This is a genomic window from Mycobacterium sp. NGS39 (assembly GCF_059812765.1).
In genome coordinates, this window is sequence record NZ_JCALDH010000003.1 from 223374 (window position 1) to 279552 (window position 56179).

Genomic DNA, 56179 nt, shown 5'->3' on the forward strand with positions numbered 1-56179 from the left:
CAGGACAAGGGGGACCAGGCACCGTCCACCTGGATGCCGCCGAACAAGGCGTTCTGGTGCCAGTATTCGGTGCAGTTCGTGAATGTGCTGCGCGGCTACGGACTGCCGATCGACCAGTCGTCGGCCGGCGTTTTGCGAGAGGGCGCGAGCACCTGCCCGACGGGTTGACCTGATTGCTCAGGTGCCGGTGTAGGTGGCGGGGTCGGGGCGGAACCGGGTGCCGTCGTCGAGCGCGTTGATGGCGTCCATCTGCTCGTCGGTCAACTCGAAGTCGAAGACGTCGATATTCTCTTTGATCCGCTCGGGGTTACCCGACCGCGGGATCACCACGTTGCCGAGCTGAATGCTCCAGCGGATCGCCACTTGCGCGGGAGTTTTTCCGTGCGCCTGGGCGATCGACACCAGCGTCGGGTTGTCCAGCAGCTTGCCCACGCCCAGCGGGCTGTAAGCCTCGGTGACGATGCCGCGATCGGCGTGCAGCGCGCGCAGCTCCGCCTGGTTGAGCAGCGGGTGCAGCTCGATCTGGTTGACCGCCGGGTGGGTGTAGGTGATGTCGGCGATCGAGGTCAGCTGCTCCTCGAGGAAGTTGCAGACGCCGATCGAGCGCACCTTGCCTTCGTGCTGCAGAATCTGCATTGCGCCGTAGGTGTCCAGGTACGTGCCCAATGGTGCTGCGGGCCAATGGATCAGGTAGAGGTCGATGTAGTCCAGGCCCAGCCGTTCGAGGCTTGCGGCGCAGGCTTCTTTGGTGCTGCCGTAGCCCTGGTCCTGGGTGGCGACCTTGGTGGTCACGATCACCTCTTCGCGCGGGATGCCGGACGCCGCGATCGCGCGGCCGACGGCGGCCTCGTTGCCGTACGCCGAAGCGGTGTCGATCAGCCGGTAGCCGGCCTCCAAGGCCGCGCTGACCGCGCGCTCGGTGTCGTCTTCCGACAGCTCCGCGACGCCGAGGCCGACAACCGGAATGACGTTGTCGTCGTTGAGGGTGATGGTCGGCGTCATCTCACCTGCCCGTGGAGTTGAAGGTGCGTGGATCGGGACCCAGCCGGGTGCCGTTGTCGAGCGCGGAGATCGAGGTGACGTCTTCGTCACTCAATTCGAAGTCGAACACGTCGAAGTTGCTCGCAATCCGCTCAGGGTTCACCGACTTGGGGATCACGATGTTACCGATCTGCAAATGCCAGCGGATGATCGCCTGCGCGGGAGTCTTGCCGTATCGCTCGGCGATCTCGGTGACGGTGGGATGCTCGAGCAGCCGGCCCCGGCCGAGCGGGCTCCACGCCTCCGTCGCGATCCCCAGCTGCGCGTGCACTTCACGCAGCTCCACCTGCGTCAACAGCGGATGCAGCTCGATCTGGTTGACGACGGGCACGATGCCGGTCGCGTCGATCAGCGTGCTCAGATGTTCCGGCGCGAAATTGGAGACGCCGATGGAACGGATCCGGCCGAGGTCGCGCAGCGCGGCGAACGCCCGCCAGGTGTCGACGAACCGGCCGATCGCCGGCACCGGCCAGTGGATCAGGTACATGTCGAGATAGCCGCCCTCCAAGCCGAGCAGCTTCATGCTCTTCTCGAACGCCTTCATCGTCCGGTCGTAACCCTGGTCGGAATTCCACAGCTTCGTGACGACGAAGATCTCCTCGCGCGGGATGCCGGACTTGGCGACCGCGCGGCCCACTTCGCGCTCGTTGCCGTACATCGACGCGGTGTCGATGTGCCGGTAGCCGGCCTCGAGCGCAGCACGGACCGCCTTTTCCGTCTCCTTCGGTGGTGTCTTGAACACGCCGAGACCCACGCTGGGAATGGCGTTGCCGTCATTGAGCGTGATCAGCGGAGCAGTCATTCCGACCAGTCTGCCAGCGCAACCTCGAAGCGATTACCGTCCATGGATGTGACCGACACCCCAGCGCGTTCCACATCGCACGGTTCGACATCGGCAAAAAACCACCACCGCCTCACCCAGGCCCGCGTCGCGGCGGCGCTGCTCGCCAACAAGGTCGGCGCAGGTGTGCTGCCCGCGATTCCCGACGCCGCGAAGCGGTTGATGGCGCGGGCCGTCACGATCGACGGCAACACCCTCGACCCGACCCTGCAGTTGGCCCTGGTGTCGCTGAAGCTCTCCGGGGAAGAAGGCCTGACCGCGCGCGACGAGGTGGCTTACTCCCGCGAGCGGGTGCGCCGCACCACCCACGACATCGACCGCAACCCGGTTCCGCTCGCCTCGGTCACCGAGCTGTCCGTTCCCGGACCCGCCGGCCCGATCCCGGCCCGGCACTACCGTCCTGACAGCGACGGCGCCAATCCGCTGCTGCTCTACTTCCACGGCGGTGGCTGGGTGCTCGGCGACCTCGACACCCACGACAACGTGTGCCGCTTGATCTGCCGGGATGCCGGCATCGACGTGCTGTCGGTGGCCTACCGCCTCGCACCCGAGCATCCCGCGCCCGCAGGCCTCGAAGACGCCTACGCCGCCTACCGATGGGCGCTGGAGCACGGCCATGAACTCGGCGCCCGGCGCGGGGTCGTGGCCGTCGGCGGCGACAGTGCCGGCGGCAACCTGGCGGCGGTGATCGCCCGGTGGGGGCGTGACGACGGCGTGGCGCCTGCACTGCAGCTGCTGCTGTATCCGGTGACCGATCTGCGGGGCGGTACCCGGTCGCGGGCGTTGTTCGCCAACGGGTTCTTTCTGACGGCACACGACCTGAAGTGGTGTGGGCAGCAGTACCTCGACGGATCGCAACTGGACGTCACCGACCCGCGGGTGTCGCCGCTGCTTGCCGACGACCTCGCGGGCCTGCCGCCGGCCATCGTGATCACCGCGGGCTTCGATCCGCTGCGCGACGAAGGCGAGGCCTATGCCGAACGCCTGCGAGAAGCCGGGGTGACGGTCGACTGCCGGCGGATGTCGTCGCTGATCCACGCGTTCTGCAATTTCTGGCCGCTGGGCGGCGGCAGTGCGCTGGCGATGGCGGAGATCACCTCGGCGTTGCGAGCGCACCTGACCCACGTTTGAGCAGGGCGCGCTCAGGGCCGCCGGTAGTCTGAGCGCTGTGGCGAACAAACCCAAGCGCTATGACCTGAAGGCGGCCGACCGCAAGCGTGAACTGTTGGTGCGCGGCGGCCTCACCGCGTTGGTCATCATTTTCGCGGTCGCTCTGGTCGGCTGGATCATGCTGCACAAGAAGGACAACAGCCCGGCCGCCCAAAGCGGGCGGGCGATCACGGTTGCCGCACAAGACAGGCTCGTGAAGAACGACGCCGGCCAGGCCAAGGCTGTGCTGTCCATCTACGAGGACTTCCTCTGCCCAGCCTGCGGCGGTTTCGAAGAGCAGTTCGGCCCCACGGTCAGCCAGCTGATCGACAGCGGCGCCATCCAAGTCGACTACCGGATGGTGGCGATCCTCGACAGCAGGCCGGGCAGTAACAACTATTCGTCACGCGCCGGCGCGGCGGCCTACTGCGTGGCCGACGAGTCGATCCCCGCGTTCCGCAAGTTCCACTCGACGCTGTACCAACGCGGCGTCCAGCCCGACGAGGTCGCCGGTCCGTTCCACGACAACGCCTGGTTGATCCAGCAGGCCCAGCAAGCCGGCGCGGGCCCCCAGGTCGCGGACTGCATCAACAGCGGCAAGTACCTCGACGTGGTGAAGGGCATGGCCAAAGATGCCAAGATCAGCGGCACCCCCACGATCCTGATCAACGGCAAGGAATTCCCGATCACGCGCACCACCACGCCGCAGACGCTGATCGATCAGGTCAAGGGCATTCTCGGGACCCTGCCGCCGGCGCCGCCGGCGAGCCCCGCTCCGGCTCAATGACCGTCGCCGCAGCCGACCAGTCCCCGTCGGCCGAGAACGCGGTGGACCACGCGCCCAGTCGCGCCGGGGTGGGCGTCGCTCGCGCCAGCGCCTGGTACGTGCTGATCGCCGGGGTGGTCGGGCTGGCGGCGTCGTTCACGCTGACGGTCGAGCGGATCGAGCTGCTGAAGAACCCGTCGTACCGCCCGTCGTGCAGCATCAACCCGGTGTTGTCCTGCGGGTCGGTGATGGTGACGCCGCAGGCCGCGCTCTTCGGTTTCCCCAATCCGCTTCTGGGCATCGTCGCGTTCACCGTCGTGGTGGTCACCGGCGTCCTCGCGGTCGGTCGGGTGAGCCTGCCGCGCTGGTATTGGCTCGGGCTCGCGGCCGGCACGCTGCTCGGCGCGGTGTTCGTGCACTGGCTGATCTTTCAGAGCCTGTACCGGATCAACGCGCTGTGCCCGTACTGCATGGTGGTGTGGGCGGTGACCATCCCGCTGCTGGTCGTCGTCTCGTCGGTGGCGCTGGCGCCGCTGGGCCGGCACGCCGCCGGCCGCCTGCTCTACACGTGGCGCTGGCCGCTGGTCGCCCTGTGGGTGACCGCGGTGATTCTGCTGATCGTCGTGCAGTTCTGGGATTACTGGTCGACGCTGATCTCGTGATCCAGAAGGTTCTTGTCGCCAACCGAGGCGAAATTGCGATCCGCGCGTTCCGCGCCGCCTATGAACTCGGCATCGCCACCGTCGCGGTGTATCCGTACGAGGACCGCAACTCCGTGCACCGGCTCAAGGCCGACGAGTCATATCAGATCGGTGAGGTGGGCCATCCGGTGCGGGCGTACCTCTCGGTCGACGAGATCGTCGGCACCGCGCTGCGTGCCGGCGCCGACGCCGTCTATCCCGGTTACGGCTTCTTGTCGGAGAACCCGGAGCTGGCCGCAGCCTGCGTGGACGCCGGCATCACATTCATCGGACCCAACGCGGACATCCTGGAGCTGACCGGCAACAAGTCCCGCGCGATCGAGGCCGCCCGCGCTGCGGGTCTTCCGGTGCTGACGTCCTCGGCGCCGTCGACGTCGGTGGACGAGCTGATGGCCGCCGCACAGAACATGGAGTTTCCGCTGTTCGTCAAGGCGGTGTCCGGTGGCGGTGGCCGGGGCATGCGGCGGGTGACCGATCCGGACGCGCTACCCGAGGCGATCGAAGCCGCCAGCCGGGAAGCCGAGTCGGCCTTCGGCGACCCGACGGTTTACCTGGAACAGGCGGTGATCAACCCGCGTCACATCGAGGTGCAGATCCTCGCCGACACCCAGGGCAACGTCATCCACCTGTTCGAGCGGGACTGCAGCGTGCAGCGTCGCCACCAGAAGGTCATCGAGCTCGCTCCGGCGCCGAACCTGCCCGACGAGCTGCGTGCGCGGATCTGCGCCGACGCGGTGGCGTTCGCGCGGCACATCGACTACGCCTATGCGGGCACGGTCGAGTTCCTGCTCGACGAGCGCGGACATTACGTGTTCATCGAGATGAATCCGCGCATCCAGGTGGAGCACACCGTCACCGAGGAGATCACCGACGTCGACCTGGTGGGCAGTCAAATGCGCATCGCCGACGGGGAGTCACTGGAAGACCTTGGGCTGCACCAGGATTCGATACAGATCCGCGGCGCCGCCATGCAGTGTCGCATCACCACCGAGGATCCGGCCAACGGCTTTCGTCCCGACACCGGCCGCATCACCGGCTATCGCTCCACCGGCGGTGCCGGCGTCCGGCTCGACGGCGCCACCAATTTGGGCGCCGAGGTCAGCGCGCACTTCGACTCCATGCTGGTCAAACTCACCTGCCGCGGGCGCGACTTCTCCACGGCGGTCGCCCGTGCGCGCCGTGCGCTCGCCGAATTCCGCATCCGCGGGGTGGCGACGAACATCCCGTTTCTGCTTGCGGTGGTGGCGGATTCGGATTTCCGCGCCGGACGGGTCACCACCTCGTTCATCGAAGAGCGGCCCTGGCTGCTGACCGCGCGGACACCGGCCGACCGCGGCACCAAGATCCTCAACTACCTTGCCGACGTCACCGTCAACCAGCCGCACGGGCCGCGCCCGTCGACGGTGTATCCCCACGACAAGTTGCCGACGGTCGATCTGTCGGCGCCCCCACCGCCGGGGTCCAAGCAACGGTTGACGGCACTGGGCCCGGAGGGGTTCGCCGGCTGGCTGAAAGAGTCTGTGACCGTGGGGGTTACGGAGACGACGTTCCGCGACGCGCACCAATCGCTGTTGGCCACCCGGCTGCGCACCAACGGCTTGCTGATGGTGGCGCCGTACGTCGCCCGGATGACCCCGCAGCTGCTGTCCATCGAATGCTGGGGCGGTGCGACCTACGATGTGGCGCTTCGTTTTCTGAAGGAAGACCCGTGGGAACGGCTGGCGGCGCTCCGCGAAGCGGTTCCCAACATCTGCCTGCAGATGCTGCTGCGCGGTCGCAACACCGTCGGCTACACGCCGTATCCCGAAACCGTCACGCACGCCTTCGTCGAAGAGGCCACCGCCACCGGCATCGACATCTACCGGATCTTCGACGCGCTCAACAACGTCGAGTCGATGCGGCCCGCGATCGACGCGGTCCGCGAAACCGGCACGGCCGTCGCCGAAGTCGCGATGAGCTACACCGGTGACCTGTCCGACCCCGGCGAAACGCTCTACACCCTGGACTACTACTTGAAGCTGGCGGAGCAGATCGTGGACGCCGGTGCGCACATTCTCGCGATCAAAGACATGGCGGGGCTGCTACGGCCCCAAGCGGCGACGGCTTTGGTCAGCGCGCTGCGCAGCCGCTTCGACCTGCCGGTGCACGTCCACACCCACGACACACCGGGCGGTCAACTCGCCACCTACCTGGCGGCCATCCACGCCGGGGCCAGTGCGGTCGATGGCGCTGCCGCGCCGCTGGCCGGCACCACCAGCCAGCCTGCGCTGTCGGCGATCGTCGCCGCCACCGCACACACCGAGTACGACAGCGGACTGTCGCTGTCGGCGGTGTGCGACCTGGAGCCGTACTGGGAGGCGCTGCGAAAGGTCTACGCCCCGTTCGATGTCGCAGCCTCCGGGCCGGTATTCCCCACTGGCCGGGTGTATCGCCACGAGATTCCCGGCGGTCAGCTGTCCAACCTTCGTCAGCAGGCCATCGCGCTGGGCTTCGGCGACCGCTTCGAAGAGATCGAGGCCAATTACGCTGCGGCAGACCGGGTTCTGGGTCGACTGGTCAAGGTGACCCCGTCGTCGAAAGTGGTGGGCGACCTGGCGCTGGCGCTGTTGGGGGCGGGCCTCACCGCCGACGAATTCGCGGCCGACCCTTCGCGGTTGGACATCCCCGACTCGGTGGTCGGCTTCTTCCGCGGTGAGCTCGGCGATCCGCCCGGTGGCTGGCCCGAGCCGCTGCGGACCAAGGCGCTCGCCGACCGTCCGCCCGCCAAGCCCCAGCAGGACCTGACCGCCGACGACGAGAAGGCGCTGAAAAGCCCTGGGGCACAACGACAAGCCACACTCAACCGATTGCTGTTCCCCGGTCCGACGAAGGATTTCGAGGAGCACCGCGAACTGTACGGCGACACGTCGCGGCTATCGGCCAACCAGTTCTTTTACGGCCTACGCCACGGCGAGGAACACCGCGTGCAGCTGGAACGCGGCGTCGAGCTGCTGATCGGACTGGAGGCGATCTCCGACCCCGACGAGCGCGGCATGCGCACCGTGATGTGCATCCTCAACGGCCAGCTGCGCCCGGTGCTGGTGCGCGACCGCAGCGTCGCCACGGCCGTGCCGGCCGCCGAGAAGGCCGACCGGACCAACTCCGACCACATCGCCGCGCCGTTCGCGGGCGTCGTGACGGTCGCGGTCAGCGAAGGCGACAAGGTGACCGCCGGGCAGACCGTCGCCACCATCGAGGCGATGAAGATGGAAGCGGCGATCACCGCGCCGAAGGCGGGTTCGGTGAGCCGGATCGCCGTGTCGCAGACCGCACAGGTGGAGGGCGGCGATCTGCTGATGGTGATCAGCTGACCCGCATCATCGCCGGGCGCGCGGGCGGACGCCGGATCGCGGTCCCGCCGAGAGGCACCCGGCCCACCAGTGACCGGGTCCGCGAGGCGCTGTTCAACGTGTTGGCCGCCCGGCTCGACTTCGAGGACATCGCGGTGCTCGATCTGTACGCCGGTTCGGGCGCGCTGGGGCTGGAGGCGCTGTCACGCGGCGCGGCGCGCGCGACGTTCGTGGAGGCCAACGCGCGCACCGCGGCGGTGATCGAACGCAACGCCAAGGCACTCGGATTGCCGGGTGCGACAGTGATCGCGCGGCCGGTGGCGGCGGTGCTCGGCGCCGGCGCATCGCAACCCGCGGATCTGGTGTTCGCCGACCCGCCCTATGACGTGGGGTCCGGCGACGTCACGGCCATGCTGACCGCGCTGAGCCTGGGTGGGTGGGCGGCCGACGGGACCGTCGTCGTGGTGGAGCGTCGGGCGTCGTCGCCGCCGCTGGCGTGGCCGGGCGGCTGGACAGTGTGGCTACAGCGCCGCTACGGCGACACCCGGCTGGAGTTCGCCGCCGCTTCCCCCTAGTCCGTGGCCCTAGTCCGTGGCGCGAACGTGCGCGTCTGCTCAGCGACACGCCGGTTCTTCTGTACCGCAGCGCACCCTCATCACGGTGCGAGCGTGCACATCGCGCGGCTGCTAGCGTCGTCACCCATGAGTGGCGCGGTCTGCCCCGGGTCTTTCGACCCGGTGACACTCGGACATATCGACGTCTTTGAGCGCGCGGCCGCGCAATTCGACGAGGTGATCGTCGCGGTGCTGACGAATCCGAACAAGAGCGGAATGTTCAGCGTCGACGAGCGCATTGCGATGATCGAGGAGGCCTGCGCCCATCTGCGCAACCTGCGCGTGGAATCCGGGCAGGGTCTCGTCGTCGACTTCGTCAAAGCGCGCGGGTTCACCGCGATCGTCAAGGGGCTGCGCACCGGCACAGACTTCGAATACGAGCTGCAGATGGCTCAGATGAACAAGCACATCGCAGGCGTCGACACCTTCTTCGTCGCCACCACCCCGCGGTACTCTTTCGTGTCGTCGTCGCTGGCCAAAGAGGTGGCATCGATGGGTGGCGACGTCTCCGACCTGTTGCCCGAGGCGGTCAACAAGCGGCTGCAGGCCAAGCTGCAGGCCAGCTGAAGGATTAGCCCGGCGCTACGACGGGTAGCCCGAATGGCGCACAGCCCATTCGCGCCCAATCCAAAGTCGTATTCCGGAGGTTTGTTGCCGTGGTTGAAACGTTCGTCCAGTCGACCGATGACGTGGTGAAGTTCCTTAAGGGACAACACAATCTGATCAAGGACCTGTTCGAGGAAGTCTTCTCGGCGTCCAGCGACGAAGCGCGACAGAAGGCGTTCGTCGATCTGCGTCAGCTGCTCGCGGTACACGAGACCGCAGAAGAGATGGTGGTGCATCCGCGAGCCCGCGGCGAGATCGGGAACGGCGACGAGATCGTCGACGCCCGGTTGAAGGAAGAGCACGACGCCAAGGAGCAGCTGTCCCAGCTCGAGAAGATGGACATCGGTTCCAAGGAGTTCATCGACGAGCTCAAGAAGTTCCAGCAGGCGGTCGTCGAGCATGCCGAACTCGAGGAACTCGAGGAGTTCGACAAGCTGCAGCGCAAGCTCGACGGTGACGACCTCAAGCGGATGGCCACGGCGGTGCGGGCCGCCGAAGCGATCGCGCCCACCCGGCCACACCCCGGTGTCGAGTCGGCCAAGCTGAACTTCGCTGCCGGGCCGTTCGCGTCGATGCTCGACCGGGCCCGCGACGCGATCGCAGCCGCGCTGCGGTAGCCCGACACACCCCTTCAGCCTTCCTAGTCACAGGCGTAACACCAGGCACACTGGTCTCAACAGACGCTGCGGCGATCCCGGTCGCCGGTGACTAGGGCTGGAGGGTGGCCGTGTACCGAGTTTTTGAAGCGCTCGACGAGCTGAGCGCGATTGTCGAAGAGGCTCGCGGTGTGCCGATGACGGCGGGCTGTGTCGTTCCGCGTGGCGACGTTCTCGAGTTGATCGACGACATCAAGGATGCGATCCCCGGCGAACTCGACGACGCGCAGGACGTTCTCGATGCGCGCGACGCGATGCTGCGCGAGGCCAAGGAGCACTCGGAGTCGATGGTGGCGACGGCCACCGCCGAGGCCGACTCGGTGCTCAACCACGCCCGCACCGAGGCCGATCGGCTGCTGTCGGACGCGAAGTCGCAGGCCGACCGCATGGTTGCCGAGGCCCGCGCGCATTGTGACCAGATGCTCGCCGAAGCGCGCGACGAGGCCAGCCGCATCACCGCCACCGCCAAGCGCGAGTACGAGGTGATGACCACCCGCGCCAAGAGCGAGGCCGACCGCCTGATCGAGAACGGCAACATCTCCTACGAGAAGGCCGTCCAGGAAGGCATCAAAGAGCAGCAACGTCTGGTGTCGCAGACCGAGGTGGTGCAGTCGGCTCGGGCCGAAGCCACCAGGATGATCGACGCGGCACACGCCGAGGCCGATCGGCTGCGCGGGGAGTGCGACATCTACGTCGACAGCAAGCTGGCGCAGTTCGAGGAGTACCTCAACGGCACGCTGCGTTCCGTGGGCCGGGGCCGTCATCAACTGCGCACGGCCGCCGGCACGCACGACTACATGCAACACGCCTGACCGCTGCGCCAAACGGTTACCGAGTCGCCGGCGAGAGCAGGTCGTACACCGTCGTCCCGCCGACGTCCGTGGCGGCGAAGTGCTGCTGAACCCAGGTCGTGATTTCCGTAGCGCTGCCCGAGCGGCCAGCCGGACCGCCCATTCGGCCGGCAATGAAATAGTGGATCTGGCGCTCCGCCACGTACCGCTGGAACTGCTGCAGCGTCGGAGAGTTGTCGCCGCCGGTGAAGCCGCCGATCGCCATGATCGACGCGCCGGTCTGCAACTCGAGGCTGCTGGCGGTCATCGAGCCGACGGATGCTGCGGCCCACCGTGTTTGGCTGTCCCTCAGCAACTGGTTGAGCGCGGTATTGGTTCCCGAGTCTGCGGGGCCGCGGCCGGGCGGACCGAAGTCACCGCTGACCGGGCCCGCCGTGGGCATCGGACCGCCGTGCGACCGGCTGACCGTCGCGATCGCGTATGCCGCGGGCGCGGCAAGCCCGACCACCAGCGCCGCGGCGGCCACCATCACGGTTGCTTTTCCGAGCCGGTGCGCGCCGACCGCGAGCACCGCGGCCAGCGCGACGGATGCGGCCAGCACTACCCAGCGCAGCGCCGGCAGCCAGTCCGGTGTGCGGTGCAACAGGATGAACGCCCACACGCCGGTGACGGCGACCATGCTCGCCAAAACGGCTCTGGCCCTGAGGAATTCACGTCCTCGCCACAGCTCGCGCACCGAGATGCCGATCAGCGCTGAGACCGCCGGCGCGAGCGCCACGGTGTAGTACGGGTGGATGATGCCCGCCATGAAGCTGAAGACCGCACCGGTGACCAGCAGCCACCCGCCCCACAGCAGCAGGCTTGCCCGCACCCGGGCCGTGCGGGGCGTCGTGGCGGTGAACCAGACGCCTGCGACCAGACCGATCAGGGCCGCGGGCAGCAGCCACGAGATTTCGGTGCCCATCGACTGGCCGAACAACCGGGTGATCCCACTGGGGCCGCCGAACATCGGGTTGTTGCCGGCCGGCATGCCGTCGCCGCCCGCGACACGTTCGACCCCGTTGTAGCCCAACGCCAACTGAAGCAGGCTGTTGTCGGTCGAGCCGCCGATGTAGGGCCGCGAGCCGGCCGGCCACAAGCTCACCAACGCGATGAACCAGCCGGCCGATACCGTCATCGTCACGGCACCAATTAGCAGCTGCCACAACCGTTTTGGCAGCCGACCCGGCGCGGCGAACAAGAACACCAGCGCAAAGCCGGGCAACACCAGCGCAGCCTGCAGCATCTTCGTCAGAAAGGCCAAACCGATCACCGCTCCGGCCAACGCCATCCAGCGGGTCGCGCCCGACTCGATCGCCCGCACCATGAAATACGCCGCGGCCGTCAGCAACAACACCAGCAGCGCGTCGGGGTTGTTGTAGCGGAACATCGCTGCGGCGACGGGCGTGACAGCCAACACCGTGCCGGCGATCAGGCCGGCCGCCGCACCGTTGTATCGGCGCACCGCCGCGTACACCAGCGCGACAGTCCCTACTCCCATCAGTGCCTGCGGCAGCAGCATCGAGAAGGAACTGAAGCCCAGCAGCCGCGCCGATGCCACCATCACCCACAGCGCGGCGGGCGGCTTGTCGACGGTGATCGAGTTGCCTGGATCCAGCGATCCGAACAGCCACGCTTTCCAGTCCTGGGTACCGGCTTGCACCGCGGCTGCGTAGTAGTCGTTGGCCCATCCCGCTGAACCGAGCCCCCACACGTACAGCACAGCGGTGGCAGCCAGCAACACCAACAGCGCGGGGCGCTCCCAGCGCAGACGGCGTCGCGCGGGCGCGGTCTCTGCGGCACCGATCGTCATTTGGTCGTCGAGCAGGGTCATGCGGTGGCTCCCTGGAAGTGATTGGGGTTGTGACCTTTATGGTCCCGGGGCGGTGTGGGCGGTCCGTGGGACCAAGCTATGCGCAGGCTGTGACGTTGACGCTACGTCAGGTCGTACACTGTGGCGCCGTCGATGGTTCGCGCCGGGAAATGAGCCGTCACCCATGCCGCGATGTCGGTCGCCTCATGGCTGCCGGTGGATGGTCCGCGCATCGGGCGACGCATCCCGCCGTCGATGAAGTAGTGAATCTGCCTGGCAGCGACCATCTTCTGGAACTCGCCCAGAGTCGGCGACGGATCGGTGCCGTTGAACCCGCCGACCGCCATCACGGGAGTTCCGCTGGCGAGTTGATATCCGGCGGCGTTCGACGAGCCGACTGTCGCAGCGGCCCACATGAATCGGTCTGCGTCCGCGATGAGCGCAGCCACCAGCGCCGGCGACGGATCCGGTGAGTCGAAAAGCCCGAATCTCGGCGATCCGCCGGACGGGCCCGCGCTCGGGATCGCGCCGTGGTGTGGCGTCGCGGCGGTCGCGACCGAGTATGCGGCCGGTGCGGCCAGGCAGGCGACGACGGCCAGTGCGCCGACGCAGCGCGCCGCTGTGACGGGTAACCGACCGGCCACCAGAACCAGGGCCGATGCGCCCACCCCGGCAACCGCGATCCCGCCGCGCAGCCACGGCAACCACCAGTCGGTGCGGGCAAGCAGCACGCACGTCAGCACGGTCGTGACGAGCAAAGTGGCGGAAAGGGTTGTGGCAGCGCGGATGTCGTTGCGGCGCCGCCAAAGCAACGGCGCACCGATGCCGACGCCCGCGGCGACCGCCGGCGCCAGTGCGACCGTGTAGTACGGGTGGATGATGCCGTGGCTGAAGGACAGCACCGCGCCGGTGACAGCCAGCCAGCCACCCCAGATGATGCTGGTGCCCCGGATTGCGTCCGTGCGGGGTGCGCGCCGGGTGATTACCAGCGCGGCGACGAGGCAGACCACCGCAGCTGGGATCAGCCACGCGATTTCGGTGCCCATTCCGCGGTCGAACAGCCGCGCCCAGCCGACGTCGTAATCGAGATTGCCCAAGCCGCCGGGCTCGTTGCCCGTGAGTCTGCCGAAACCGTTGTAGCTCAGGGCGAGCTCCACGATGCTGTTGTGCTGCGAGCCGCCGATATAGGGCCGTCGGTCCGCGGGCCAGAGCGTGACCAAAAGCAGGTACCACCCGCCCGAGATCAGCAGCGCCGCGCCTGCGCCCGCCGTGCGCGCCAGCCTCGTCCGCCATGGCGTGGGCGCGGTCAACAGGTAGGCGCCAACGAATGCCGGAAGGACCAGAAACGCCTGAGCCATCTTCGCCAGGAACGCGAAACCGACGGCGACGCCGGCAAGCGGTAACCACCAACGGCTGCTGTGGTTTTCGCAGGCGCGTTGCACACAGTAGGCACCTGCCACCAGCAGCAGCACCAGTAGCGCATCGGGGTTGTTGTAGCGGAACATCAGTGTGGCCGCAGGCGTCACCGCGAGCACCGCCCCGGCCAGCAGGCCGGCGGTTGCGCCGTTGACGCGCTGCACCGCTGCATATAGCAGCGCCACCGCGGCGACGCCCAGAAGGGCTTGCGGCGCAAGGATGCTCCACGAGCTCAGCCCGAAGACTCGCACCGATGCGCTGGTCACCCACAGCGCACCCGGTGTCTTGTCGACCGTGATCGCATTCGCCGCGTCGCTGGAACCGAACAGGAACGCCGTCCAGCTTTGTGAACCCGCTTGTGCTGCAGCGGAATAAAAGCTGTTGGCCCAGCCGCTGGCCGACAGGTGCCACAGGTACAGCACCGCCGTGGCGGCAAGTAATGCGACGAATGCCGGACGCTGCCAAGCGAATCGGGGCAAAGGCTTGGTGGGCGCCGCGTCGAGGGCAGGCCGCGTCGCGGTGAGCGTCATGAGTCCATCGTCGCGTCGGCTGCTATGCACTGGATTTGTCGTCGCTGTGGGGTGGCTGTGATCCCGGCAGCCGCACCGTGAACGCGGTGTCGCCGGGAACGCTGCACACCTCGATGGTGCCGTGATGAGCCTTCACGACCGCCGACACGATGGCCAGGCCCAGCCCCGTGCTCCCGTCGCGCCGCGACCGCGACGTGTCACCGCGCGCGAAACGCTCGAAGATCTCCGGCTGCAACGGCTCGGGAATGCCCGGCCCGTTGTCGGCGACGGTCAGCACCGCGCCGCCCGAACCGTCGCTCGACAGCGACGTCGTCACCGTGGTTTTAGCGGGAGTGTGTGTTCGGGCGTTGGCGAGCAGGTTGACGAGAACCTGCTGAAGCCGTGCCTCGTCGCCTGTGACCACCACTGGTTCTTCGGGCAATTCCAGCGACCATTCGTGATCCGGCCCGGCGACGTGTGCGTCGGCGACAGCGTCGACCACCAGCTGCGAGAGGTCGACGGGATCGCGCCGCAGCGGGCGTCCGGTGTCCAGGCGGGCCAGCAGCAGCATGTCCTCGACGAGGTGCGTCATGCGCTCGGCTTCGGACTCGACACGGCCCATCGCATGCGCGACGTCTGCGGGCAGCACGTCGCGGCGGCGCTGGGCGAGTTCGGTGTAACCGCGGATGGCGGCCAGTGGGGTCCGCAGTTCGTGGCTGGCGTCGGCGACGAACTGGCGTACACGCATCTCGCTGGCATGCCGAGCGGCGAGCGCGTCGGAGATCCGTCCGAGCATGCGGTTGAGCGCGGTGGCCAGCTGGCCGACTTCGGTGTTGGCGGCGGCCGGGTCGACCGCGAGCACATGGGTGGGCAGCGTTACTTCGCCGCGATCGAGTTCGAGGTCGGCGACGTCGCGTGCGGTGGCCGCGACTCGTGACACCGGGGCCAGCTGGTGGCGGATGATCACAATGCCGGCCACCGTCGCGGCGACCAGCGCAATGCCGGCGACGACGCCGAAAATCGCGCCGACGGTGAGCAGCGTGTCGTCGACGCCGGTCATCGGCAAGCCGGAGACGATCACCGGGCCGCTGTGGGAGTGCCGCGCGACCACCCGGTAGCGGCCCAGCCCGTCGAGGTCGACGGTGACCGGACGGGAGCTGGGCGCGATGGCGGCGAGCTGCTGGGCCGCCGCCTGACTGATGCCTTCCCGGGTGCCACTGGGGGTGATGATGCCGGCGTCTTGCACATGCCCGTCGACAACCACGGCACCGACGGTGCGAGTGGCCTGGCCAGGCGCATCGAGAAACACCGGGCCGGGACCGGCGTGCGGCTGGAATCGTGGTGCGCGCCTGGGCAATCCGGGCGGCGGGGGAGGTGGCGGCCCGAGCTCGAACAGCGCCGAGGAGCGTCGGCCGGCATCGATCACCTGCTCGTCGAGCTGGCCCATCAGAAACCGGTGCAGCGCAAGCTCGGTGCCGGCGCCGATGCCCACGCAGACGAACCCCAGCAGGGCCACCACGGTGACGAGAAGGCGCGTCCGCAACGACCAGGCGCGCGGGCGAAGCCAACGCTTGTCAGTCGGCGGGTTTGAGGACATATCCCGCACCGCGCAGCGTGTGGATCATCGGTGCACGACCGTTGTCGATCTTCTTGCGCAAGTAGGACACATACAGTTCGACGATGTTGGAGCGGCCGCCGAAGTCGTAACTCCACACTCGATCGAGGATCTGGGCCTTGCTCAACACCTTGCGGGCATTGCGCATCATGAATCGCAGCAGCTCGAATTCCGTTGTGGTGAGCGGAATTACGTCGCCGCCACGGGTGACTTCGTGGCTGTCTTCGTCGAGGACGAGGTCACCGACGACGATTTTCGCGCCGCTGCTTTCGGTGGCGACCCCGGTGCGGCGCAGCAGCGCGCGCAGCCGCAGGACCACCTCCTCGAGGCTGAACGGCTTGGTGACGTAGTCGTCGCCGCCTGCGGTCAGTCCGGCGATGCGGTCTTCGACCGAATCTTTCGCGGTGAGCAGCAGCAGTGGCAGCCCGGGAATCTGGTCGCGGAGTTTGCGCAGCACGTCCAGCCCGCTCATGTCGGGCAGCATCACGTCGAGCACCACCACGTCCGGTGGCTGCTTGCGGGCGGCGGCGAGCGCGCTGGCGCCGTCACCTGCCGTGGAGACCGTCCAGCCCTCGTAGCGCAGCGCCATCGTCACGAGTTCGGCGAGCACGGGCTCGTCGTCGACGACCAGCACGTGGATGGGTCGGCCGTCGGCGCGGCGCATGACCACTCGGTCGTTGACCGCCCAGGGTGAGGTGTCGGACACGACCACGATTATCTTTGGCGGGCATTGGTGAACCCTGTGCCGACCCTATGCGCCCGCTGTGAAAACACTGCGGTGCACATCGGATGCTGAACCGTCGCACAGTCGGCGCCTAAGTTCGGGCCGCACATTGGGCACAGTGGGACCGACGGTTCGACGGGAAAGGGCTTCGCATGAGTTCGGACATCACCTCCACCGCGGCGCAGGAGCCGGTCTGGGGTGCCCCGCAGCAGGGCGGCTGGTCGAGAAAGCACACGCTGGCAGCCGTCGGCATCGCGGCGGTGATCGCGGCCTTCGGTGGCGCGGCGGTCTACGCGGCGACAAGTGGCGGTGCCGATGCAGCCGGACCGGGGATGCACGGGCCGGGTCCTGGCGGCCCCGGCTTCGGTCCGGGCGGTCCGGCCGGCTTCGGTCCGGGCGGTATGGGCCCCGACGGGACCGGCCCGGGTGGTGCGCCGCTGCACGGGGAGTTCGTCGTCGCCGCCCAAAACGGAAGCTACACAACCGAACTCGTCCAGACCGGCGTTGTCACAGCGGTATCCGACACGTCGATCACCGCCAAGAGCGCCGACGGGTTCACGCAGACCTATACGCTCGGCAGTCAAGCCGCGAATGGTCAAGTGGCGGTGAACGATACGGTCGTGATCCGCGCGACCAAGGCGGGCGACACCGCCACCGCCACCGCGGTGGCCGAGCCGAACCAGCCGGGGCCGGGTGGACCGGGGCCGGGCGGACCGCGACGGCAACGTTAGCTCTGCTTTTCGGCTTCGGGCTTGGCTTCGGGGTGGAAGGATACCTCGATGTGCTCAAATCCCTTGGCTTGCTGGGCTTTTGCTTGCCCCGCATAGGTCTTACGGTCACCGTGCGTCAATGCGACGTCGTCGGTGAACGGTGTCAGCAGCGCGCGTGGATAAAGGTGGTCGACGCGCACCGCGTTGATCTCTGCGCAGATGATCAGCGCGACGGACGTCAGGTACAGAAACGCGAGCAATCCCAGGACCAAAGCGAAGACGCTGTTGGTCATGCTGGCCGACTTCACCACGTGGGTCACGTAGAGAGCGCCGAAGGACTGTAAGAGCTGCCAGACGATGGCCGCGGTAATCGCACCGGGCGCGACCTGGCGGAAGGTCAGCTGTCGAGCGGTGGTCACCTTGAATGCGACCAGGCACACCGCCGCGTTGAGCGCGACCGCCGCGACGATGACGGCAACCTTTCCGGCGATGCCCAGTGCGGCGGACTCCCGGCCGAGCGCGGACAACGACGTCGCCCCCACGAGCGCCGAGCCGAGCAGGAAGAGCAGTACGAGGCTGCGGATACGCGAGCGAATGGGGTCCGGGCGCGCATGGCGCGGCACGGCCCAAACGGTGTCCATCGCGTTCTGCAGAGCTTGGCCGACGCCAAGGCCGCCGTAGAGGGCACCGGCGACCCCGACCACCACCGCGGTCGCTCCGCCGCTGAGGTGATGCGGCTCGCCGAGCTGATTGCCGATGACGGGGAACTGGCTCAGCGCCGAATGCACCACCTGGTCCTGGAGCTCGGGGTGGCCGGCCAAAACGACACCCAGCACCGTCGTCAGCAGAAGCAGCAGCGGAAACAGGGACACGAACGCGTAGTAGGTGATGAGCGCGGCGAGGTAGCCGCCCTGGTCGTCGACGTACTTGTAGATGACCGCAATGAGGAAGCCGGCGGCGCGACTGCGCCGCTGTAGCCGATCCAGCCAGCTGACCATGGCGACACTCCGGATGACGAGGGCGCGGACGCACCCGCTCGACGCACGTCATACCCGCTTTCGGCGGCGAAAACCCAGATCGGCCAGTGACCGCCAAGCCGCCGGGCTGCTCCGCCTACCATGGAAGTCATGGCCACGCAGTCGCGCGCGGCAATCCACCACACTCCCGGATCGCCGCTCACCTTTGACGTTTCACGGCTTCCTCGGCGCCCCGGGTCGATGCAGCCGCTTCAACAGACCGTCTTCAGCCCGTTGCGCATCGGGCTGGACCTCATCGCGATCGTCGAGGGTGCGCCTCTGGAACTCGACCTGAAATTCGAGTCGGTATCCGAAGGCGTGTTGGTGACGGGCACCGTCAACGCGCCGACGTCGGGGGAGTGCGCGCGCTGCCTGACCGCGACCAGCGGCGACATCGAAATCCATTTCACCGAGCTTTTCGCCTACCCCGACAGCACCACCGAGGCGACCACCGCAGAAGACGAGGTCGGCCACATCGTCGACGGCACCATCGACCTCGAGCAGCCGCTGATCGACGCCGTTGGGCTGGAGCTGCCGCTGTCGCCGGTCTGCCGCGACGACTGCCCCGGGCTGTGCGCGGAGTGCGGGGTGGCACTCGCCGAGGCCGAACCGGGCCACCACCACGACCAGATCGATCCGCGATGGGCCAAACTCTCCGGGATGATGTCTGAAAAGACGCCGGATCGCCCGTGAGCCCTGCACGCGAGGAACTGATCGCTGCCCTGGGTGTCGACCTGCCCGACGACCTGCTGACACTGGCTCTGACGCACCGCAGCTACGCCTACGAGAACGGCGGCCTGCCCACCAACGAGCGGCTGGAGTTCCTCGGCGACGCGGTGCTCGGCTTGACGATCACCGACGAGCTGTTCCACCGCCACCCGGATTGCTCTGAGGCCGACCTGGCCAAATTCCGTGCCAGCATCGTCAACACGCGCGCGCTGGCCGATGTCGGCCGCGGCCTCACCGACCACGGGTTGGGTGCATACCTGCGGCTCGGCCGCGGCGAAATCAACTCCGGAGGCGCCGACAAGTCGAGCATCCTGGCCGATGCCGTCGAGTCCCTACTGGGCGCGGTCTACGTCGCCCACGGATTCGACGTCGCCCGCCAGACCGTGCTGCGATTGTTCGGCGAGCTGATCGACACCGCACCCACATTGGGCGCCGGACTGGATTGGAAGAGCAGTCTGCAAGAACTCACCGCCGCGCGCGGCTTGGGCGCACCGATTTACGCGTTGACGTCGGCCGGCCCCGAGCATCAGAAGAAGTTCACCGCGAAGGTGGTGGTTGCGGGCACTGAATACGGCGTGGGCGTCGGCCGGACCAAGAAGGAAGCCGAGCAGAAAGCCGCCGCGGCGGCGTGGAACGCGTTGGACGCGGCGTCGCTGGATGCCTGAACTGCCCGAGGTCGAAACGGTCCGGCGCGGCTTGGCTTCGCACGTCACCGGCCGCACCATCACCGCCGTTCGCGTCCACCATCCTCGTGCGGTCCGCCGCCATGAGGCCGGTCCCGCCGACTTGACCGCGCGCCTGATCGGGCAACGCATCGTCGGCACCGGCAGGCGCGGAAAGTACTTGTGGCTTAACCTCTTTGACGAAACGGCGCTCGTCGTACATCTGGGGATGAGCGGCCAGATGCTGCTCGGGCCGGTGCCCAGGACAGATCATGTGCGGATCGCCGCACTGCTTGACGACGGGACCGCGCTGAGCTTCGTCGACCAGCGCACGTTCGGCGGCTGGATGCTGGCCGAGATGGCAGACGACGTCCCGGCGCCCGTCGCCCATCTGGCCCGCGACCCGCTCGACCCGCTCTTCGACCCCGACGCGGTCGTGAAGGTGTTGCGCCGCAAGGACTCTGAGGTCAAACGCCAGCTGCTTGACCAGACCGTGGTCTCGGGCATCGGCAACATCTACGCCGACGAGGCGCTGTGGCGGGCCAAGGTGAACGGGGCGCGGGCCGCGTCGTCGTTGAGCCGGCCCAAGCTCAGGCTCGTCCTCGACTGCGCCGCCGACGTGATGCGCGACGCACTGAAAGCCGGCGGCACCTCGTTCGACGCGCTGTATGTCAACGTCAACGGCGAATCCGGCTACTTCGACCGGTCGCTGGATGCCTACGGCCGCGAAGGCAAACCGTGCCGGCGCTGCGGGGCGGTGATCCGCCGCGAGAAGTTCATGAACCGCTCGTCGTTCTACTGCCCGCGCTGCCAACCGCGGCCGCGCCGCAGCTGACGCCGAAACGGTATTCCGCGTGGCCCGCACTCGCACTTCTGCGCGGCAGTTACCGTCTCGGTGAGGAGGAAGTAGATGACGCAACTGTGGGTCGAGCGCACCGGGGTACGCCGCTACACCGGCCGCAGCTCGCGCGGCGCCGAAGTGCTGGTGGGCAGCGAGGACGTCGACGGCGTCTTCACGCCCGGTGAGCTGCTCAAGATCGCGCTGGCCGCGTGCAGCGGGATGGCTTCGGATCAGCCGCTGCGGCACAGACTCGGCGACGACTACCACGCCACCATCCGTGTCTCCGGACCGCCGGACCGCGACAAGGAGATCTACCCGCTGCTGGAGGAACGCCTCGAAGTCGACCTCTCCGGCCTCTCCGACGACGAGACGGCCCGGCTGCTGACGGTGGTGAACCGGGCCGTCGAACAGGTTTGCACGGTCGGGCGCACGCTCAAGCAAGGCACGACGGTCACCTTCGAGGTCGAGAACGTTGGCTGACGCACGGTTGACAGCCTGGGTGCACGGCCATGTGCAGGGCGTGGGCTTTCGGTGGTGGACCCGCAAACGCGCGCTCGAACTCGGCCTGACCGGCTACGCCTCGAACAAGCCCGACGGCCGCGTGCTGGTGGTGGCGCAGGGCCCGCGGGACAGATGCGAACGTCTACTGCAGCTGCTGCAAAGCGGCGACACGCCGGGCACCGTCGACAACGTGGTCGCGGACTGGACCGACGCGACAGAGCCGATGAACGGCTTCGTCGAGCGCTAGTCTCAAACCCCGTGCACCTCAAGAGTCTGACGCTGAAGGGCTTCAAGTCCTTCGCCTCGCCGACGACTCTGCGCTTCGAACCCGGCATCACCTGCGTCGTCGGCCCCAACGGATCGGGCAAGAGCAACGTCGTCGACGCGCTGAGCTGGGTGATGGGCGAGCAAGGCGCCAAGACCCTGCGCGGCGGCAAGATGGAGGACGTCATCTTCGCGGGCACCTCGTCGCGCGCGCCGCTGGGCCGCGCCGAGGTGACCGTCACCATCGACAATTCCGACAACGCCCTGCCGATCGAGTACTCCGAGGTGTCGATCACCCGGCGGATGTTTCGCGACGGCGCCAGCGAGTACGAAATCAACGGCAACTCTTGCCGTCTGATGGACATCCAAGAGCTGCTGAGCGACTCCGGCATCGGTCGCGAAATGCATGTGATCGTCGGCCAGGGCAAGCTGTCGGAAATCCTCGAGGCCCGACCCGAAGACCGCCGCGCGTTCATCGAGGAAGCCGCCGGCGTGCTCAAGCACCGCAAGCGCAAGGAGAAGGCGGTGCGCAAGCTCGACGCGATGTCGGCGAATCTCGCCCGGCTCAGCGACCTCACCACCGAACTGCGGCGCCAGCTCAAGCCGCTCGGCCGTCAAGCCGAGGTGGCCCGTCGCGCCCAGACGATCCAGGCTGACCTGCGCGACGCCCGGCTGCGCCTGGCGGCCGACGATCTCGTGACACGCCGCAACGAGTTCGCCGGCGTCGGTGATGCCGAGGCCACCCTGCGCCGCGAACACGACGAGGCGGCCGCACTGCTCGAGGCGGCCACCGTCGAACTCGCCGCCCATGAACAAGCGGTGGCCACGCTGAGCGAACGCGCCGAAGCCGCGCAGCAGACGTGGTTTCGGCTGTCCGCGCTGGCCGAGCGCGTCTCGGCGACCGTGCGCATCGCGACCGAGCGCGCCCAGTACCTCGACGAGGAGCCGCCGCGGGGCTCAGGCGTGGACCCCGACATGCTCGACGCCGAGGCCGACGAGGTGGCCGCCACCGAGTCGCGGCTGGTCGCAGAGCTCGACGAGGCCCGCGCGCGACTGCAAGAGGCGCGCACGCGGATGGCCGAAGCCGAGCGAATGGCCGCTGCCGCCGAGCAAGCCCACCTGGCCGCGGTGCGCGCCGAGGCCGACCGGCGTGAGGGCTTGGCCCGCCTCGCCGGCCAGGTCGACACGATGCGCACCCGGCTGGAGTCGATCGACGAGGCCGTGGCCCGGCTGACCGGGGCCATCGACGAAGCCGCCGCCCGGGCCCAGCAGGCGCAGGCCGAGTTCGAGACTGTGCAGGCCCGTGTCGGAGAGCTCGACCAAGGCGAAGTCGGCCTCGACGAGCAGCACGACCGCTCGGTGGCGGCATTGCGGCTCGCCGACGAACGCGTCTCCGAACTTCAAGCCGCCGAGCGCGCCGCAGAACGCCAGGTCGCCTCGCTGCGCGCTCGCATCGAGGCACTGGCGGTGGGGCTGGACCGCAAGGACGGCGCCAGCTGGATCCTTGAAAACCTCAGCGGCGCAGGGCTTTTCGGGTCGCTGGCCAACCTGGTCAAGGTGCACCACGGCTACGAGGCGGCGGTGGCGACGGTCCTGGGCGCGGCAGCCGACGCGGTGGCCGCCCAGGACGGCAAGACGGCCGCCGGCGCGGTGGCGGCGCTCAAGGAATCCGACGGCGGGCGGGCCACGATCGTTCTCGGTGACTGGCCGTCCCCCGAGGAGGCGCGGCCGATCGACCTGCCGCCGGGTGCCCAGTGGGCCATCGACCTGGTGGAAGCGCCGCAACGCTTCCGCGGCGCTGTCGCGGCGATGCTCTGCGACGTCGCCGTCGTGGACTCCCTGGATGGGGCCCTCGATCTGGTGGCGTCGCATCCGCGGCTGCGCGCAGTGACCCGAGACGGCGATCTCGTCGGCGCCGGCTGGGTGAGCGGTGGCTCCGACCGGCGCCCGAGCACGCTGGAGATCACCTCGGAGATCGAGAATGCGCGCGCCGAACTCGCGCGTGCCGAAAAGCAGGCGCACGAGCTGGGCGCGGCACTTGCCGGCGCACTGGCCGAGCAGTCCGCCCGGCAGGACGCCGCCGAGCAGGCACTGGCCGCGCTCAACGAGTCCGACGCGACGATCTCGTCGGCCTACGAGCAGCTGGGCCGGCTGGGGCAAGACGCACGCAGCGCCGAGGAGGAGTGGCGCCGGCTCACGCAGCAGCGCGCCGAGCTGGAGGCCAACCGGGCTCGCACGGTCGCGGAGCTGACCGACCTCGAGCAGCGGCTTGCCAACGCGGAGCAGATGCAAGAGCCTGTCGCCGACGATTCCGCAGAGCGGCAGGCCAGCGTGTCCGCCGCCGAGGCGGCCAGGGCGGTCGAGATCGAGGCGCGGCTGGCGGTGCGCACCGCCGAGGAACGCGTGAATGCCGTTCGGGGACGGGCGGATTCGCTGCGCCGGGCCGCGGCCGCCGAGCGCGAAGCGAGGGTGCGAGCAGAGCGTGCGCGGGAAGCGCGCCGGCACGCAGCGGCGGTGGCGGGGGCGGTCGCAGAATCCGGCCGGCAGGTGGCGTCGCGCCTGGCGCAGGTTGTCGCTGCTGCATCGCAGATCCGCGACGCGCTGGCCGCCGAGCGGACACAACGCGCGACCGCGCTGTCGCAGACCCGCACGACGGTAACCGCGCTGACCGCCAAGATCGGCACGCTGACCGAGGCGCTGCATCGCGACGAGGTGGCCAAGGCCCAAGCCGCATTGCGGATCGAGCAGCTCGAGGAACATATCCTCGAACAATTCGGCATGGCCGCCGAGGACCTCATCGCCGAGTACGGACCCGACGTGCCGCTGCCGCCCTCAGAGCTGGAGCTTGCGGAGTACGAGCAAGCCCGCGAGCGTGGCGAGCAGGTGAGCCCGCCGGCGCCGATGCCGTTCGACCGGCCCACCCAGGAGCGGCGCGCCAAGAGGGCCGAACGAGAACTGGCCGAGCTGGGCCGCGTCAACCCGCTGGCACTCGAGGAGTTCGCCGCGCTCGAAGAGCGTTACAACTTCCTGTCCACGCAGCTCGAGGACGTCAAGGCCGCGCGCAAAGACCTGCTCGACGTCGTCGCCGACGTCGACGCGCGCATCGAGTCGGTGTTCACCGAGGCCTACAACGACGTCGAGCGCGAGTTCCGGGTGGTGTTCGACGCGCTGTTCCCCGGCGGCGAAGGCCGGCTGCTGCTGACCAATCCCGACGACATGCTGACCACCGGCATCGAGGTCGAGGCGCGTCCGCCCGGCAAGAAGATCAAGCGGCTGTCGCTGCTGTCCGGCGGTGAGAAGTCGCTGGCCGCGATCGCCATGCTGGTGGCCATCTTCCGCGCGCGTCCCTCGCCGTTCTACGTGATGGACGAGGTCGAGGCCGCGCTGGACGACGCGAACCTGCGCCGGCTGATCGCGCTGTTCGATCAGCTGCGGTCGCAGTCGCAGCTGATCGTGATCACACACCAGAAGCCGACGATGGAAGTCGCCGACGCGCTGTATGGCGTGACCATGCGCGACGACGGCATTACGCAGGTGATTTCGCAGCGCCTCCGCGGGCAGGAGATCCCGGCGGGGCGGGAGCGCAGCGACCGGGCGGAATCCGTGGTCTCGGCGCGTTAGGTTTCCGGACGCTCCAGATCGAGCGCCCGCAGACCCGCCAAATCGCTTGCGCCGCAACCGTGTAGACAGATTCGCAGCTCGTCGACGAAGCGTGTCAACCACTCCAGCGCAGCCGAGGTCGACGCGATCGCCGGCGCCAACAGCGGTCGTGCCACCGCAACCACGTCAGCTCCCAATGCCAGCGCCTTGGCGGCGTCCATGCCGGTGCGGATGCCGCCCGACGCCACCAGGGGAATGTCGGGCAGTGCCCGTCGCACCTCCAGGATCGCGTCCGCCGTCGGCACGCCCCAGTCGGCGAGTTCCGGGTGACGCAACTCGCCGTACCGGACGTACTGCTCCACCCGCGACCACGATGTCCCGCCCGCGCCGGCGACGTCGATGGCCGCGACAGGCAGCTCGCCGGGTGCCCGCAGCAATTCGGCGACCGCCGCCGCGCCGAGGCCGTGGCCGACTTCTTTGAGCAGAATCGGATACCCGAGCGCTGCCGAGACATCGCGCAGCCGGTTCACCGAGCCGGAAAAGTCGGTGTCGCCGCCGGTTTGCATCGCCTCCTGCAGCGGATTGGTGTGGACGGCCAACGCGTCGGCGCCCACCCGGTCCAGGGCTTTGACCAGATCCGGCAGCGTCGACTTGGTCAGTTGGGCAAGCCCGATGTTGCCGATCAGCAGAACGTCGGGCGCGACGTCACGGACGTCGAAGCTCGCGGCGGCCCGCTCGCCCAGCGCGCTGTCCAGCATGATCCGCTGCGAGCCGAGCATCATCCCGATGCCGAGCTCCGCAGCGGCCGCGGCCAGATTGCGATTGATGGTCCCGGACAGCTCGGCGCCGCCGGTCATGGCGCCGACCAGCACCGGTGCACGCAGCGAGGCCCCGAGGAAGCCGGCCGACAGGTCGATTTGGCTGAGGCTGGTCTGCGTCAACGCGTTGTAGGGCAGCCGGTAGCGCTCGAGTCCGGTGGTCAGGCTGCCGTTGTCGACGTCCTCGGTCAGGCAGACGTCGATGTGCCTGCGCTTGCGTCCGGCCATCCCAGCAGAAGTCATCGCCGCGTGCCCTTGGTTGAATGGCCGGGTGGGAGAAGGTCTGTGGATAGCACTCGCTGTCGTCGCCGTTCTGCTGGTCGCCGCGCTGGTGGTGGGGCTGCTGCTGTACCGGCGCCGACGTATCACATTGTCACGTCCAGACACTGCCACACAGATCGACCGCTCCGGCGGCTATACCGCAGCATCGGGGATCACGTTCACCGAATCGTCAGCGACTGACCTCAAGGACCGCGCGACCCCCAGGCCCACGGTCGAGGAGGTCATACCGCCGCAGCCGCTCGTCGAGCCACCGGTCGAAAAACCTGCACCGGCTCCCGTCGTAGAACCGGTCGAAGCTCCCCCTGCGCCGCCTTTCGCCGAAGAGCCGGTAGCGCCGCCCGAGCTGGAGACCATCGCCCCTACCGAGGGCCGGCTGGAGCGGTTGCGCGGGCGACTTTCCAAGTCCCAGAACGCAATTGGTCGCAGCATGCTCGGTCTTCTGGGAGGCGGCGACCTCGACGAGGACTCGTGGCAGGACGTCGAGGACACCCTGCTGGTCGCCGATCTCGGACCGACCGTCACCGAGTCGGTGGTGTCGTCGCTGCGGTCGCGGTTGGCCAGCAGCACCGTGCGCACCGAGGCCGACGCCAAGGCGGTGCTGCGCGAAGTGCTGATCAGCGAGCTGCGTCCAGAACTGGACCGCTCGATCAAGGCGCTGCCGCATGCCGACGCGCCGTCGGTGCTGCTGGTGGTCGGCGTCAACGGCACCGGGAAGACCACCACCGTCGGCAAGTTGGCGCGGGTGCTGGTGGCCGACGGCAGACGTGTGGTGCTCGGCGCCGCCGACACGTTCCGCGCTGCGGCGGCCGACCAGTTGCAGACGTGGGCGTCACGGGTCGGCGCGCATGTGGTCCGCGGCGCCGAGGGTGCCGACCCGGCGTCGGTGGCGTTCGACGCGGTGGACGCGGGCATCAAGGACGGCGCGGACGTCGTCGTCATCGACACCGCAGGGCGGCTGCACACGAAGACCGGGCTCATGGACGAGCTCGGCAAGGTCAAGCGGGTGGTCAGCCGCCGGGCTCATGTCGACGAGGTGCTCCTGGTGCTGGACGCGACCATCGGTCAGAACGGGTTGGCCCAGGCCCGGGTGTTCGCCGACGTCGTCGACATCACCGGCGTCGTGCTGACCAAACTCGACGGCACAGCCAAGGGCGGCATCGTGTTTCGGGTGCAGCAGGAATTGGGCGTGCCGGTGAAACTGGTCGGGCTCGGCGAAGGGCCCGACGATCTGGCGCCGTTCGAGCCGGCAGCTTTCGTCGACGCGCTACTGGGCTGACGCGCCCGCTTCGTCCGTCCCGGCGCAGGCCGCGTAACACCGCGGAAACCGCGACCGTCCATCCGTTCACACGAGCGAAACACCGCAGCGTCCTCGACGAAACAACCACTGCGCATTGTCTGAAACCGACGGTCGGATTCCCTGGCGGCCAGCCGGGTCGCAGGGCTTCGACAAAGGAGGAAGCTGCGAGTGGCTGATTTCCCGCTAACGGGTGTGCCGGACGCCGGTGACACCGCTTGGATGCTGGCCAGTTCGGCGCTTGTCTTGTTGATGACGCCCGGGCTGGCCTTCTTCTACGGCGGCATGGTGCGCGCCAGGGGCGTGCTCAACATGATCATGATGAGCATCAGCGCGATGGGCGTCGTCACCGTGCTGTGGGTTCTCTACGGCTACTCGCTGGCGTTCGGAAACGACGTCGGCAACCTGTTCGGCAGCCCGTCGACGTTCTGGGGCCTGCACGGGCTCATCGGCGCGAATGCCACCGCGCCCGATGCCGCCGGCGCCGGCGGGGTGCCCATTCCGCTTGCGGGGACCATTCCGCAGACCGTGTTCGTGGCCTTCCAGCTGATGTTCGCGATCATCACCGTGGCGCTGGTGTCCGGTGCCGTAGCCGATCGCCTGAAATTCAGCGGCTGGCTGCTCTTCGCGGCTCTGTGGTCGACGATCGTGTATTTCCCGGTGGCGCACTGGGTGTTCGACTTCGACGTCAAGGACCAGGCCGGCGACATCGTCCACCACGGCGGGTGGATCGCAAACAAGTTGCAGGCCATCGACTTCGCCGGTGGCACCGCGGTGCACATCAACGCCGGTGCGGCCGGCCTGATGCTGGCGATCGTCCTGGGCAGGCGCCGCGGCTGGCCCGGCACGCCGATGCGACCGCACAACCTGCCGTTCGTGATGCTCGGCGCCGGGCTGCTGTGGTTCGGCTGGTACGGGTTCAACGCCGGTTCAGCATTGTCCTCAGGCGGCCTTGCCGGCTCCACGTTCGTCACCACCACCATCGCCACCGCCACCGCGATGCTCGCCTGGTTGCTCACCGAGCGCATCCGCGACGGCAAGGCGACGTCGCTGGGCGCCGCGTCGGGGATCGTGGCCGGCCTCGTCGCGATCACGCCGTCCTGTTCGTCGGTGAACGTCTTGGGCGCCATCGTGGTCGGCCTGTGCGCAGGCGTGCTCTGCGCTTTGGCCGTCGGCTTGAAATTCAGGCTGGGGTTCGACGATTCGCTCGACGTCGTCGGTGTGCACCTGGTCGGCGGCCTGGTCGGCACCCTTCTTGTCGGCTTCCTGCTGGCGCCGGAATCAGGAGCCGCCGCGGCGGTCGGTCGCACCGGCTTGTTCTACGGTGGTGGCTGGGACCAGCTGTGGCGTCAGGCAGTGGGTGCTTTCTCGGTTATGGCGTTCTCCGCGATCGGGGCGGCTATCTTGGCGTTGATCGTGAAGTACACGATCGGTCTGCGCATCAACGAAGAGGATGAAGTGAACGGTATCGATGAGGCCGAACATGCCGAAACCGCATACGATTTCGCCAGCCTCGGCACAGGCTCTGCGTTGAGTGCCGCTGGCGTGGGCGGCAGTTCGATCATCGGGCGTCACGGGGCGGAGGTTTAGGACACATGAAGCTGATCACCGCGATCGTCAAGCCGTTCACTCTCGAGGACGTCAAAACCGGTTTGGAACAGACCGGAATTCTCGGCATGACGGTGAGCGAGGTGCAGGGCTACGGCAGGCAAAAGGGCCACACCGAGGTATACCGCGGCGCTGAATACTCCGTCGACTTCGTTCCCAAGGTGCGCGTCGAAGTGCTTGTCGACGACTCGGCCGTCGACAAGGTCGTGGACATCATCGTGCAGGCGGCACGCACCGGCAAGATCGGCGACGGCAAAGTGTGGGTGAGCCCCGTCGAAACGGTGGTCCGGGTGCGCACAGGGGAGCGGGGCGCCGACGCGCTGTGAGTGGATGACACCGCACACGCCTGATCCCGCTGCCGAAACACCCCAGCCTTCGGCAGCGGGATCACCCCGCCCCGCAAAGGATTTGGTCGCTGCTACGCAGCAGCTCTTGGCCGGCGGACCGCGCCACCTCGACTCCGCCGCACTGCGCGACGCGCTCTCCGACTTACACGAGTTCTGGCTGAGCACCAAGGCAACCGAAATCGGTATCACCGACACGAGCGGCTTCGCGATCGTGGCTACCGGCGGCCTCGGCCGTCGTGAACTGCTTCCGTATTCGGATCTCGATCTGATGCTGCTGCACGACAACATGCCTGCCGATGACGTCAGCAGGGTCGCCGATCAACTGTGGTATCCGTTGTGGGACGCCAACATTCGCATCGACCACAGCGTGCGCACGGTAGCCGAGGCCCTCCACGTGGCCGGCGACGATATCTCGGCCGGGTTGGCGATGCTCGAGGCGCGCCACATCGCCGGCGACGCCGAGTTGTCGAATCTGCTCGTCGGCGGCGCACGACGACAGTGGCGCACCGGAATCCGTTCTCGTTTCGAGGAACTCGTCGAGCACACGCATGCGCGCTGGCAACGCTTCGGTCAGATCGCACACCGCGCCGAGCCCGACCTCAAAAGCGGCCGCGGGGGACTGCGCGACGTGCAGTTGCTGAATGCGCTGGCAATCGCACAGCTGGCCGACCACTTTTCGAGCCGAAACTCGGACAGTCCCAGCGGTTCACTGGCCGGGGCGCATCTGGCGCTGCTCAATGTCCGCACCGAGCTGCACCGGGTGTCGGGGCGAGGCCGCGACCTGCTGCTGGCTCAGTACGCCGACGAAATCGGTGCGGCGCTGCGCATCGGTGACCGCTTCGACCTGGCCCGCATGCTCAGCGACGCGGCCCGCACCGTCAGCTACTACGTCGACGCCGGATTGCGCACAGCGGGAAACGCATTGCCTCGGAGGGGACTTGCGGCATTGCGGCGGCCGGTGCGTCGCCCGCTCGACGAAGGCGTGGTGGAGTTCGCCGGCGAGGTGGTGCTGGCTCGCGACGCCCGCCCGGAACGCGACCCGGGACTGATCCTGCGCGTCGCAGCCGCCTCGGCCACCACCGGGCTGCCGCTGGCCGGTTCGACGCTGAGCCGGCTGGCCGACGCGGCCCCCGAGTTGCGGACTCCGTGGCCACGCGAGGCGCTGAACGACCTCTTGGTGTTGCTCGCCGCCGGGCCCACCGCAGTGGCCACCATCGAGGCACTGGACCGGACTGGCTTGTGGGGCAGGCTTTTTCCAGAGTGGGGAGCTGTGCGCGACTTGCCGCCTCGCGACATCGTGCACACCTGGACGGTCGACCGGCACCTCGTCGAAACCGTCTCGAGGGCAAGCGCTTTCACCACCCGGGTGTCGCGCCCGGATCTTCTGTTGCTCGGTGCGCTGCTGCACGACATCGGCAAAGGCCGCGGCGGAGACCACAGTGTGATCGGTGCCGAGCTGGCCACCCAGATCGGAACCCGGCTGGGACTGTGGCCGTCGGACGTGGAGGTCTTGTCGAAGATTGTGCGCTTCCACCTGCTGCTGCCCAGCACGGCCACTCGCCGCGACCTGCAGGACCCCGACACCATCACCTTCGTGGTCGACCGGCTCGACGGCGACCCGCTGCTGCTCGAGCTGTTACACGTTCTCGCCGAGGCGGACTCGCTGGCCACCGGACCGGGTGTCTGGGGCGACTGGAAGGCGCTGTTGATCGGAGACCTGGTACGCCGATGCCGCACGGTGATGGCAGGCGAGCCGCTGCCGCACGCGGATCCTGTTGAGCAGCAATACGTTTCGCTTGCAGCCGACGGCAAGGTGCACGTCGAGCTGAGACCCGGCGACGGCGATCACATCTTCCAGGTGACCATGGTGGCGCCCGACCGCCGGGGTCTGCTGTCCAAGGAAGCCGGTGTGCTGGCGCTGAACTCGCTGAGTGTGCATTCGGCGTCGGTGAACAGCCACGAGGGCTCGGCGATCAACACGTTCGTCGTCTCACCGCACTTCGGCGCACCCCCGGCGGCGGAACTGCTGCGTCAGCAACTCATCCAGGCGCTCGACGGCGATCTGGACGTGATCGGTGCGCTGGAACAGCGCCACCACGAGGCCACCCGGTACGGGACGGGCCGGGCCGGCGAGGCGCTGGCCGCGGTGCCCGCCAACCAGGTGCCGGCACCTCCGCGGATCCTGTGGCACGACGGCAGCACACCCGGTCAGCTGCTGGTGGAGATCCGCTCCACCGACCGGGCCGGCCTGCTGGCTGTGCTCACGCGCGTATTCGAAAAGGCAGGCGTCGACATCGCGTGGGCCAAGGTGACCACCCTGGGCTCGTCGGTGGACGACGTATTCGGCGTGGTGGCGCCGCCCCTGGTCGGCGGGGATGTCGACGGTCTGCGGCAGGCGCTGGAACGAGAGCTGCTGGCCGTGCTGCCGGCTCCGCCGCCGCAGAAGCCGGCGGAGCACGCCAGCTAGGCTGGCCAACGTGTTCGAAACCCTGTCAGACCGGTTGACCGGTGCTCTGCAGAACCTGCGCGGCAAAGGCCGGTTGTCCGACGCCGACATCGACGCCACCACCCGCGAGATCAGACTGGCACTGCTGGAGGCGGACGTCTCGCTGCCGGTCGTGCGCGCGTTCGTCGCACGCATCAAAGAGCGCGCCAAGGGTGCGGAGGTCTCCGCCGCACTGAACCCGGCCCAGCAGGTCGTCAAGATCGTCAACGAGGAATTGATCGCGATCCTCGGGGGCGAAACCCGCCGGCTGGCCTTCGCCAAGACGCCGCCCACGGTGATCATGCTGGCCGGCCTGCAAGGCTCCGGTAAGACCACGCTGGCGGGCAAACTTGCGAAATGGCTTAAGGGACAAGGCCACACGCCTTTGCTGGTGGCGTGCGACCTGCAGCGGCCAGGCGCGGTCAATCAGCTCAAGATCGTCGGCGAGCGGGCCGGAGTGCAGGTGTTCGCACCGCACCCCGGCACCTCGGTGGAAGGCGCGGCGCAGGCCGGTCCGGGCGACCCGGTGGCGGTCGCGGCGGCAGGGCTGGCCGAGGCCAAGGCCAAGCTTTTCGACGTGGTGATCGTCGACACCGCAGGCCGCCTCGGCATCGACGAGGAGCTGATGGCGCAGGCTGCTGCCATCCGCGACGCCGTCGACCCCGACGAAGTGCTGTTCGTGCTCGACGCGATGGTGGGCCAGGACGCCGTCGCCACGGCTGAGGCGTTCCGCGAGGGGGTCGGCTTCACCGGCGTGGTGTTGACCAAACTCGACGGCGATGCCCGCGGCGGCGCGGCGCTGTCGGTTCGCGAGGTCACCGGCGTGCCGATTCTTTTTGCGTCCACCGGTGAGAAGCTCGAGGACTTCGACGTCTTCCACCCCGACCGGATGGCCAGCCGGATCCTGGGCATGGGCGATGTGCTCAGCCTGATCGAGCAGGCCGAGCAGGTCTTCGACGCCCAGCAGGCCGAAGCCGCAGCCGCCAAGATCGGCGCTGGCGAGCTGACGCTCGAGGACTTCCTCGAACAGATGCTCGCGATCCGCAAGATGGGTCCGATCGGCAACCTTCTCGGCATGCTGCCCGGAGCCGGCCAGATGAAAGAGGCGCTGGCCGCCGTCGACGACAAACAGCTGGACCGAGTGCAGGCGATCATCCGCGGCATGACACCCGAGGAACGGGCCGACCCGAAGATCATCAACGCGTCACGGCGGCTGCGGATCGCCAACGGCTCGGGCGTCACCGTGGCCGAGGTCAACCAGCTGGTGGACCGCTTCTTCGAGGCACGCAAGGTGATGTCGCAGATGGCCGGCCAGATGGGCATGCCGGGCTTCGGGCGCAAGAGCTCCCGAAAGGCCAAGGGCGGCAAGGGAAAGAAGGGCAAGAAGGGACGGGGTCCCACTCCGCCGAAGGTCCGCAACCCGTTGGGCATGCCGGCGGGCTTCCCCGACCTGTCGCAGATGCCGCCCGGACTTGACGAATTGCCGCCTGCCTTGGCGGATTTGGACCTGTCGAAGCTGAACTTCCCCGGCAAGAAGTGACGCCACGCCTGCATGTGCGGGGGCGCGGCCTGCCCGACGGCGAGCCCGTCGAGTGGTGGATTGTCAACGGGGAGTTGAGCGCTGAGCCGGTAGCGGACGCGGACAACGTGTTCGACGGCGGCTGGATTCTGCCCGGACTCGTCGACGCGCACTGCCATGTCGGGATCGGCGCCGACGGACCCGCCGATCTCGACGAGGCGATCATGCAGGCGCAGACCGAACGCGGCGTCGGCGCGCTGCTGCTGCGTGACTGCGGCTCGCCGCTCGACACCCGCAGCCTCGACGACCACGCCGACTTGCCGCGCATCATCCGCGCCGGGCGCCACCTCGCTAGGCCCAAGCGGTACAGCCGCGGACTGGCGCTCGATCTCGAGGACGAGACGCAGCTGCCGGAAGCCGTTGTGGCACAGGCCCGTCGGGGCGATGGCTGGGTGAAACTGGTCGGTGATTGGATCGACAGATCGATCGGCGATTTGGCGCCGCTGTGGTCCGACGACGTGCTGCGAGAGGCGATCGATGCCGCCCATGCGGTGGGGGTCCGGGTCACTGCGCATGTGTTCGGCGAGGATGCGCTGCCTGGGCTGGTCAACGCGGGAATCGACTGCATCGAACACGGCACGGGGATCACCGACGACGTGATCGACGCGATGGTCTCGCACGGCACGGCGCTGGTGCCGACGCTGATCAACATCGACAACTTTCCCGGAATCGCCGACGGTGCAAGCAAATACCCGGTGTACGCCAAGCACATGCGTGACCTCTACGCGACCAGCCGCCAGCGGGTGGCGGCCGCCCGGGAGGCCGGTGTGCCAATCTACGCGGGCACCGATGCGGGATCGATGGTGGCCCACGGGCGGATCGCCGACGAGATCGACGCGCTCAAGGGCATCGGGATGAATGCGACGGACGCGCTCGGTGCGGGCTGTTGGGATGCGCGGCGGTGGCTGGGCCGGCCGGCACTCGAGAACGGCGCGTCAGCGGACTTGATCTGCTTCAGCGAGGATCCGCGCACGGGCGCGGCCGTGCTGGGTGCACCTGACGTGGTGATCCTGCGAGGACGGGTCTTCGCTTAGAGCGGGCCGATCCCGCTCTGCGGGCTCTGCGCGAAACCCCAGTCGAACAGGCTCATTGCCTGATCCCAGTAGGTGGGGCCGCCCTCTCTGACCAGTCCGTACATCAGCGAGATCACCAGACGGCGGCCGTTGCGCTCGGCGGCCGCGACGTAAGTCTTGCGGGCCGCGTTGGTGAAGCCGGTCTTGCCGCCAAGCGTGCCGGGGTAGCGCTGCAGCAGCTGGTTTTCGTTGACAATCTGCACGGGGCCGTTGTCACCGGGGAACATCGCCGACGGTTGGGCGGTGATCATCGCGAACACCGGATTGGCCATGGCCGCACGGAAGATGATGGCGAGGTCGCGCGGCGTGGTCCAGCCGGAACCGCCCGGGCCGTCGAGTCCCGACGGGGTGGCGGCATGGGTGGCGGTGGCGCCGATCGCGGCGGCTTTGGCGTTCATCTTGGCCACTGCGGTGTCGAAGCCGCCCAGCATGTCGGCCAGCGTGTTGGCGGCGTCGTTGCCCGATACCAGCAGAATCGCGTCGAGCAGCTGGCGCGCGGTGTAGGTGCGGCCTGGCTTGATGCCGACACAGTTGCATTCCACGTCAGTGTCGGCGACGGTCGCGGTGACGGTATTGCCGAGGCCCACTTCGTCGAGAGCGGTCAGTGCCAGCAGCGTCTTGATGGTGCTGGCCGGTGGATGGGGCACGTCGATGTCGCGGCCGGCGAGCACCTGACCGGAGTCCATGTCCGCGACAATCCAGGCCGGTGCCGGACCGGTTGGGACGACGGCGTTGCCGGGCGGTTGGACGTCGGTGTCGGCTCGGGCGACCGGTGCCGCGAAGGCCAAGAAGGCGACCAGGAGGGCTGCGAACCATCGAGCCGATGAGCGCTTGCGCCAAGAGCAAACAGTCATGCCGCGTGAGCCTATCGTGTTCAATCAACTGCCATGTTGAGCTTGCAGGAGATCTCTGACCGGCTGGAAATCCAGCAGCTGCTGATCGACTACTCGACGGCGATCGACCAGCGGCGGTTCGACGACCTCGATCGGGTGTTCACGCCTGATGCGCACATCGACTACAGCGCGTTCGGCGGAATCGTGGGCAGCTATCCCGAGGTGAAGGCATGGCTTGCGGATGTACTGCCGACCTTTCCGTCGTACGCGCACATGCTGGGCAACATCGACATCCGAATAGACGGCGACACCGCGACGTCGAGGACCATCTGCTTCAACCCGATGGTGCTTGCGGGCGAGCAGAAGCAGGTGATGTTCTGCGGGCTTTGGTATGTCGACGAGTTCGTCCGCACCTCCGAGGGATGGCGCATGAGCCGCCGGGTCGAGGAGAAGTGCTTCGACAAGGTGGTCTAGAGGGCGGCCAGAGCAGTAATTCACGCCTCGGAGGTTCGGTCTCGCCGGTAGTCGTCCAAGGTGTAGGTCCGGCCCGCTTGGCGTCTGCGCTCGGCTTCTTCGATGGCATGCTGGCGTTCGTTCGCAGGAGCGTGCACCAGGTGACGGTAGAGCTCGTTGTCGACGGCGTACACGCCCGGAACGGGCTCACGTAGGTGGCGGCGGTAGACGTCGTCGGCGTAGGCCAGGGGATCGTCGCCCGCATTTTGCCGCCGCATGAATTCTTGGCCGAGTCTCTGTAACGCTTCGCTTCTGCTGCGCCCCGACACCGACCAGTCAGCACCTGGATACGACGCCCTCCACCCGTCGTCGTCCGCCTCGAGCTGCGGTTCCATATGAAAGGCGTAGCGGCGCAACTCATCTTCGGCTTCCCACGACGATGTGCTCATCCCGTGCCTTTCTCGTCCGCAGTCGAAGTCGATGACCTGCTGGGTGCCGGCGGACGACTTCTTGCGAGTCGGGGCAATGGGCACGAACGACTCGCTGGGCCGTCGGCCTTCTTTGATGTCCCCGGTTGGTCCGTTGGGGCCGATCTCGAAGTAGCGGTGGGAGGGTCATAGGGTGCGTTCAGTACCGGGTCAGCGATCGAATCAGCCATCTCAACCGCACTTTAAAACGCCGCGCCGACATTTGCCGACGATCCAGCAGAGCGACGTTCATAGGTTCGCGTGTGTCGCTGAGTGTGCGGATTCGTACGCCGCGACGGCGTGTCGGGTACGAAACCGCACACTCGCCGATTTCGCCCCCTGAGCAGCGGTCTGGCACAATAGGCGGCTGGTCAGACCCACGCGAGGCAAAACCGGATCCGGCAACCGCCTGGCATCGCTGAATTGCCGCGTGACACCTACAGGAGTATCCGCATGGCTGTGAAGATCAAGCTCACCCGGCTTGGCAAGATCCGCAATCCCCAGTACCGCATCGCCGTCGCCGACGCGCGCACCCGCCGCGACGGCCGCGCCATCGAGATCATCGGCCGGTATCACCCCAAGGAAGACCCGAGCCTCATCGAGATCAACTCCGAGCGTGCGCAGTACTGGCTGTCGGTCGGTGCCCAGCCCACCGAGCCGGTGCTCAAGCTGCTGAAGATCACCGGCGATTGGCAGAAGTTCAAGGGCCTGCCCGGCGCGGAGGGCACGCTGAAGGTCGCCCCGCCCAAGCCCAGCAAGCTCGAGCTGTTCAACGCTGCGCTCGCCGAGGCGGAGGGCGGTCCGACCACCGAGGCCACCACGCCGAAGAAGAAGTCGCCCGCGAAGGTCGGAGCCGCGAAGGCGGCGACATCAAGCAAGGCCACCAAGAAGGCCGCCGACAAGGCGGAAGACCAGCCGGCGGAGCAGGCTTCCGAACCTGCCGCCGAGTCCGCCAGCACAGAGAGCTAAGCGATGAGCTCTGTGGTCGTCGATGCCGTCGAGCATCTCGTCCGCGGCATCGTGGACAACCCCGACGACGTCCGCGTCGATATGGTGACCAACCGCCGTGGTCGCACCGTCGAAGTGCATGTGCACCCCGACGACCTCGGCAAGGTCATCGGACGCGGCGGGCGCACAGCAACTGCGCTGCGCACCCTCGTCGCCGGCATCGGCGGCCGGGGGATCCGCGTCGACGTGGTGGACACCGACCGATAGCTGTGGAGCTCGTCGTCGGGCGGGTGGTCAAGGCGCACGGTGTCACCGGTGAGCTCGTCGTCGACGTGCGCACCGACGATCCGGACAGCCGCTTCGCGGTAGGCGCCACCCTGCGGGGCCGGGCTCCGAAGAGCGCGACAGAAGCCCTCTACACGGTCGAGTCGGTCCGTCCGCACGGCACCCGTTTGCTGGTCCGGCTAGCCGGGATCGCCGACCGCGACGCCGCCGACGCGATGCGCGGGGTCGTATTCGTCATCGACTCGGCCGACCTGCCGCCGATCGACGACCCCGACGAGTTCTACGACCACCAGCTCGAGGGTCTTCGCGTCCGCACTGTGGACGGGCGTCCAGTCGGCGCGGTCACCGAGGTGCTGCACACCGCGGCCGGCGAACTGCTGGCGATCCGCCGCGACGACGGCAGCGAACTGCTTGTACCGTTCGTCACGGCGATCGTCACATCGGTTTCGTTGTCCGACAGGCTGATCCAGATCGACCCGCCGGACGGTCTGCTGGAGTTGACCTAGCCGTGCGCATAGACGTCGTCACCATCTTCCCGCAGTACCTTGACCCGTTGCGGCAATCGTTGCCCGGCAAGGCAATCGAGGCCGGCATCGTGGATCTGCGGGTGCACGATCTGCGGAAGTGGACTCACGACGTGCACCACTCGGTCGACGACGCGCCCTATGGCGGTGGCCCGGGAATGGTGATGAAAGCGCCGGTCTGGGGCGAGGCTCTCGACGAAGTCTGTTCGGCAGAAACGCTTTTGGTGGTCCCGACGCCGGCGGGTGTGCCGTTCCGCCAGGCCGACGCCGAGCGCTACAGCGCTGAGCCGCATCTGGTGTTCGCGTGCGGCCGCTACGAGGGCATCGATCAGCGCGTGATCGACGATGCCGCCCGGCGGATGCGCGTGGAGGAAGTGTCGATCGGCGACTACGTGCTTCCCGGCGGTGAGTCGGCAGCGCTGGTCATGATCGAGGCGGTGGTTCGGCTGCTGCCGCAGGTCCTCGGTAATCCCGAATCACACCAACAGGATTCGTATTCCGACGGCCTGCTCGAAGGGCCGGCCTACACCCGTCCGGCCAGTTGGCGCGGACTCGACGTGCCGGACGTCCTGCTATCCGGCGACCATGCCCGCATCGCTGCGTGGCGGCGGGAGATGTCGTTGCGCCGCACGGCCGAACGCCGCCCCGACCTGTTGGACTGACGGGCAGCCCGTCGGCGCCGAGACGGAAACTACCGCAGAGAAGTGCGAGAGCGCGCCACGCGGAATACCGTTTCGGCGTCTGACGCGGGGCCTACGCCAGCGCTCAGATCCGTCCGTTCGGGAACATCGTCTTGACGGCTTGGGTGATCGTGTTGCGTGCGGTCAGGTCGTCGCTGGGCTGCAGCGATCCGATCGCCATCGCGTACCGGTGGTCGGCCCCGATTACGCCCGTGGACAAATGCATCCAATTAGGACCGTTCCAACAGCACATCCAGCCCTGCTTCACCGCGACCGGCGTGGCATACAGGCCGTCGGGGATGCCGAACCGCTGCGAATAGCCGTCGACGCCCGTCGGCGTGGACTGCGCGAGGTTGGACACGATGATGTCGGCCAGCTCGACAGGCAGTCCGCCGCTGCCGTCCAAAAGCATGTCGTAGTAGCGGACGATGTCGTTGGCGGTGCTCAACGTGTTGAACCAGCGCCCGTCATAGGGGGTCGTCGTCGCGGTCAGGCCGTAGCGCTGCACGACGCGAGAGATCACCGCGCTGCCGCCGCTGCGGTTCCAGAACTCCTCGGCGGCGTTGTCGTCAGACGAGCGCAGCATGACCTCGAGCGCCGCGCGATCGGCGGGCGTTAGTTGGGTCTGCCCCCTGGCTACTTGTGCCAGCAGGTCGTCGGCGATGAACACCTTGGCCACCGAGGCGATGGGCATCGGCGAATCGTCGCCGTTGGACACCGTCTTTCCGGTGGTGCGATCGACCACCGCGACCGAGATCTCCGCACCGCTCTCGGTGGCCTGCAGCGTGGCCTGCTGCACGCGCGCTTCCAGCCCGTCGAAGGCGGCGGCGGACACCACCTCGGCGGGAGCGCCGGGAGCCGGGATGTGCGTGGCAAGGGCGGTGAACCCGTTGTGGTTCCGGTGAATCCCGGTGACGCCGCGCTCTTTGGCGACGCACGCTGCGATCAGCACGGCAGACACCAGCACCGCAGTCGTCGTCCTCAGAACCGACCGCGGCCGCCGCATGTCTCTCCTCAATCAATTGATTTGGTGTGGAACGGTCCGACCGCACCGCCGTCCGTTGATGCACCAGCCTATCGAGTTTGTCGACCCCTCGGGCCGTTACGCCGCGCCGCCGCTCGCGGTGTGTCGGACGCGATTTCCGCCGGTGCGGGCGATCTGGCACAATTGACCAGTTGTCTGCGCGCTGGGAGATCGTTCCCGCGGCGCAGAGATCACGACGTCAAACCTGACGGGGCTGCGTTTCCCGCGCCCCTGCCGCGACCGCGAGGAAGATTTCGATATGAACACGCTGGACTTCGTCGACCAGGCATCGCTGCGTGACGACATCCCGGCTTTCAACCCCGGCGACACGGTCAACGTGCACGTCAAGGTCATCGAGGGATCCAAGGAGCGGATTCAGGTGTTCAAAGGCGTGGTGATTCGCCGGCAGGGTGGCGGCATCCGGGAAACGTTCACGGTCCGCAAGGAGAGCTACGGCGTGGGCGTCGAGCGCACCTTCCCGGTGCACTCGCCGAACATCGACCACATCGAGGTCCTCACGCGTGGCGATGTGCGTCGCGCGAAGCTGTACTACCTGCGGGAACGTCGCGGCAAGAAGGCCAAGATCAAGGAGCGGCGCTGACCGCCGGGGCTCTCTCGCCCCTGATGCGTGCGTGGCTACGCTGATCCCGTGACGGACAAAACCGAATCGACAGATGCGCCGCAGGAGCGTCCGCTGACCGCGGAAGCCGAGTCCGACGCCAAAGCCGACGCGAAGAAGTCGAAAGGCAAGAAGTCCGCACTGAAAGAGGGCGCGATCCTGCTCGTGATCGCGGTGGGCCTCTACTACCTGATGCTGACGTTCATCGCACGGCCGTATCTGATCCCGTCGGAATCGATGGAGCCGACGCTGCACGGCTGCTCCGGCTGCACCGGTGACCGGGTGATGGTCGACAAGCTGACCTACCGGTTCAGTACCCCCAAGCCCGGCGATGTGATCGTCTTCAAGGGGCCACCGAATTGGAACGTCGGCTACAAGTCGATCCGGTCCACGAATCCGCCCGTGCGATGGGTGCAGAACGCCCTGTCGTTCGTCGGGTTCGTGCCGCCCGACGAGAACGACTTGGTCAAGCGCGTGATCGCGGTAGGCGGCCAGACCGTGGAATGCCGCAACGACACTGGTCTGACCGTCAACGGCAAGCCGCTGAACCAGCCCTTCTTGGATGCGAAGACCATGGGTGTCGAGGGTCTCGATCCGGCGTTGTACCGCTGTTTGGGGCCCGAGTTCGGACCCGTCAACGTGCCGCAAGGGCGGCTGTGGGTGATGGGTGACAACCGCACCCATTCGGCGGACTCCCGAGCGCACTGCACGAGCACGCCAGCGGACCTTCAACGCCGGATCCTGTGCACGGGAGACCCCACTGCGGGCACTATTCCGATCGACAATGTCATCGGCAAGGCGAGGTTCATCGCCTGGCCGCCGTCGCGATGGGGTGGAGTTAGTTCGGTGGACGTTCAGCAACAGCAGTAGGTAGCAGCGATGGGCACTCGCTGGCCGCCACGCGCGGTCGTTCGCAAGTCGTCGGGTCTTCGCACGCTGGAGTCGGCGCTGCACAACAGCGGTCTGGGTCCGGTGGCCGGCGTCGACGAAGTCGGCCGAGGAGCGTGCGCCGGGCCGCTGGTGATCGCAGCGTGCATACTCGGGCCGAACCGTTTGAAGAGCCTGGCCGCCCTCGACGACTCGAAGAAGCTGACCGAGAAGGCCCGTGAGGCGCTATATCCGCTGATCCGCCGCTACGCGCTGGCCTACCACGTGGTGTTCGTGCATTCGCAAGAGGTGGATCGGCGCGGCGTGCACGTCGCCAACATCGAAGGCATGCGCCGCGCGGTGGCCGGGCTGCCGGTGCGCCCCGGTTACGTGCTGTCCGACGGCTTCCGGGTGCCGGGGTTACCCATGCCCTCGCTGCCGGTGATCGGGGGCGATGCGGCGGCAGCGTGCATTGCCGCGGCCAGCGTCTTGGCGAAGGTCAGCAGGGACCGCTGGATGGTCGCCAAGGACGCCGAGTACCCGGGTTACGGCTTCGCCGAGCACAAGGGCTACTGCACGTCGGCCCACGCCGCAGCATTGTCACGGCTCGGGCCGTGCGACATACACCGCTATTCGTTCATCAACGTGCGCAGGTCGGTCGTCGAGTTCGTGATGCCGGAGGAGCGCGTGGAGCAGGCGTGAGAGAAAATACGGAAATAGTGAGCAAAGGACAGCCGGGTAGATGAGTGCCGAAGATCTCGAAAAATACGAAACCGAGATGGAGCTCTCGCTCTACCGCGAATACAAGGACATCGTCGGCCAGTTCAGCTACGTGGTGGAAACCGAGCGACGGTTTTACCTGGCCAACAGCGTCGAATTGATTCCCCGCAACGCCGACGGGGAGGTCTATTTCGAACTGCGCCTCGCCGACGCCTGGGTGTGGGACATGTACCGGCCGGCTCGCTTCGTCAAGCAGGTGCGGGTGATCACGTTCAAGGACGTCAACATCGAAGAGGTGGAAAAGCCCGAGCTGCGGCTGCCGGATTGAGCCTGCGGCTCGTCAGTGCATTTCGAGCGGCTGTCCGTAAGTCGTGACACTGTCGCCGTCTTTCGACGTCAGCCGCGCATAAGGGCGCAGCGTTACGCCACCTGCCGCCCCGGTCACCGAGCCGTGTGCACCGGCAACCGCCACGGCGCCGTCGGCTCCCGAGACGTCGACGCTGAAGGTGGAGATTTCGCGCAACCCGGGGCCGTTTCCCAGGTCGATGCTGATGCCGAGGCCGGGAATGAACGGTGGCGTGGTGATCAGCAGCTGCGGCACAGGCGCCACTTCCGTCTGGTCGAAGTTCAGATTGGGCGTGGTGTAGCTGAAGTTGATGCCGCTGCCCAGTTCCCACGGAAAGGCGACCTGATACCCCAATTCCAATGTGCCCTGGAAGTTTTCGGCATCGTCACCGGTCACGTGGTAGACGGCACGGCCGTTTTCGAACCACTCGCGGGTCAGCGGATTGCTGTCCAACGGCGACACACTGTTGATCAACACATCCCACTGCTGGATGTTCAACGTCCGGCCATGACCGTCGACCACACTCAGCTCGTTGTCCATCGCAGCTTGCGTCGTGGCTGCACCGACGGTCATCGCGGTGGTGACCGCGGCCACCACCGAGACCAATAACCGGGTGACGCCCTTCATCTTCTCCTCGGCTTGAAAACAGGCCGTCGCAACGAGCCGACCGGTCGAATTAATGCCTGCGGCGCGGAGACATTGGTACTGCGTGGGTTTCCTTGTTTCGAAAGATAACCGCGGCAAACAAGCTTGGGCAATAGCTCGTGATATTTGCTGGCCGAACTGTCGCGAAGTTGTTGCCATTCGGCGCCCGTGTCGTGACAGCATTCAACAGCTGATTTGAAGACCTGTGTGCTATGAGCGAAATCAGCTGTGTCGCAATATATCCCAGCGCACCTTATCGTGCGCTGCGCGTCACCCTGGCGAGAGCCCCAGACGAGTGGTCGCAAGCACCGGCGAAATTTGCTTGTGCCGTATCGGCGGAAATGGCACTCACCGCGTCAAGCCATGCTCGGCCAGCCACTTGGTGCCACGGCGTTTCGACGCGCGCGAAAGCCACGCGTCCTGGATCAGTTCGGCGAGTTCGTCGCGAGAGATGCGAGGCAATTGCGACGCGCGCACCAAGACGGACAGGTGGCCGTCGAAGTGGCTGGTGGTAAAGAACGGGCTCTGCGGATCCTGCACCAGGGCTTGTTTGTCCGCGTCGGAGCCCACCCAGATGACGATGACGTCGGAATACGGTTCGCCGGTCGCGGGGTCTCGCGCATCGGGCCGCGGATTACGAAAGAACACGAACGACTTTCCGCCTACCTGATAGATCGCATTGCCCTTCGGGCCCTCGAGGCGCGTCGTGTGCGGCATCGCTGCAGCGATCTCATGCACGTCATCGACCTTGGCCGGGCGTTTCGCCATGCCGGAAGGGTACGGGACCTATGAGGCCGCAGTGCCCGGCGCCGGGCGTGATGCTCGAGTGCGCGGTCTGCGCGGGGCCAACAGCAAGCGGGCCGACGAGTCGAGGAGATAACCGATCACGCCGATGACGACGATCACCGCGACCACTTGGTCGTAGGCCAGTTGATCGCGCGCATTGAGGATCTGATAGCCCAAACCCGAACGCACACCGAGCATCTCCGCGGGAACGAGAACCACCCAAGCGATGCCCAGGGCCAGCCGCAGACCGGTCTGGACGTGGGCACGGATCGCCGGCAGCACCACCGCGGTCAGCAGTTCGACGCGGGTGGCGTGAAACGAACGTGCCACAGAAAGATAGCCCGGGTTGATCGCGTGTACGCCCGCGGCGGTGTTGAGCAGGATCGGCCAGATCGCTGCCACGGCGATCAAGAAGATCACCGGCTGGTTACCAATCCCGAAGACAGCCAATGCGATTGGCGTCCACGAGAGCGGCGAGATCATCCGGATGAACGCCACGATGGGACTCACGGCACGTTCCGTGGTGCTGCTCAGCCCGACGAGCAGGCCGGCCGGTATCCCGAGGACTGCGGCCACCAGGAGCCCGATCACCAGTCGGTAGAGGCTGATACCGGTGTCGGGAAGCAGCACGCCGCGTCCCAGCAACTCGCCGAGCGCGGGCACGGCTTTCTGCGGTGCGGTCTGCCGCAGCAGCGATTGCGGCGCGCACAACACCGATGTCACCAGCCACCAGAGCCCGACAGTCACCGCGATCGCCGCGAGCGCAGGCCACACCCGCTGCCAGCGTGGCGGCGCTGACTCTGCGGGATGCGTTGCGGCATCGTGGCTTTCCGGTGATACGGCTTCGACGCCGGCGGTGGGTGCGGTGGTCATATCGCTTGTACCTGTTCGTGTCGGATGAGTTCGTCGCTGAGGCCGAAGGCGGCTGGCCCGCCTTGAGCGAAAAGGGATTTGCGCACGAATTGGTCGTCGACCAGGTCGATGTGCACGCGCGCCGGGTCCAGCTTGTCCAGGAAGCGCCGGTCACCGTCGACGACGGTTTCGCCCATCGCCTCGATCAGCCGCTCGGTGAAGCCGGGGTAGGGGAATGGCTGAAAGCCCAGGCGCTGGGGCTGCCAGTCCGGATGCGCCAGCGGATAGGGCGGCTTGGGATACGTCAACGCCAATTGAACCGCCGGCACAGGCTGGGGCAGATAGCGTCCGCCGGCGAGTGCGACCGCAGTTGCGTGTCGGTCGGCGTTGATCCGCAGCTGCGCTGCCACCACGGCGTCGGCGACTGACTGCACGGCCTGCGCGCGGTCGGCGATCACGTCGTCGCGGGTGATCAGCACATAGCAGGCATGGTCGCGCCACACGTCGCCCAGGAAGGTATGGATCCGGCCGATCTTCTTGATCTGGGCGACGGCATTGAACGGATCGGCCACGACGTAGCCGCCGATGGAGCGGTTCGCCAGCGCCGGCACCATGTCGGAGGGGCTCATCACGATCAGCTCGACGGTGCGTTGCCCACGAGAAGCGCTGCGCCGCACCACGGGTCGCAGTCCGTGGGCGCGCAGCAACTGCTGCAGCACGATGTTGTGGATCGACCACCAGAACGGGATGGCCACCTGCGTGCCCGCCAAGTCGCCGAGGTCGGTGATGTGGGGTGCAACGGTCAGCGCTGAGCCGTTGGTGTGATTCCACCCCAGCACTTTCACCGCGCCGCCCAGCGCGTAACGAAGCTGTACCGCCATGGGCATCAACAAGTGGACGACGTCGACCTGGCGGGTGATGAATGCCTCGGCCAGCGCCGACCAACTGCGGAACATCACGGGCTTGGCCGTGGCCACGACGCCTGCTGGAAACAGCGCGGCGCTGTGCGCGATGAGAAGGGGAGCGGCGTCGGTGATCGGCAGATATCCGATCCGCAGCCTCCCGCTGGCGTTGACGGTACTGGTGGCCGTGCTGCGCGCCAGGTCGCCGATCCCGAACAACCCGCCGGCGGTGGCCAAGGCTGCTGCGGCAGTGAGGAATTGACGACGGTTCGGCTGCAGCGACATCAGCCGGCCGCCTTCGCAGCGTGCTGGTAGTGGCGCAGAATGTGCGCCCGTAGATCGGTTTTGTCCGCCCCTGGCGTGTCGGCGAGTTGCCATTGACCCCGTAAGTCACCGCTCGTGCCGAGCAGCACGACGCGATCCGCCAGCGCCAGCGCTTCGTCCACGTCGTGAGTGACCAGCACGACGGTGACGTCCAACTCAGCGGCCAGCTCGGCCAGCCAGCGTTGCAAATCGCTTCTGGTCGCTGGGTCCAATGCACTGAACGGCTCGTCGAGCAGCAGCAATCGGGGCGAGGTCGCGACCGCGCGCAGGATTGCCACCCGCTGCGCTTGACCGCCGGAGAGCTGTTCGGGATAGCGGTCGGCGAGAACGTCGACGCCGAAGCGGGCCATCAGTGCGGCGGCGTGCTCGTCGTCGAACGCGTTGCGGTGCGCGGCGAATCGGCGTGCGAAGGCCACGTTCTCGGCGACGGTGAGCCACGGCATGAGCAGGGGCTGCTGAAAAACCACACCGGTGCGAGGCCGGCCGCCGTCCTGGGCCCATTCGATCGTTCCGGCACTTAGGGTGTCGAGCCCGCCAAGTATCCGCAGCAGGGTGGACTTGCCGCTTCCGCTGCGTCCCAGAATGGCGACGAACTCCCCGTCCTCGATGGCCAGCGTGATGTCGCGCAGGACGGCGGTAGCTCCGAAACGCTTGACGCCGTGAGTTATTCGTACTGACTCAGTTCCCACCGCAGTTGTCCTTCCGACGGCGATTGGATCGGCAGAAACGCTGCCTCGCGGAAACGACGGTTGGCCGCACTGCCGGTGACATAGCCGGCTCCTCCGGCCAACGTGGATTCGAGCCGGGTGGCCGACAGCGCCGACGTGGCGGCCTGCAGCCGCAGCCGGATCAACTCGGAGACGGGCGGTCGCGACGGATCGGCGGCGAATTCGTAGAGCCGTTGGCGCAGGGTGCGGGACTGCTGGATGTGGTCGTCAAGGTCGGCACGGAAGCTGTCGGCCAGCACGCCGCCGGCCTGTCGCGCGCCGGCCAACGCGGCTCGGCCCACGCCGACGCAGAAGGCGGTCTGCAGCAGCAGGAAAGCCGGCCGGACGGTGGTGACGAACTGGTGCAGGTCGGTGCTGACGATCTGCTCGGCTGGCACCTCGACGTTCTGCAGCCGTACAGAGCCGGAAGCGGTGGCGCTCAGGGCCATCAGCGATTCGGCTGGCTTGACGGTGACGCCGGAGGCGGTGGCGTCGACGGCGAGCACATACGTGTCGTCGGCGAGACCCCGGGCGGGAAGCACGATCACTGCGTCGTCGAACAGGTTGGAGGCCCAGCGAATTGGGCCGGTGACGCTCAGCCCGTCGTCTCTTCGCTCGGCGATCAGGGGCAGCTGCTCGAGTCCCACGACGTGCTTGAGGCCGGCAGCCATTGCGGTGACGCCGACGCGTCGTCCGGTGCGCAACGCGTCGAGGTGCTGTTCACACAGCGGCGTCGGGGCGTCGCGCAGGTAGCGCAGCGTCATCACGTGCGCCCAGGCCGAAAACGCGACCGCCAAGCTGCGGGTGGCGAGTTCGTCGAGAATGCGCACGCAGTCGGCGAGTCCGGTGTCGGTGAGTGCTGGGTCGAAAAGGCCTGCCGCGCCGAGCGCGGCGAGATCGCTGCGCACGTCGGTCAATCGGGCGTCCAGGGCGGCGGCACGGCCGGCCACCGAAAGCGCCGCTGTGTGCAGGGCGGTGCCCAGATCGTCACTGATCGTGGTGACCATCGGTGCCTTGCAGCCGGTGCAGACGGTCGACCGGGGCGCTGACGGCCTGACGCGCACGGCGTACCGCGTGCTCGTCGGGCGCCTGGTAGAAGCACAGGCACTTGTCCATGTCTTCGCGGACATACGTGCGCAGGAAACTCACTTCGGGCACGTCGGCGTACTTGGGCGAGTTGGCCTTCTTGCGGGCCAGATAGGACTCCATGTCCAGATCGGCGGGCAGATCCCATTCTACGAGATAGCCCGCGGCGGGCCGGGCGGCTTTGAGTTCGCTCAGATCGGCGCCGACCAGCCGAACCTGATGGGGACCGCTGATCTCATCGGCGTCGATGTCGGCTGCGTCGAGTGACGGGGCGGCACCGGCGGATTCAGCGATCGCAAAGATGCGGCGGGCGTCTTGGGTCACCTGCACCTCGATCAGCTCACCTCCGCCTTCGCGGATGCCGACGTCGATGGCCTTGAGCAGTTGGTCGGTGTCGAGGTGCTCGGTGCGGGAAATGATCTCGTAGAGGTACAGGGTCACTCGTGCGCTCGTTTCGTCGGTGGTTCTGCGATTGGGACACTGTCATAGACAGACTGGTCGGTCTAGCCAAGTGGTGGGGCTACGCTTCCGGTATGGATTCGACCACCCAAGAGCTGGCCGCATCGTCTCGTGGACGCAAGGTGACGCCCAAGCCCGCTGAGCGGTTGTTGACTACCGCCGCGAAATTATTTGCCGCACAAGGGATCAGGGCGGTCGGCATCGACCAGATCCTGCGTGAGTCCAGGGTCCACAAAGCCAGTCTCTACACCAGCTACGGCTCCAAGGACGCGTTGGTGCGGGCCTACCTCAGCGATTTGGATCAGGCTGATCGCAACCGCTGGGCCGCGGCGGCCTCCGCGCACAGCGATCCCGTCGACAAGGTCTTGGTGTTCTTCGACTTGGCGGCGACCGCGGCCACTGCGCGCAACTTCAGCGGATGTCTGTATGCGAACGCGGCCACCGAGTACCCCGGAACCGAACTCGAACCGGTTCGCGCCCATCGCGAGTGGTTTCTCGACACCGTGGCAGCACTTCTGAAGAGCGCTGGCGCCGCGCAGCCGCGTGCGATCGCGCGCCGGATCCAATTGCTGTACGACGGCGCGCTGATCGGATCAAAGATGCAGCGGTCCACGCAACCGATCAAGCTGGCGCGGCGCCTCGCGGCCGAACTGGCAGGAAAATCGCGCCGCTGACCAATCGTCGCGTCTAGTCTGCGGACGTGAGTCAGGTGCAGACCCTGCGCGGCGCGGTCGGCGCCGAGCAGCTCGGCCCCACACTGATGCACGAGCACGTCTTCGTCCTCGACCCGGACATCGTCGAGAACGTCCCGACCGACTGGGAGGAAGGCAGCGCGCTCGACGACGCGGCCCGCCGGCTCGACGAGCTTTATGCGGCGGGGATCCGCACGATCGTCGACCTCACGGTGATCGGAATAGGCCGGTCGATCGCCAGGCTCAAGCGTGTGCCGATGACCAGTCCGCTGAATATCGTCGTGGCGACAGGGATTTACGACTTCTACGACATCCCGCCCTATTTCAAATTCCGCAAATCCGAGGTATTGGTCGACTACCTCGTGACCGAAATCGAGCACGGCATCGGCGAAACCGGAGTGCGTGCGGGGATCCTCAAATGCGCCACCGACGAAGCGGGCGTCACTGCGGGCGGCGAAAAAATCCTTCGCGCGGTGGCGCGTGCGCACATGGCTACCGGCGCGCCGATTTCCACTCACACCCACGCCGCGACCCGGCGAGGGCTTGATCAGCTCAGGGTGTTCGCCGAAGAGGGGGTCGACCTGACGCGAGTGGTGATCGGGCACAGCGGTGACACCACGGACATCGATTACCTGCTGCAGGTCGCGGATTCGGGCGCTTACCTGGGCATGGACCGCTTCGGCATCGACACGATCCTCGGGTTCGACGAGCGTGTGGCAACAGTGGCGCGATTGTGTGCGATGGGCCGCGCGAACCAGGTCGTGCTCAGTCACGACGCGTCGTGCTACATCGACTTCTTCGCCGGCGGCCGCCCGCCGGCGTCATTGCCGAACTGGCATTACCTGCACATCACCCGTGACGTCATTCCGGCGTTGCGAGCGCGCGGCGTCACTGACGAACAACTGCAGCAGATGCTCGTCGTCAATCCCCGTCGGGTGCTCAGCGGAGACTCCTAGGTCGAATCGACGCAAATTTCCGGTCTTGCCAGCCGCGGTACGTTGGTTTCAGAACAGATTGCCGCCAAATTGCAGGACAGAAGGACATAAAGCGATGAAATCCACACGCAAAACTGTGCGACGTGAATTGGTCGGGCTCTTCGCCGCGGCGGCCCTCGGCGCGGCGGCCATCGTGACCGTGCCGAGCGCTGCGGCACAGCCTGCTTCGTGCACGGCTGCGGGGCTGGCTCACACCATCAGTGGCGTGACCGCGCAAGCCGGCCAATATCTCGATGCCCATCCCGACGCCAACGACGCGATCACCGGCGCGGGCTCGGAGACTCCCGAGCAGGCACAGTCCAACCTGCGGGCTTACTTCGTGTCCCACCCGCAGCAGTACAACGACCTGCGGGCAATCGCTCAGCCGTTGACCGATCTTCGGTTGTCGTGCAACCAGAATGTGTCAGGTGCGCAAATCGCGGCCCTTCTGCAGGCCTTCGCCAACCCGTCGTAGTTCTGCGACCAGTGACGCGCCGCGTCGCTGTGGATGAAATGTGAGTTGGGGATAACTCGGGCCGATCTCTGAGTTTTGGCGGCGCTCCGCCACTTCTTGTCAGAGCCTTGTCAGAGGCGCACCCGAAGCTGGGTGCATGACAACGTTGACCCGCGCAGAACTCGGCGCACTCGGCGAGCAATTGGCCGTCGACCATCTACAGTGCCTCGGGCTTGTCGTACTGGACCGCAACTGGCGTTGCCGGTACGGCGAGCTCGACGTGATAGCCGCCGATTTCGTCTCTCGCACTGTGGTTTTCGTCGAGGTGAAGACCCGCACTTCCGATCAGTTCGGCGGCTTGGCGCAGGCCGTCACCCCTACCAAGGTGCGGCGGCTGCGACGGCTGGCCGCGTTGTGGCTGGCTCGGCAAGACGCTCGCTGGGCGGCGGTGCGCATCGACGTGATCGGCGTGCGGATCGGCCGTCGGCGCATTCCCGAGCTCAGCCACTTGGAAGGTGTCGGCTGATGGCACTGGGCCGGGCGTTCTCCGTCGCGGTGCGGGGCGTGGCTGGAGAAATCGTCGAGATCGAGGCGGACATCACGTCTGGTCTGCCGGGCGTGCACCTGGTGGGATTGCCTGACGCGGCGCTGTCAGAGTCCCGGGACCGGGTGCGCGCCGCAATCATCAACTGCGGCAACAGCTGGCCGATGTCACGGCTCACGCTGGCGTTGTCGCCGGCGACACTGCCGAAAGTGGGCTCGGTGTACGACGTCGCGCTCGCCGCGGCGGTGCTGTCGGCCGACCGCAGGGTGGCCAACGCGCGGCTGGAGAAGACGGTGCTGCTCGGGGAGCTCGCCCTCGACGGCCGGGTCCGGCCGGTCCGCGGAGTGCTGCCTGCGGTGATCGCCGCCAAACGCGACGGCTGGCCGGCCGTGGTGGTTCCGGTCGGCAATCTTGCGGAAGCGGCTCTGGTCGACGGCATCGAGGTGCACGGCGCACGCACGCTTAAGCAGGTGCGGTCCTGGCTCAACGGTGCAGGTGAGCTCGAGCGCGCCGGGAAAAGCCAAGCCGCCGAACCCGACGACGGTCCCGACCTCGCCGACGTCGTCGGCCAGCCGCAAGCCCGTTATGCCGTCGAGGTGGCCGCCGCGGGCGCTCACCACCTGATGCTGGTGGGCCCACCGGGCATCGGCAAAACGATGCTGGCACAACGACTTCCGGGGCTGTTGCCCGCGCTGACGGAGGAGGAGTCGCTGGAGGTCACGGCCATCCACTCCGTCGCCGGTCTGCTGTCGCCCACCACGCCGCTGATATCGCGGCCGCCGCTCGTCGCGCCGCATCCCACCTCCAGCGTCGCGGCACTGATCGGCGGTGGCAGCGGCATGGCGCGGCCGGGGGCGGTCAGCCGCGCTCACCGCGGTGTGCTGTTCCTGGACGAATGCGCAGAAATCGCGACACATGCACTCGAGGCGCTGCGAACTCCGCTGGAGGAAGGCGAAGTTCGGCTGGCCCGCCGCGACGGGGTGGCTGTGTACCCGGCCCGTTTTCAGCTGGTGCTGGCCGCGAACCCGTGTCCGTGCGCTCCGGCGGATCCGCGAGATTGCATCTGCGCGGCGGCGGTCAAGCGGCGCTATCTGGGCCGGCTTTCCGGTCCGTTGCTCGACCGCGTCGATCTGCGCATCACCATGCACCGGGCCCGCACCGGTGTGCTCAGTGCCGACGTGGGTGAGCCCACCCGGGTGGTGCGGGAGCGGGTGGCGCAGGCGCGCGCGGCCGCCGCGCAGCGGTGGCGGTCCTACGGCGCGCGGACCAATGCCGAAGTACCGGGTTCGCTTCTGCGTCAACGCTTTCGGCTGAACCCACGCACCATGGAGCCCCTGCGCAAAGCCCTCGACAAAGGCCTGATGAGCGTAAGGGGAGTGGACCGGACCATGCGGGTCGCGTGGACGCTTGCCGATCTCGGCGGCCGTGAGCGACCCAGTCTCGAGGACGTATCCGTCGCGATGGGGTTCCGTCAGATCGGCGTCGACCGGTGACCAAAGAACGCAGGGCCTGGGCGTACCTGTCGAGGGTGGTCGAGCCGCCGTGCGCGGAGCTTTCCGCGCTCACGGCTGAGGTCGGTGCGGTGGAGGCAGCCGAACGAGTGCGGCGTGGGGCGGTTTCCGACCGACTCGCTCGAAACAGCGAAGCGCGCCGCGAATTCGACTGCGCCGCTGACGATCTGGACCGCATCGCCCGCTTGGGCGGGCGGTTGATCACACCTGACGACGACGAGTGGCCGGTGCTGGCGTTCACCTCGTTCAATGGTGTGGACCGGCGTCGGCATCCGGACGGCATCGCGCCGTTGGCGCTATGGGCGCTCGGGTGTGCGGCGGTCGACGAGGTGGTGATGCGCTCGGCGGCGGTCGTCGGTACGCGCGCGGCCACGGTGTACGGCGAGCACGTCGCGAGTGATTTGGCAGCCGGGCTGTGCGAACGCGGTGTCGCGGTGGTGTCCGGCGGGGCGTTCGGAATCGACGGCGCCGCGCATCGGTCGGTGCTGTCGGAAGACGGGTGCACTGTCGCGGTGCTCGCAGGCGGGGTGGACGTGCCGTATCCCGCGGGCCATTCGGCGCTCCTGCATCGGATCCAACGCACGGGGTTGTTGATCAGTGAATACCCGCCCGGCGTGCGGCCGGCCCGGTACCGCTTCCTGGTCCGCAACCGTCTGGTGGCCGCGCTGTCAGGCGCCACCGTGGTCGTGGAGGCGGGTCTGCGCAGCGGAGCGGCCAACACCGCGGCGTGGGCGCGGGCGCTGGGCCGGGTGGTGTGCGCGGTGCCGGGCCCCGTGACGTCCGCGGCGTCGGCCGGGTGCCATGTGCTGATCCGCGGCGGTGCGGAGTTGGTGACCCGCGCCGACGAGATCGTCGAACTCATCGGCCGCGCAGGCGAGTTCGCCGACGAGCCGGACCGCCCGTCGTCGCCGTTGGACGATCTCAGCGAGATCGGAAAGCGCGTGTACGAAGCGCTGCCCGCCCGCGGCGTCCGCTCGGCCGACGAGTTGTCGATCGAGTCCGGGCTTCCGATCGCCCAGCTGCAGGGCCAACTCGCGCTACTGGAGGTGGCCGGGCTGGCGGTGCAAGACCAGGGCCGCTGGCGATTGCCCAGATCCAGGACTTAGTTCTGCGCGCAGTGGGTATGGAAGTCCCATGGCGATTGTGGCGGTGGTGCTCGCAATTGTGGGCGCGGTCGTGTTCGTGGCGGGAGTCGTGCTGTTCGCCAACGGTGTCGGCGTCGACCCGGAGGGGCGCACGGAAAGCGAGCGGGTGCGCCAGGGCTTCGCCCGAGTGCCGTACCGGGAGATGTTCGGCCTGATGCCGCGCTCGGTCAGAGTTGTCACCGACGCCGACGCCGGCCGCCGCGACAGGCTGATGGCCGCCGGTGCTTTCGTCGCGCTCGTCGGCATCGTCGTGCTGTGCCTCGCGATCGTCTCCGCGATCACCGCGTTGCTGTAGCCGCTGGCTGTGTCGGTATGGTCGAGACGAGCCGATAACCAGCGGGGAGGCGATGTGGCAGGACGGCCGGTGCACAGCTTCGAGGTCGTGCGGACCGAGCGGCTGTCGCCGCACATGGTGCGAGTTGTCTTGGGTGGCAAGGGCTTTGACACCTTCACCCCGAACGAGTTCACGGACGCCTACTGCAAGCTACTGTTCGTTCGCGAGGACGTCGACGTCGCCGCGCTACCCGCGCCGCTCACGCTCGACAGCTTCCAGCTCTTGCCGCAAGACCGCCGTCCGGTCGTCCGCACGCTCACTGTGCGGTGGGCCGATCCGGAGAAGCGCGAAATCGCCATTGATTTCGTGGTCCATGGCGAGCATGGGGTCGCCGGACCCTGGGCACTGGCGGCGCAGCCCGGGCAGCCGGCGTATCTGATGGGTCCCGGCGGGGCGTATGCACCCGATCCGAGCGCCGACTGGCACCTGCTGGCCGGTGACGAATCGGCGCTGCCCGCGATCGCCGCCTCACTCGAAGCACTTCCCGCCGACGCCGTCGCGCGGGTGTTCATTGAGGTAGCCGGCCCGGACGACGAGATCGAGCTGCGTTCGGGCGCCGACATCGAGACGTACTGGATCTACCGCGGCGGCCGCGCCGACCTGGTGCCCGAAGACCGCGCCGGCGACAATGCGCCGTTGATCTCCGCAGTGAAGGAGGCCCCCTGGCTGCCGGGCCAGGTCCAGGTGTTCATCCATGGCGAAGCGCAGGCCGTAATGCACAATTTGCGGCCCTACATCCGCAAGGAACGGGGCGTCGAAGCCAAATGGGCATCGATCTCGGGCTATTGGCGTCGCGGCCGCACCGAGGAGACGTTCCGGCAGTGGAAGAAGGAGCTGGCCGCCGCTGAAGCGGGGGAGAACTAGACACGCGCCGCGGTTGACGAATTCCACGGCCGGCATCTGCGACCGTGGTCTTCGTGTCCCGACCGGCCGCCTTCGCCGCAATTCTCGACGACTTCGCCGAGTTCCTGACGCTGGAGCGGGGACGCTCCGAGCACACGCGCCGCGCCTATCTCGGCGACATCGGCTCGTTGCTGGACTTCGTCGCCGCGCGTCGGAGCGAGCCTGCGCTCAGCGATCTCACGCTGCCGCTACTGCGGGCCTGGCTGGCCGCCCAAGCCGCGGGCGGTGCCGCTCGCACCACCCTTGCCCGTCGCACCTCCGCGGCGAAGACGTTCACTGCGTGGGCGGTGCGGCGTGGCCTGTTGGACACCGATCCGGCGGCGCGGCTGCAGATGCCCAAGGCCCATCGCAAGCTGCCGGCGGTATTGCGTCAAGACCAGGCGTTGGAGGCGATTACGGCTGCGAAAACCGGTGCGGCCGAAGGACATCCGATGGCGTTGCGCGACCTGCTCATCGTCGAGCTGCTGTACGCGACCGGCATCCGCGTCAGCGAGCTGTGCGGATTGGACATCGACGACGTCGACACCGACCGCCGGCTGCTGCGCGTCTTGGGCAAGGGCAACAAGCAGCGCACAGTGCCGTTCGGCGCACCGGCGCAGGCGGCGCTGAACCGGTGGCTGGCCGACGGGCGGCCTGCGCTGGCCACTGCCGCGTCGGGTCGTGCCCTGCTGCTGGGTGCACGCGGCCGACGTCTGGATCCCCGGCAGGCCCGCACCGTCGTCCACCAGACCGTCGGCACCGTCGCCGATGCCCCCGACATGGCTCCGCACGGCTTACGCCACAGCGCTGCAACGCATCTGCTGGAGGGCGGGGCCGACCTGCGGGTCGTCCAGGAACTGCTGGGCCATTCGACGCTGGCCACGACGCAGCTGTACACGCATGTCTCGGTCGCGCGGCTGCGAGCCGTGCATGACCAGGCGCACCCCCGCGCCTGATCACCCGGCGGCGACGGGCTTGAGCCGGATTGGGGTCGCCGCCAGCAGGCCCAGCGGGTCGACGTAATCGGCCGCGGACGCCGGACCCCACATCGCGCCCCAGTGCAGGCAGGCCGCTGCCGCGCAGTCGGGATGCCCGGCCAGTAGCTCACCGATCACCGTGCCCGTCGCGACCTGCTGCCCTGGGTGCACCGACGGCTGCACCGGTTCGTAGGACGTCCGCAAACCGCTGGGATGGGCGATCGACACCACCGGCCGGCCCGCGAGCAGGCCGGCGAACACCACCGTGCCCGCGCCCGCGGCCAACACATGTTGGCCGACAGTGCCCGCCAGATCGACGCCGCGATGACCGCGGTTCCAGTTCGGCGTCGGCGCGTCGAAGGTGCGCACGACGGCCGGTCGCGGGCGCAGCGGCCAGTCGAAACGGTAGCCGTCAGCAGATGCGGGCGCTGCGACGACGAGTGCGGCCAACAGCACCGCGAACCGCTTCATCAGTTCAGTGCAGCCCAGCCGCTGCGCCCGCGCCAGCGCAGGCCCGGCTCGGCTGTGGACAAACCGCCTGCTGGCGGCGTGTAAACTCCTATCCGCAGCCTGTGCAAGCGGGCTGACTTCGCGCGTCTGCAGCCAACCGAATGCCGTGCGGTCCCGTCCCCGGACGGGTGCGGCATCCCGCAGACGCCAGGGCCCGTCGTCACCCGGCGCCGGGCGACAACCGACACATGTGAGGCATGAGCATGGCCG

General features: G+C 67.6%; 60 protein-coding genes (2 of these 60 only partly in view). 41 read left to right on the forward strand and 19 right to left on the reverse strand.

The features are described from left to right. A protein-coding gene (locus AC5Y39_RS05750; protein WP_500016290.1) for an HNH endonuclease family protein crosses the window boundary here: on the forward strand, positions 1 to 168 show its end. Its footprint begins 546 nt before the window's first position; only the last 168 of its 714 coding nucleotides appear in the window; its start codon lies off the left edge, out of view; it ends in the stop codon at positions 166 to 168. 9 nt (positions 169 to 177) lie between these two features. Here the strand turns inward: AC5Y39_RS05750 and AC5Y39_RS05755 are convergent, their stop codons facing one another. Both AC5Y39_RS05755 and AC5Y39_RS05760 read right to left on the reverse strand, forming a co-directional pair. Then, complete coding sequence (locus tag AC5Y39_RS05755) at positions 178 to 1002, reverse strand: aldo/keto reductase (RefSeq protein ID WP_500016291.1); 825 nt, start codon at positions 1000 to 1002, stop codon at positions 178 to 180. A gap of 1 nt (position 1003) precedes the next feature. Continuing rightward, on the reverse strand, positions 1004 to 1843 hold the full coding sequence (locus tag AC5Y39_RS05760; RefSeq protein WP_500016292.1) for an aldo/keto reductase: 840 nt from the start codon (positions 1841 to 1843) through the stop codon (positions 1004 to 1006). Between the two features lie 42 nt (positions 1844 to 1885). Here AC5Y39_RS05760 and AC5Y39_RS05765 point away from each other — a divergent pair, with 42 nt between their 5' ends. From AC5Y39_RS05765 to sepIVA, 8 genes are all read left to right on the forward strand, one after another. Further along, positions 1886 to 3013 carry an alpha/beta hydrolase gene (locus AC5Y39_RS05765; protein WP_500016293.1) on the forward strand — a complete coding sequence of 376 codons (1128 nt, stop codon included), beginning with the start codon at positions 1886 to 1888 and terminating at the stop codon, positions 3011 to 3013. Positions 3014 to 3050: 37 nt separating this feature from the next. Further along, entirely contained in the window at positions 3051 to 3818 is a 768-nt protein-coding gene (locus AC5Y39_RS05770) for a DsbA family protein (RefSeq protein WP_500016294.1), read from the forward strand. Next, positions 3815 to 4459 carry a vitamin K epoxide reductase family protein gene (locus AC5Y39_RS05775; RefSeq protein WP_500016295.1) on the forward strand — a complete coding sequence of 215 codons (645 nt, stop codon included), beginning with the start codon at positions 3815 to 3817 and terminating at the stop codon, positions 4457 to 4459. Before AC5Y39_RS05770 ends, AC5Y39_RS05775 begins: the two co-directional genes overlap by 4 nt. Continuing rightward, positions 4456 to 7848, forward strand: a complete 3393-nt coding sequence (locus tag AC5Y39_RS05780) for a pyruvate carboxylase (protein ID WP_500016296.1) — start codon at positions 4456 to 4458, stop codon at positions 7846 to 7848. Before AC5Y39_RS05775 ends, AC5Y39_RS05780 begins: the two co-directional genes overlap by 4 nt. Beyond that, entirely contained in the window at positions 7845 to 8402 is a 558-nt protein-coding gene (rsmD, locus tag AC5Y39_RS05785) for a 16S rRNA (guanine(966)-N(2))-methyltransferase RsmD (protein WP_500016482.1), read from the forward strand. The genes AC5Y39_RS05780 and rsmD overlap by 4 nt, the downstream gene beginning before the upstream one ends. 126 nt (positions 8403 to 8528) lie before the next feature. After that, positions 8529 to 9008, forward strand: a complete 480-nt coding sequence (coaD, locus tag AC5Y39_RS05790) for a pantetheine-phosphate adenylyltransferase (RefSeq protein ID WP_500016297.1) — start codon at positions 8529 to 8531, stop codon at positions 9006 to 9008. An 89-nt stretch (positions 9009 to 9097) separates the two neighbouring features. Next, complete coding sequence (locus AC5Y39_RS05795) at positions 9098 to 9664, forward strand: hemerythrin domain-containing protein (protein ID WP_500016298.1); 567 nt, start codon at positions 9098 to 9100, stop codon at positions 9662 to 9664. Positions 9665 to 9774: 110 nt separating this feature from the next. Beyond that, on the forward strand, positions 9775 to 10515 hold the full coding sequence (sepIVA, locus tag AC5Y39_RS05800; protein WP_500016299.1) for a cell division protein SepIVA: 741 nt from the start codon (positions 9775 to 9777) through the stop codon (positions 10513 to 10515). Positions 10516 to 10531: 16 nt separating this feature from the next. Here sepIVA and AC5Y39_RS05805 read toward each other — a convergent pair whose 3' ends face one another. The 4 genes from AC5Y39_RS05805 to AC5Y39_RS05820 all read right to left on the reverse strand — a co-directional run bounded on the left by AC5Y39_RS05805 (position 10532) and on the right by AC5Y39_RS05820 (position 16550). After that, complete coding sequence (locus tag AC5Y39_RS05805) at positions 10532 to 12367, reverse strand: glycosyltransferase family 39 protein (protein ID WP_500016300.1); 1836 nt, start codon at positions 12365 to 12367, stop codon at positions 10532 to 10534. Positions 12368 to 12468: 101 nt separating this feature from the next. Beyond that, positions 12469 to 14292 carry a glycosyltransferase family 39 protein gene (locus AC5Y39_RS05810; protein ID WP_500016301.1) on the reverse strand — a complete coding sequence of 608 codons (1824 nt, stop codon included), beginning with the start codon at positions 14290 to 14292 and terminating at the stop codon, positions 12469 to 12471. A gap of 22 nt (positions 14293 to 14314) precedes the next feature. Next, positions 14315 to 15868, reverse strand: coding sequence for a sensor histidine kinase (locus tag AC5Y39_RS05815; RefSeq protein WP_500016302.1), 1554 nt, complete (start codon positions 15866 to 15868; stop codon positions 14315 to 14317). Beyond that, on the reverse strand, positions 15846 to 16550 hold the full coding sequence (locus AC5Y39_RS05820; protein ID WP_499908086.1) for a response regulator transcription factor: 705 nt from the start codon (positions 16548 to 16550) through the stop codon (positions 15846 to 15848). Before AC5Y39_RS05820 ends, AC5Y39_RS05815 begins: the two co-directional genes overlap by 23 nt. 212 nt (positions 16551 to 16762) lie before the next feature. Between AC5Y39_RS05820 and AC5Y39_RS05825 the strand changes: the two genes are divergently transcribed. After that, positions 16763 to 17341 carry a hypothetical protein gene (locus AC5Y39_RS05825; protein WP_500016303.1) on the forward strand — a complete coding sequence of 193 codons (579 nt, stop codon included), beginning with the start codon at positions 16763 to 16765 and terminating at the stop codon, positions 17339 to 17341. On the opposite strand, the gene AC5Y39_RS05830 is transcribed toward AC5Y39_RS05825, so the two are convergent. Beyond that, on the reverse strand, positions 17338 to 18318 hold the full coding sequence (locus tag AC5Y39_RS05830; protein WP_500016304.1) for a YihY/virulence factor BrkB family protein: 981 nt from the start codon (positions 18316 to 18318) through the stop codon (positions 17338 to 17340). The two genes, AC5Y39_RS05825 and AC5Y39_RS05830, sit on opposite strands and share 4 nt — an antisense overlap. A gap of 129 nt (positions 18319 to 18447) precedes the next feature. On the opposite strand from AC5Y39_RS05830, the gene AC5Y39_RS05835 reads away from it, so the two are divergent. The 6 genes from AC5Y39_RS05835 (at position 18448) to smc (ending at position 24954) form a co-directional block, all read left to right on the forward strand. Further along, positions 18448 to 19029, forward strand: coding sequence for a YceD family protein (locus tag AC5Y39_RS05835; RefSeq protein ID WP_500016305.1), 582 nt, complete (start codon positions 18448 to 18450; stop codon positions 19027 to 19029). Continuing rightward, a complete protein-coding gene (gene rnc, locus AC5Y39_RS05840; protein WP_500016306.1) occupies positions 19026 to 19730 on the forward strand; it encodes a ribonuclease III in 705 nt (234 codons plus the stop codon). Before AC5Y39_RS05835 ends, rnc begins: the two co-directional genes overlap by 4 nt. Beyond that, positions 19723 to 20562: a DNA-formamidopyrimidine glycosylase gene (gene mutM / locus AC5Y39_RS05845; protein WP_500016307.1), complete on the forward strand. Its 840-nt coding sequence runs from the start codon at positions 19723 to 19725 to the stop codon at positions 20560 to 20562. The genes rnc and mutM overlap by 8 nt, the downstream gene beginning before the upstream one ends. Before the next feature lie 75 nt (positions 20563 to 20637). Next, positions 20638 to 21048 carry an OsmC family protein gene (locus AC5Y39_RS05850; RefSeq protein WP_500016308.1) on the forward strand — a complete coding sequence of 137 codons (411 nt, stop codon included), beginning with the start codon at positions 20638 to 20640 and terminating at the stop codon, positions 21046 to 21048. Further along, positions 21041 to 21316, forward strand: coding sequence for an acylphosphatase (locus AC5Y39_RS05855; RefSeq protein WP_500016309.1), 276 nt, complete (start codon positions 21041 to 21043; stop codon positions 21314 to 21316). The genes AC5Y39_RS05850 and AC5Y39_RS05855 overlap by 8 nt, the downstream gene beginning before the upstream one ends. 11 nt (positions 21317 to 21327) lie before the next feature. Further along, entirely contained in the window at positions 21328 to 24954 is a 3627-nt protein-coding gene (gene smc, locus AC5Y39_RS05860) for a chromosome segregation protein SMC (protein ID WP_500016310.1), read from the forward strand. Here smc and fni read toward each other — a convergent pair. After that, a complete protein-coding gene (gene fni, locus AC5Y39_RS05865) occupies positions 24951 to 25994 on the reverse strand; it encodes a type 2 isopentenyl-diphosphate Delta-isomerase (RefSeq protein ID WP_500016311.1) in 1044 nt (347 codons plus the stop codon). The two genes, smc and fni, sit on opposite strands and share 4 nt — an antisense overlap. 28 nt (positions 25995 to 26022) lie before the next feature. Here fni and ftsY point away from each other — a divergent pair, with 28 nt between their 5' ends. The 6 genes from ftsY (at position 26023) to AC5Y39_RS05895 (ending at position 34380) form a co-directional block, all read left to right on the forward strand. Continuing rightward, a complete protein-coding gene (ftsY, locus tag AC5Y39_RS05870; protein ID WP_500016312.1) occupies positions 26023 to 27309 on the forward strand; it encodes a signal recognition particle-docking protein FtsY in 1287 nt (428 codons plus the stop codon). A gap of 189 nt (positions 27310 to 27498) precedes the next feature. Continuing rightward, positions 27499 to 28917 carry an ammonium transporter gene (locus AC5Y39_RS05875; protein ID WP_500016313.1) on the forward strand — a complete coding sequence of 473 codons (1419 nt, stop codon included), beginning with the start codon at positions 27499 to 27501 and terminating at the stop codon, positions 28915 to 28917. A 5-nt stretch (positions 28918 to 28922) separates the two neighbouring features. Continuing rightward, positions 28923 to 29261, forward strand: coding sequence for a P-II family nitrogen regulator (locus tag AC5Y39_RS05880; RefSeq protein WP_499908049.1), 339 nt, complete (start codon positions 28923 to 28925; stop codon positions 29259 to 29261). A gap of 4 nt (positions 29262 to 29265) precedes the next feature. After that, positions 29266 to 31749: a [protein-PII] uridylyltransferase gene (locus AC5Y39_RS05885; protein ID WP_500016314.1), complete on the forward strand. Its 2484-nt coding sequence runs from the start codon at positions 29266 to 29268 to the stop codon at positions 31747 to 31749. Between the two features lie 10 nt (positions 31750 to 31759). Then, positions 31760 to 33307, forward strand: coding sequence for a signal recognition particle protein (ffh, locus tag AC5Y39_RS05890; protein WP_500016315.1), 1548 nt, complete (start codon positions 31760 to 31762; stop codon positions 33305 to 33307). Continuing rightward, positions 33304 to 34380, forward strand: a complete 1077-nt coding sequence (locus tag AC5Y39_RS05895) for an amidohydrolase family protein (protein ID WP_500016316.1) — start codon at positions 33304 to 33306, stop codon at positions 34378 to 34380. Before ffh ends, AC5Y39_RS05895 begins: the two co-directional genes overlap by 4 nt. Here the strand turns inward: AC5Y39_RS05895 and AC5Y39_RS05900 are convergent. Next, positions 34377 to 35273 (reverse strand): D-alanyl-D-alanine carboxypeptidase family protein, encoded by an 897-nt coding sequence (locus AC5Y39_RS05900; RefSeq protein WP_500016317.1) that lies wholly within the window; start codon positions 35271 to 35273, stop codon positions 34377 to 34379. The two genes, AC5Y39_RS05895 and AC5Y39_RS05900, sit on opposite strands and share 4 nt — an antisense overlap. 33 nt (positions 35274 to 35306) lie before the next feature. Here AC5Y39_RS05900 and AC5Y39_RS05905 point away from each other — a divergent pair, with 33 nt between their 5' ends. Then, the gene (locus AC5Y39_RS05905; protein ID WP_500016318.1) at positions 35307 to 35726 is read left to right on the forward strand and encodes a nuclear transport factor 2 family protein; all 420 of its coding nucleotides are present in this window, start codon (positions 35307 to 35309) and stop codon (positions 35724 to 35726) included. 20 nt (positions 35727 to 35746) lie between these two features. On the opposite strand, the gene AC5Y39_RS05910 is transcribed toward AC5Y39_RS05905, so the two are convergent. Continuing rightward, positions 35747 to 36238: a hypothetical protein gene (locus tag AC5Y39_RS05910; protein ID WP_500016319.1), complete on the reverse strand. Its 492-nt coding sequence runs from the start codon at positions 36236 to 36238 to the stop codon at positions 35747 to 35749. 387 nt (positions 36239 to 36625) lie between these two features. On the opposite strand from AC5Y39_RS05910, the gene rpsP reads away from it, so the two are divergent. The 4 genes from rpsP to trmD are packed head-to-tail and all read left to right on the forward strand — an operon-like array spanning position 36626 to position 38591. Beyond that, the gene (gene rpsP / locus AC5Y39_RS05915) at positions 36626 to 37141 is read left to right on the forward strand and encodes a 30S ribosomal protein S16 (RefSeq protein WP_500016320.1); all 516 of its coding nucleotides are present in this window, start codon (positions 36626 to 36628) and stop codon (positions 37139 to 37141) included. Positions 37142 to 37144: 3 nt separating this feature from the next. Next, a complete protein-coding gene (locus tag AC5Y39_RS05920) occupies positions 37145 to 37387 on the forward strand; it encodes an RNA-binding protein (protein WP_098004435.1) in 243 nt (80 codons plus the stop codon). Positions 37388 to 37389: 2 nt separating this feature from the next. Next, positions 37390 to 37911: a ribosome maturation factor RimM gene (gene rimM, locus AC5Y39_RS05925; protein WP_500048190.1), complete on the forward strand. Its 522-nt coding sequence runs from the start codon at positions 37390 to 37392 to the stop codon at positions 37909 to 37911. Positions 37912 to 37913: 2 nt separating this feature from the next. Beyond that, entirely contained in the window at positions 37914 to 38591 is a 678-nt protein-coding gene (gene trmD, locus AC5Y39_RS05930) for a tRNA (guanosine(37)-N1)-methyltransferase TrmD (protein WP_500016322.1), read from the forward strand. 103 nt (positions 38592 to 38694) lie between these two features. Here trmD and AC5Y39_RS05935 read toward each other — a convergent pair whose 3' ends face one another. Then, positions 38695 to 39615: a serine hydrolase gene (locus AC5Y39_RS05935; protein WP_500016323.1), complete on the reverse strand. Its 921-nt coding sequence runs from the start codon at positions 39613 to 39615 to the stop codon at positions 38695 to 38697. Positions 39616 to 39892: 277 nt separating this feature from the next. On the opposite strand from AC5Y39_RS05935, the gene rplS reads away from it, so the two are divergent. From rplS to AC5Y39_RS05955, 4 genes are all read left to right on the forward strand, one after another. Further along, a complete protein-coding gene (gene rplS, locus AC5Y39_RS05940; RefSeq protein ID WP_499910181.1) occupies positions 39893 to 40234 on the forward strand; it encodes a 50S ribosomal protein L19 in 342 nt (113 codons plus the stop codon). 93 nt (positions 40235 to 40327) lie between these two features. After that, positions 40328 to 41122 (forward strand): signal peptidase I, encoded by a 795-nt coding sequence (gene lepB / locus AC5Y39_RS05945; RefSeq protein WP_500016483.1) that lies wholly within the window; start codon positions 40328 to 40330, stop codon positions 41120 to 41122. A gap of 9 nt (positions 41123 to 41131) precedes the next feature. Then, positions 41132 to 41821 carry a ribonuclease HII gene (locus AC5Y39_RS05950; RefSeq protein ID WP_500016324.1) on the forward strand — a complete coding sequence of 230 codons (690 nt, stop codon included), beginning with the start codon at positions 41132 to 41134 and terminating at the stop codon, positions 41819 to 41821. A gap of 40 nt (positions 41822 to 41861) precedes the next feature. Beyond that, positions 41862 to 42167: a DUF2469 domain-containing protein gene (locus AC5Y39_RS05955; protein WP_499910185.1), complete on the forward strand. Its 306-nt coding sequence runs from the start codon at positions 41862 to 41864 to the stop codon at positions 42165 to 42167. A 12-nt stretch (positions 42168 to 42179) separates the two neighbouring features. On the opposite strand, the gene mspA is transcribed toward AC5Y39_RS05955, so the two are convergent. From mspA to AC5Y39_RS05990, 7 genes are all read right to left on the reverse strand, one after another. Continuing rightward, positions 42180 to 42812, reverse strand: coding sequence for a porin MspA (mspA, locus tag AC5Y39_RS05960; RefSeq protein ID WP_500016325.1), 633 nt, complete (start codon positions 42810 to 42812; stop codon positions 42180 to 42182). A gap of 366 nt (positions 42813 to 43178) precedes the next feature. Then, positions 43179 to 43598 (reverse strand): MmcQ/YjbR family DNA-binding protein, encoded by a 420-nt coding sequence (locus AC5Y39_RS05965; protein WP_500016326.1) that lies wholly within the window; start codon positions 43596 to 43598, stop codon positions 43179 to 43181. 18 nt (positions 43599 to 43616) lie between these two features. Next, complete coding sequence (locus AC5Y39_RS05970) at positions 43617 to 44489, reverse strand: ABC transporter permease (RefSeq protein ID WP_500016327.1); 873 nt, start codon at positions 44487 to 44489, stop codon at positions 43617 to 43619. Next, positions 44486 to 45655, reverse strand: coding sequence for an ABC transporter substrate-binding protein (locus tag AC5Y39_RS05975; RefSeq protein WP_500016328.1), 1170 nt, complete (start codon positions 45653 to 45655; stop codon positions 44486 to 44488). Before AC5Y39_RS05975 ends, AC5Y39_RS05970 begins: the two co-directional genes overlap by 4 nt. Next, entirely contained in the window at positions 45655 to 46383 is a 729-nt protein-coding gene (locus tag AC5Y39_RS05980) for an ABC transporter ATP-binding protein (RefSeq protein ID WP_500016329.1), read from the reverse strand. The genes AC5Y39_RS05975 and AC5Y39_RS05980 overlap by 1 nt, the downstream gene beginning before the upstream one ends. After that, positions 46359 to 47408, reverse strand: coding sequence for an acyl-CoA dehydrogenase family protein (locus AC5Y39_RS05985; RefSeq protein ID WP_500016330.1), 1050 nt, complete (start codon positions 47406 to 47408; stop codon positions 46359 to 46361). The genes AC5Y39_RS05980 and AC5Y39_RS05985 overlap by 25 nt, the downstream gene beginning before the upstream one ends. Continuing rightward, complete coding sequence (locus tag AC5Y39_RS05990; RefSeq protein WP_500016331.1) at positions 47389 to 47928, reverse strand: DUF4242 domain-containing protein; 540 nt, start codon at positions 47926 to 47928, stop codon at positions 47389 to 47391. The genes AC5Y39_RS05985 and AC5Y39_RS05990 overlap by 20 nt, the downstream gene beginning before the upstream one ends. A 92-nt stretch (positions 47929 to 48020) precedes the next feature. Between AC5Y39_RS05990 and AC5Y39_RS05995 the strand changes: the two genes are divergently transcribed. From AC5Y39_RS05995 to AC5Y39_RS06035, 9 genes are all read left to right on the forward strand, one after another. Next, a complete protein-coding gene (locus AC5Y39_RS05995; RefSeq protein WP_500016332.1) occupies positions 48021 to 48620 on the forward strand; it encodes a TetR/AcrR family transcriptional regulator in 600 nt (199 codons plus the stop codon). A 26-nt stretch (positions 48621 to 48646) separates the two neighbouring features. Continuing rightward, on the forward strand, positions 48647 to 49594 hold the full coding sequence (locus AC5Y39_RS06000) for a phosphotriesterase family protein (protein ID WP_500016333.1): 948 nt from the start codon (positions 48647 to 48649) through the stop codon (positions 49592 to 49594). Positions 49595 to 49688: 94 nt separating this feature from the next. Further along, a complete protein-coding gene (locus tag AC5Y39_RS06005; protein WP_500016334.1) occupies positions 49689 to 50087 on the forward strand; it encodes a heme-binding protein in 399 nt (132 codons plus the stop codon). A gap of 136 nt (positions 50088 to 50223) precedes the next feature. After that, the gene (locus AC5Y39_RS06010) at positions 50224 to 50592 is read left to right on the forward strand and encodes a YraN family protein (protein ID WP_500016335.1); all 369 of its coding nucleotides are present in this window, start codon (positions 50224 to 50226) and stop codon (positions 50590 to 50592) included. Then, positions 50592 to 52103, forward strand: coding sequence for a YifB family Mg chelatase-like AAA ATPase (locus AC5Y39_RS06015; protein WP_500016336.1), 1512 nt, complete (start codon positions 50592 to 50594; stop codon positions 52101 to 52103). Before AC5Y39_RS06010 ends, AC5Y39_RS06015 begins: the two co-directional genes overlap by 1 nt. Beyond that, a complete protein-coding gene (gene dprA / locus AC5Y39_RS06020; RefSeq protein ID WP_500016337.1) occupies positions 52100 to 53227 on the forward strand; it encodes a DNA-processing protein DprA in 1128 nt (375 codons plus the stop codon). Before AC5Y39_RS06015 ends, dprA begins: the two co-directional genes overlap by 4 nt. Positions 53228 to 53255: 28 nt before the next feature. After that, positions 53256 to 53561: a hypothetical protein gene (locus tag AC5Y39_RS06025; RefSeq protein ID WP_500016338.1), complete on the forward strand. Its 306-nt coding sequence runs from the start codon at positions 53256 to 53258 to the stop codon at positions 53559 to 53561. Positions 53562 to 53615: 54 nt separating this feature from the next. After that, entirely contained in the window at positions 53616 to 54464 is an 849-nt protein-coding gene (locus AC5Y39_RS06030) for a siderophore-interacting protein (protein WP_500016339.1), read from the forward strand. A gap of 53 nt (positions 54465 to 54517) precedes the next feature. Then, on the forward strand, positions 54518 to 55438 hold the full coding sequence (locus tag AC5Y39_RS06035) for a tyrosine recombinase XerC (protein WP_500016340.1): 921 nt from the start codon (positions 54518 to 54520) through the stop codon (positions 55436 to 55438). On the opposite strand, the gene AC5Y39_RS06040 is transcribed toward AC5Y39_RS06035, so the two are convergent. Beyond that, positions 55439 to 55930 carry a M23 family metallopeptidase gene (locus AC5Y39_RS06040; protein WP_500016341.1) on the reverse strand — a complete coding sequence of 164 codons (492 nt, stop codon included), beginning with the start codon at positions 55928 to 55930 and terminating at the stop codon, positions 55439 to 55441. Between the two features lie 242 nt (positions 55931 to 56172). Here AC5Y39_RS06040 and rpsB point away from each other — a divergent pair, with 242 nt between their 5' ends. Beyond that, positions 56173 to 56179, forward strand: partial view of a 30S ribosomal protein S2 gene (gene rpsB, locus AC5Y39_RS06045; RefSeq protein ID WP_500016484.1) — the start only. It continues 845 nt past the right edge of the window; 7 of the gene's 852 nt are visible here — the first part of the coding sequence; its start codon is at positions 56173 to 56175; its stop codon lies off the right edge, out of view.

Coding starts and splice junctions, on each gene's coding strand:
- AC5Y39_RS06015 (WP_500016336.1), top strand. CDS start 50,592: ATGGCACTGGGCCGGGCGTTCTCCGTCGCGGTGCGGGGCGTGGCTGGA.
- AC5Y39_RS05905 (WP_500016318.1), top strand. CDS start 35,307: ATGTTGAGCTTGCAGGAGATCTCTGACCGGCTGGAAATCCAGCAGCTG.
- AC5Y39_RS06040 (WP_500016341.1), bottom strand. CDS start 55,930: ATGAAGCGGTTCGCGGTGCTGTTGGCCGCACTCGTCGTCGCAGCGCCC.
- AC5Y39_RS05775 (WP_500016295.1), top strand. CDS start 3,815: ATGACCGTCGCCGCAGCCGACCAGTCCCCGTCGGCCGAGAACGCGGTG.
- fni (WP_500016311.1), bottom strand. CDS start 25,994: ATGACTTCTGCTGGGATGGCCGGACGCAAGCGCAGGCACATCGACGTC.
- AC5Y39_RS05765 (WP_500016293.1), top strand. CDS start 1,886: ATGGATGTGACCGACACCCCAGCGCGTTCCACATCGCACGGTTCGACA.
- AC5Y39_RS05970 (WP_500016327.1), bottom strand. CDS start 44,489: ATGACCACCGCACCCACCGCCGGCGTCGAAGCCGTATCACCGGAAAGC.
- AC5Y39_RS05995 (WP_500016332.1), top strand. CDS start 48,021: ATGGATTCGACCACCCAAGAGCTGGCCGCATCGTCTCGTGGACGCAAG.
- AC5Y39_RS05885 (WP_500016314.1), top strand. CDS start 29,266: ATGACACCGCACACGCCTGATCCCGCTGCCGAAACACCCCAGCCTTCG.
- AC5Y39_RS05835 (WP_500016305.1), top strand. CDS start 18,448: ATGGCCACGCAGTCGCGCGCGGCAATCCACCACACTCCCGGATCGCCG.
- AC5Y39_RS06025 (WP_500016338.1), top strand. CDS start 53,256: ATGGCGATTGTGGCGGTGGTGCTCGCAATTGTGGGCGCGGTCGTGTTC.
- AC5Y39_RS05935 (WP_500016323.1), bottom strand. CDS start 39,615: ATGCGGCGGCCGCGGTCGGTTCTGAGGACGACGACTGCGGTGCTGGTG.
- AC5Y39_RS05880 (WP_499908049.1), top strand. CDS start 28,923: ATGAAGCTGATCACCGCGATCGTCAAGCCGTTCACTCTCGAGGACGTC.
- rpsP (WP_500016320.1), top strand. CDS start 36,626: ATGGCTGTGAAGATCAAGCTCACCCGGCTTGGCAAGATCCGCAATCCC.
- AC5Y39_RS05950 (WP_500016324.1), top strand. CDS start 41,132: ATGGGCACTCGCTGGCCGCCACGCGCGGTCGTTCGCAAGTCGTCGGGT.
- AC5Y39_RS05810 (WP_500016301.1), bottom strand. CDS start 14,292: ATGACGCTCACCGCGACGCGGCCTGCCCTCGACGCGGCGCCCACCAAG.
- mspA (WP_500016325.1), bottom strand. CDS start 42,812: ATGAAGGGCGTCACCCGGTTATTGGTCTCGGTGGTGGCCGCGGTCACC.
- AC5Y39_RS05955 (WP_499910185.1), top strand. CDS start 41,862: ATGAGTGCCGAAGATCTCGAAAAATACGAAACCGAGATGGAGCTCTCG.
- rplS (WP_499910181.1), top strand. CDS start 39,893: ATGAACACGCTGGACTTCGTCGACCAGGCATCGCTGCGTGACGACATC.
- AC5Y39_RS05850 (WP_500016308.1), top strand. CDS start 20,638: ATGACGCAACTGTGGGTCGAGCGCACCGGGGTACGCCGCTACACCGGC.
- AC5Y39_RS05900 (WP_500016317.1), bottom strand. CDS start 35,273: ATGACTGTTTGCTCTTGGCGCAAGCGCTCATCGGCTCGATGGTTCGCA.
- AC5Y39_RS05965 (WP_500016326.1), bottom strand. CDS start 43,598: ATGGCGAAACGCCCGGCCAAGGTCGATGACGTGCATGAGATCGCTGCA.
- mutM (WP_500016307.1), top strand. CDS start 19,723: ATGCCTGAACTGCCCGAGGTCGAAACGGTCCGGCGCGGCTTGGCTTCG.
- coaD (WP_500016297.1), top strand. CDS start 8,529: ATGAGTGGCGCGGTCTGCCCCGGGTCTTTCGACCCGGTGACACTCGGA.
- AC5Y39_RS05825 (WP_500016303.1), top strand. CDS start 16,763: ATGAGTTCGGACATCACCTCCACCGCGGCGCAGGAGCCGGTCTGGGGT.
- AC5Y39_RS05985 (WP_500016330.1), bottom strand. CDS start 47,408: ATGGTCACCACGATCAGTGACGATCTGGGCACCGCCCTGCACACAGCG.
- AC5Y39_RS05815 (WP_500016302.1), bottom strand. CDS start 15,868: ATGTCCTCAAACCCGCCGACTGACAAGCGTTGGCTTCGCCCGCGCGCC.
- AC5Y39_RS05830 (WP_500016304.1), bottom strand. CDS start 18,318: ATGGTCAGCTGGCTGGATCGGCTACAGCGGCGCAGTCGCGCCGCCGGC.
- AC5Y39_RS06010 (WP_500016335.1), top strand. CDS start 50,224: ATGACAACGTTGACCCGCGCAGAACTCGGCGCACTCGGCGAGCAATTG.
- AC5Y39_RS05920 (WP_098004435.1), top strand. CDS start 37,145: ATGAGCTCTGTGGTCGTCGATGCCGTCGAGCATCTCGTCCGCGGCATC.
- AC5Y39_RS06005 (WP_500016334.1), top strand. CDS start 49,689: ATGAAATCCACACGCAAAACTGTGCGACGTGAATTGGTCGGGCTCTTC.
- AC5Y39_RS05805 (WP_500016300.1), bottom strand. CDS start 12,367: ATGACCCTGCTCGACGACCAAATGACGATCGGTGCCGCAGAGACCGCG.
- AC5Y39_RS05755 (WP_500016291.1), bottom strand. CDS start 1,002: ATGACGCCGACCATCACCCTCAACGACGACAACGTCATTCCGGTTGTC.
- AC5Y39_RS05975 (WP_500016328.1), bottom strand. CDS start 45,655: ATGTCGCTGCAGCCGAACCGTCGTCAATTCCTCACTGCCGCAGCAGCC.
- AC5Y39_RS05820 (WP_499908086.1), bottom strand. CDS start 16,550: ATGCGCCGCGCCGACGGCCGACCCATCCACGTGCTGGTCGTCGACGAC.
- AC5Y39_RS05760 (WP_500016292.1), bottom strand. CDS start 1,843: ATGACTGCTCCGCTGATCACGCTCAATGACGGCAACGCCATTCCCAGC.